Origin of the sequence: Pyrodictium occultum (assembly GCF_001462395.1) — an archaeon.
Lineage (GTDB): Archaea > Thermoproteota > Thermoprotei_A > Sulfolobales > Pyrodictiaceae > Pyrodictium > Pyrodictium occultum.
Genome location: NZ_LNTB01000001.1, coordinates 1075006 through 1131222, shown reverse-complemented (window position 1 = coordinate 1131222; position 56217 = coordinate 1075006). Strand labels below are relative to the sequence as shown.

Sequence of the window (56217 nt, the reverse complement as noted above, 5' to 3'; positions counted from 1 at the left end):
ATAGCTCCTCAGGGACTGTTTGCCCCCCCTTCCCGGGGCGCGTGGAGAGGAGCATCGATGGGGCGACGTATACCTCCGCAGCTATGCACCAGGTGTAAGGGCTATAAGAAGCTCTGCGGGCTCCCAGTATGCCCCATCCTGGAGAAGTTCAGGTTCCAGGCGGAGGCGGTGGCGAGGATAAGGGGTGGGAGGGAGATAGAGGGCAGCACTCCCCCCAGCATAGTGGTCGGCGAGGCCGGGTACCCGAGAGTCCCGCTCCTCTACAACATCCCGCCCGGGGTCCGCGGGGAGGAGGCCCAGCTCTATGATGCTCCCGATCTCTGGAGGGAGAAGCTTCCAAGCCTCCGCGAGCTCCTCCAGCTCCGCTCGAGCCTGGTATCTACCATAACGCGTGTGGACGCTCGGGCCCCCTGGAGGCTCTACGAGAAGGAGATATCAATAGCAGCGGTATCGGAGAGACCCGTCGACAGCCGGGCCATGCTCTCGAAGCCCCCGCTGCCGGGCCTCCGCTTTGACGGCATGCTGGCACCGCAGGGGCCGAGCGCGCCGGCCGAGAAGATAGAGGTTGAAGAGTCTCCAAGGCCGCCAAGGAAGCTCGAGAAACTTGTCTGGGACGACGCGAGGAGCACAGACGCTATAATAGAGCTATACCGTAGCGGCATTGATGTGTACCTGCTCACGCGCGCCCTCTCCCTAGGGCTGCTTGGAAGGATTCGCAGCAGGAGGCTTGTCCCAACCCGCTGGGCTATAACAGCGGTGGACCAGACTATATCAAACAACCTACTCCATGCGGTTAGGAGCTACGACACCATAGGGCAGGTGGAAGTCTACCACGGCGGATACCTGGGCAACTACTTCACAGTCATACTGGTGCCGGGGAGTTACGAGGCAGAGATGATAGAGGTATGGCACCCCTTGACCCCCTGGACCCAGGCGGCAAGGAGCCCCGTGGTCTACCGCATAGTCGAGCACCCGAGCCTCAGAATGGAGCCCCTTGACGGAGGGTACATAGCGGCCAGGCTTGCCGTGGCGGAGCACCTGTACCGCAGGAGGAGACAAGCCAAAGCCATCATACTAAGGGAGATAACGCGCGACTACTACGCCCCCATAGGCAACTGGCACATACGGGAGACGGTGAGGCGCATACTGGCCTCGAAGCCCGTAGCCGTCTACAGCGACCTAGGCCATGCACTGGAAGAGGCTGCCCGGCTGGCGAAATCCCTGGAGGCTGCTGAGGAGGTCAGGCGCTCAAAACTGGCGGGAAAGCTTAGGAGCTCGGCAGCACTGGACGCTTTCCTAAAGAAATAGCCAGCCTAGCCACCGTTTAAGAGGAAGCCACTACTTAACCCCTCCTCATGGCCTACAGTGACGAGTAAGAGGGGGGTAGAACGTATGCCCCAGCTCTCAACAGGCCTTGTCATAGCCGGTGCCTACGCCGACAAGCTGCGCAGGGTGTTGTTCGCCCAGCTTAGGAACGATATCAAGAGCGGCAAGATAGACTCAAAGCAGGTGGCCCGCCGCGCCGGCGAGCTGAACCGCCTCCTCTTCGAGATACTCGTCAACAAGCTCCATATAGACAAGGGTGATGCTGTGCGGATACGCGTAGAGTACGAGGTAAGGGATGGAGACATAGAGTGGAAGCTCGACACGCTCCAGATGGAGGCCTTCAGGAGGATACCCGACGAGGAGGTACGGAAAGCCGTGCTAGAGGTGATAGAGAAGGCTGAGCACGTACTAGCCAGGCCAGAGACCGAGGAGGAGAGAGCCTGGACAACTACAACGGAGGCGGAGGTGGAGCGCCAGATACGGGAAGCCGCTAGGCGCGCCGCCAGGCCCGCAGCCCAGCCGCCGGTACAGGTTAGCGAGGCAGTAGTATACGGGAGCACTAGGAGCGGAGAGCACCTGGCCATACTGAAGGACCCTGCCGGAGAGAACGTAGGCCTAGCTGTTATGAAGGAGGATGACGGGCGAACACGCATCCTAGTAATCCTCGTCCCGGGCAGGAAAGCCTACCGTGCCGAAACCACAGTAGACATGCCCGTCAGCGACCTGGAAAAGCAGCCGGAGAAGATAGTAGAGGCAATCCGGAGCATGGGCTTCACAGAGGTCTCGAGAGGGGATGCAGAGAAGGTAATCAAGGAAAAGATGGAGGAGATAATATAGCGTCCCTCGGCTCAGCGAGGTCTCCACTCCACATCCACACTACTCGGCTCAAATCAGCCTCATCACCGCCGAGGGCTACACCGCTCCAGGACAGGGGCCAGAGAGCACCTTTTATATGACTGTAATACCCCCTCCAACAGCCTATACGGTGGATCCCCGGGCATGGATAAGCCCCTGGGGCTTGTCGGGGAGGATGGTAGCGTTGACTACGGACTCGCACTCAAAATCACGGCCCCGGCCTCAAGGGATGAGTACCTGAAGAGGGCCATTCTCAGCTTCGCTGTCAGGGAGTTCAGGGACGGCTTGAGGAGGATGCCCGGCCTCAGCTTCTCCGGCGTCACATTGAGGTGGGACGCGACTTCGAGAGCATCCTGAGGGAGCGTAAGGGGCGCAGGAGGGTCAGGGATCCCGCCACACTCAAGTACTACAGGAGCCTGTTCACGAAATACCTGGAGGGCAGGGAGCTCTCAGAGGACCTGGTCGACTATGTTGTGAGCCACCCGAATAGGTGGCTCCGGAACGTATTCAGGCACTACGTCCAATACCTCTACTACAGGAGGAGGATCAGCCCCGAAGCATTCGGGTGGCTAACGGAGGCGGTGCCCTCCCGGGGGTACAGGCTGGACGTCAAGCCGTACCCCATAAGCCTCGAGGACGTTAGGAGGACCCTAGAACTCCTGGGGGAGAACCACCCGGTCTACTACACCGTCTACAGGGTCATGATCGAGTCAGGGGCCAGGTACACGCACGTGCTGAGGATGATTGAGTCCTGGGATCCTGGCGGGACCGTGGAGATACCGGGAGTTGGGGTCACAACCGAGAGGCTGGTGTGCCCCGGCGATAAAGGGTTCTGCAGGTACTACATGGGCCTCAGGGGCTCGGCCAAGCAGTGCGAGTGGATATACTTCTCTAGGGAGACCCTTGAGCTGCTGATGCGGGTAGCCCCTAGGAGGGTTGGCAGGCACCAGCCCAGAAGGTACGCGGTGAGGCACGGCCTAGTACTGCCCAAGTACATGAGGAAGGTTGCATGGAGGCTCATGGTTAAAACTGTGGGGAGGGAGGCCGCGAGGTTCATGCAGAGCAGGTTTGGGGAGCTGAGGGTGAGCGAGGCGAGGTACGAAGACCTCCTAGGGGAGGCAGACCAGGCATACCCCAAATACCTGGAGCACCTGGCTGAGGTGGGCCTCACTTAACCGCCTGGCAACATCGGGAACGCTGTGGGGGCCTGTCTTGCCCGTGCCGCGCGTGCCCTTAAAGGACTTGGGCTTCGCAATTCTCCTGCTGGCACTGATACCCTCCCTAATATTATACAGCCTAGGCTTACATGACGGACTCATCGCCACGCTCATATACTTCCAGCTGGTCACTATATGGATTCAGGCGGAGATCTCGCTCAGACAGCAGGAGCTAGCAGAGCTCCAAGCAACGCCGATAACAGTCCTACATTACTCCTCCTCTCGCGGATTTCTTCACGCTAAACCCTCAGAAGCTACTAAGCATATTCCACTTACCGTGCAAAACTAAGCAATGGCCTGCATTGGAGCTTCTTGCAGTCTTTGACACCATTTTCCGCGGGTGCAACACCGTTTTTGAGCCAATAACAGAGAGCAAAGCGTCTTTTTAGGGCTTTTCAACATTATACCTGATAGAAGCACGGCAGGAAAAGAGTCAGAGGATCGCGCTCAAAATAATATCTCGTGCCAGTCCGCGACATGACTCAGATTCACGGCCCCGAGGAATTTAAGAGGGCTGGCCTGGGCGGGGTGAATGAACCTTTATTAGCCGTGTGTGCGTAGTGTGTTTCTGTGGAGTTTGGTGTGCTATGAGCGAGCAGAGGAGGGGGAGGGTTAAGAGGGTTCAGGTCACCTTTACGCGGGAGCAGTGGGAGCTTATAGAGATGCTTCGTGGCGTGATGGGTAGCGACGATGCTGAGCTTGTCAGGAATATAGTGCTGTCGTGGCTGTCGGAGAAGTCGATTGTGGCGTCTAAGGTTAAGAGGGAGATGGGAGGTGGTGAAGTGTGAAGGTGTACAGGGTCGCATCGCTATTCTCGGGTGCTGGGGGGCTTGACCTGGGCCTCGTCCAGACGGGGAGGTTCAGGATTGTGTTCGCTAACGAGTTGCGGGTCCCCGCGGCGATGACGTACGCGAGGAACCTGGGGCTCAAGCTGGAGCTGTGCGGTGGGGAGCTGGAAGTCCAGGCTCGGCCGGGCGTCATCCTGGCCTGCGACGTGGCCCGGGTGGACTTTGCCGGGCTCTCTGATGCGGGGGTTGACGTGGTGGCGGGTGGCCCCCCATGCCAGGACTTCTCCATTGTCCGCGGCCCCGACTGGGACAGGAGGGGGATAGAGGTCAGGAGGGGGAGGCTGTACGCCCACTTCGTGAGGGCTCTCGCCACCCTCCAGCCCAAGGCCTTCGTGTTCGAGAACGTGCCCGGCCTCGTCAGCGCCAATAAGGGGCTCGCCTACAAGGTCATCCTGGACGACTTCGCCAACCTGAAGCTCCGCTGGGATGAGGTGAGGAGGCTCATAAAGGCGGACGGCGCGGACGGAGCTGAGGGCTACGAGATAATCTTCAGCGGCATCGTCCACTTCTCCAGCCTCGGAGTCCCCCAGAAGAGGGAGCGGCTGATCATAGTGGGCGTGAGGAAAGACCTGCTCCGGGGGAGCACAGCCGCGCTTTGGAGGCTGAGGGGCAGGCTGGAGGCCGCCCTGCGCGGGAGAGGCTGGCTCTTCCGCAAGTACCCTCTCACACCCATCGAGGTCTTCGAAGGCGACCGGCTGGACAGGCTCGACGACAAGTACAGGGAGGTGATGCGGAAGTGGGAGGGCCTCTGGCGCGAGCTGGGCACTCAGCGCGCCCTGGAGTGGAAGAGGAGAGTGTGGGACAGGCTCACTTTCAGCGCAGTAGAGGACTACCTGAGAGTCAACGGAGTGGAGAGGGCCAGCCCGGAGGAGATCGAGGAGGCCCTGAGGCAACATGAGGCCGTTCTGAGGGAGCTGGGCTACCTGGGCAGGCCTGTGGACAGGCTCATGCTCCCCGACTCCACCACAGAGCCCCCGAGGGAGGATCCCGTGGTGGTTGAGAGGATGAAGAGAATCCCCCGGGTGAGAACCACGAGTTCGTCAGGGGGACGCGGTGGGAGGTTGAGGGGAGGGGCATAAGCCTGGTCTACAGGAGGATCCACCCGCTGAAGCCAGCCTACACTGTGGTCGCCTACGGCGGCGGGGGGACCCACGGCTACCACTATGATCGAGACAGAGCAATGCTAACGCTGAGAGAAAGGGCGAGGTTGCAGACATTCCCAGACACATTCCTCTTCCATGGCGGCAGGGGCGAACAGGGAGAGGCTCATCGAGACCCTCAGGAGTCAGGGCTTCAAAGTCTCGAATGACGTCAAAATAGAGTTTGAGGGCATTGGGAACTTCTCGAGGACTCTCCACTTCATCGTGAGTTCGGGGGCTCTCAGGCGCAGGAGGGAGGACTGGGAGGGGCTCATTCGAGACCTTTAATCTGTTTCGTCCAGTATCTCGGCCAGGGCTTCGCCTATCCTACTTGTCCTGCTCGGGGTGCCAGTAGCCCACAAACTTGTTGACAACAAACCTCTTCTTCTCCTCCCCGTCAGCCAGGAGTATGCTCGTCCTCTCCTTAACTGCATCCTCATACTCTCTCTTGTCGAAGAAACCGGCGATGCAGGCCGGTATCTTGGTAAACTCTGGGATTGCATCCCAAATGCTGGCCAGATCATCCTCAGATATTATCCCCAGCTCCCTCGCCTTCGACAGGATCTTGTCTTTAATGGCGCTTATCTCCTTGAGGAATGCGAGGAAGTGCTCCCTCGACACCCCGACCCTGACCAGGACGAAGACGTGGCTGTTCTCTATCTGGCTGTAAGGTATGTCCAGCCATATGCCTCTCAGCTTAGTTGTCTTTATGCTCACATTGAGCCTGGGAGGCCTACCGTTCACCAGCCTTATGTCTGAGGGCAGGAATTCTGGCAGGGGGCCCTTCCTGTAGTCGAGCACGACTCTGACTTCGAACCTCTCGCCTAGCCACTTGGCGAGGGCTATCTCGCCCAGGAAGCCCCTTATCGCGTCTGTCAAGAGCTGTCCCAGATCCCTCTGCCTCGTCGTCCCGTAATCCGTCGCCGGGATCCTCGGGGCCAGATCGAGGGCGTGAACGGCGGCTGTGAGGTAGTCCCTTTCATCCAGCAGAACAGTACTCCAACCCAGCCACTCAATCCACTCATCTACGCTGGAGAAGGACTCCCAATCACGCCCCCTCACGGTGCCCTCACACAGCAGGTCTGCGTGTGTGACCTTGCGGCGAGGGTCATCGTAGAGCAGGTACTCGTCTGGGAGGGCGCCCCTCCTCACAGCCTTCTTGACCGCGCGCCTGCACAGAGACACTGTGAAGCGTTGCATCAGCACGCACCCCCCAATGAAGCATATTAAAAAACATATATAAAGCATATATATTCACCGAGCATAAGTGCCTCAAGGCGGGAGCCAAAGGGGGCCTCCTTGCTCCTGGCCGACAGCGGGAAGATCAGGGAGTTCAGGCGCAGGATAATAGAGTGGTACAGGGTGCATGGGGACAGGGGCCTGCCTTGGAGGAATACTAGCAATGCATGGGCCATCCTCGTCGCGGCGCTCCTCCTGAGAAAGACAACCACAAAGCAGGTGATCAAGGTTTACGAGGAGTTCATTAAGAGGTACCCGTCGCCCAAGGCGCTCCTGAACGCTGAAGAGAATGAGGTGAAGGAGGTCATACGCCCGCTGGGCATAGAGCACCAGAGGACTCGGCACCTCATAGAGCTGGCCAGGCTCGTCGAGGAGAAGCTTGGAGGGAGGATCCCATGCGACAAGGAGAAGCTCAAGAAGCTACCCGGAGTGGGCGACTACATAGCCTCGGAGGTGCTCCTGGGGGCCTGTGACAGGCCCGAACCCCTCCTCGACAGGAACATGATAAGGGTCATAGAGAGGGTTTTCAGCGTGAAGTCGGCCAAGAAGAGGCCTCACACAGACCCCAAGCTCTGGGCCTTCGCAAAAATGCTCGTGCCCAAAGACCCTGAGAGCGCCAGAGACTTCAACTACGGAGTGCTGGACTTTGCGAGAAAGGTGTGCACGGCAAGAAGCCCCAAATGCTCAGAATGCCCGGTCAGAGATATATGTAGCTACTATTTTGAAGACAGAAGCAAAAAGCAGGCATAACTGGTCGGCAAGACCCCGGGCCCCGCCTCGGCGCTCAGGCGGCTGACCGCCCGGGCCGCACTCACCGGTGATTTCGATCGTGTAGGTGGTTCTGAATCGAGGCTTTTGAGCAGTTTGGGCAATTTTGCCCGCCCTGACCCCGGGACGCGTCCCGCAGAGCCTCCCCCGCCCCACCCCCCATCCTTGTTTAATAGTTTAACGCGTTGTTTAGCCGGGAGAAGTTGCTGGAAGCAGGAGCCCCCTAGCTTCCTGCAGGCATGGGGCCCCGCGCTCTCCGCGTTTTTGAACGCTCGGGGTGGTGTTGAACGGTTAAGGGGGTTGCCCAGGCGTATCGCTGAAAGCCTTAGGGAGCTGGAGGAGCTCCTTGAGGGATCCCGTAGCTAGCAGTATACTGTATATTATTAGGGTAGAGTCGCAGGCCCGCTCTCTGCCCCCTGAAATTTCTGTGGGCGGGCCCGGGTGGCGGCTGCGCACGCTTAACATGTGGGAGGCTGGCGGACGCATACCCTAGAACGATAGTCAATAAACATGGACGTTAAACAGAGAAGCACAGGCAAACACGCTAACAAACACCGGAGTCCCGGACTCCTCCCAGATGCTCCCAGATGCTCCGGGGCGTACACTATAGCGCGGCGCCCCCGAGCCCCGGCCCAGCCCCTCAGACCCCCTCAGACCGTGATAGCCGAGAGGATTTCTAATAGATACCTTGGCATGATGCTCATTCTCAATGAAGAGATTCTTGAGTATCTAAAAGATATTCTTGTTGATTTAATAATGTTAAATTTCAGGGATGTTAAATTTCATGTTAAATTTCAAGTCCCGCAGGCCAGGCCCAGCGCTGCCCCCAGGCAGGCCTCTCGAGCGGCCGCTCGAGGAGGAGTTGCTGGAGCTACAAGCCCCCCTAGCCCCTAGGGGCGGTGGGAGGCCATGGAGGGCGCTGGTTCTGCAACATTCCTTAGCATTCCTTAGCACGCTAAGTTTAGCGCTAAACTTTCAATTCTATGCAATGGAGAGCGAAGAATCCAAAAGACACTGAAACTGTGGTGAAAGAGGGGGGAGGGGTCTCCTCGAGGGACGTCTCAAGGCTGGTAGACGTGGTGGCGAGGGCCCGGGGGCGTCAGGGCGGAAGCAGTCAAGCCTCGATTCAGAACCACCTACAGGGGTCAGGGCGGGCAAAATTGCCCATAACTGCTCAAAAGGATCTAACAGATAGAATTGAAAGGCGGTGGGCATTTTTGCCCACCCCAACACTCCGACCGTATAACGGGCGTAAGACGGCGTCTTACGGGCGTCTGACGCCTATGCGACGGGTGTCGCACGTTTGTCTGACGGGCATTCACCGACCGTGCCGGTGAATCGTGCCGACACCGTCAGTAAGATTAACCGACCCAGTCGGTACGAATCACCCGCGGCGCCGGTGATGGCAAACGCCTGTTAACCCTCCTGCCCAGCCCTCTCAACAGGCCTCCCCCTCCTCCCCGTTGCAGCTTCCTCGGGGATCTCTATGTAGACGTATACTTTGACCCCCAGTTCAGCCTCCTCCACAGGCTGTTGAGATGCGTTGAGAGCCAGATGTGGTAGCGCTCCACCCTCGACCCCGGCCTCCCCGCCCTCGTGACCCTGCTGAGTTGCGGGTGGGTGAGAGGGCTGTATCCAGCCTCATCTACGAGTATGTAGAGCACGCCCTCGAAGTCAGCGGGCATACAGAGGTGGGGTGTAAGTGGCTTGAAGTGGGCGGCGGCTGCCTCAGCTGCCTGGGCATGAAGCTCCGCAACCGGAGGGGGCGTTCGGCCTCTAACAGGCGGCAATGCTCCAAGGCCTGCCGGCACGCCTGGGACCCTACTAACCACGACTACAACCAGGCCAGGCCTCAGGGGTGGCAGAGCACCCTGCCCCGGGGGGCTCCCTACTCCCTGCTATAGCGAGCCTGTAGAGAGCGCCAGGGCGGCGCTCGGAGCATCGGCTCATATCTTATCAATAGCGGCCTTGGCTCCTGCAATCTACTCATGTATGCTGTAAACTCTGTTGACCGCGCCTAGCCTGCTCCTAGCATCTATGGTGCCTCTATTTTATCTTGTAGAGTTTTGCTGGTTTGTATAAACCATGTATTGGCATCTATTAGAGGTAATGCTGGGTAACATAAACCAGGAGTATATCAAAGCATGATGTCCTCCTCTACCATTATTCATGTATACCGCACGGTCCCGGGGCGGTAATCCCTGGCGCAAGAATACCCATGTTCCAGGGGGAGCGTAGGGGTGGAGACTATACCCTCCCCAGGGCTGTGCGCGTGCAGGCCGCAATGGCGCCCTTAACCCTCTTTGATAGCCCTATCCTCATGCCGAGTCTCCGGTCGCTGTAGAGGTACACGAGGCCCTTCGTCTGGAGGCCGCGGAGCACTCCGACAAGCCATACCCTGTCAGCCTCTAGCTCCTTCTCCAGCTGGTCTAGGTACATGTAGGTCATCCCCCATCTGCGGTAGTGGTCTAGCAGGGTCTCCAGTACCTGGCGCTCATCCTCCCCTATCTCGAGCTCCTCGAGCAGTGCCCGTATGCAGGCTGCGAGGATCCTCTCCTGCTGTTTCTTGTCGAGATTAATGGTATGAGTGGCAATGAACGGCTGGACTCTGCCTGACTGCTCGCCCGCGCCGCCCGCTCCATTGTTGTTTGCTGCCTGACTAACCTGTGTATTGCTACCCGATAGTATCTGTCTTGCTAGTGCGGCGTACTGGGCTATGCGGCTGTTCATCTCCCTCTCTAGTATGCTCTTGGCGTAATCCTCCCCCTGCGGGGTGAGCACCCAGAACCCGTTTTCGTAGTCGAAGAGGCCCCGCGTCCTCCAGTAGCTCAGGTAGCTGCTAACATACCTGGTAGGCTTGCCCACCACCTGGGCTATCTCGGCGGCCCTCATAGGCCTCGCTAGCAGTAGTACAGCTATCGCCTCCACGAGCTTGCTCCGCGGGCCCCCTCCTCCCCTCTGCCTCTGGGCCAGCCTCTTCGCAGCTTCTTTGACCCACTCCAGTTGCTCTCGCCCGCGCTCATCCATGCCGCGTACCGCCCCTTTAGGGATGTGTGGGTAACTGGTATGAAGCCTAGCTCCCGGGCTAGTAATACCATGGGGCTTCCAAGAGCCCTGGCGGGGCTGAAGGGCTATGGTGTTGAGGGTGCTAGTATCAGGGCTCCTTGAGCACGACTCCGGCAAGACCTGGACAGTGGTAGCCCTGGCCAGGGCTCTGGCTGAGAAGGGGCCCCGCGTGGCAATATTCAAGCCCGTGGCGGGCCACAACCTCTGGGGCTCGCCCCACGCGCTTAGATCGAGCTATGATCGCGGGCTTCTCCTGGGGAACGATGTCTACACCTACCTGAGGTACCTCGAAGGCGTCGACCCCGGCGTCTCAAACCCTGTGGCGCTGGCCCTGGCCTATCCTGACCCCCTGGCCTTCAAGGGGCCCTCGCAGTATCTCGCAGCAATCTCCGATACAAGGTCTATGCTGGTGTTGGCGCGGGTCCAGGACTGCGGGCGGGGCGCTGCACGACACTATGTCTTCCCCAATAGCCTGGCGAGGCTCACCGGCACTCTCCGGAGCGAGGTTGAGAGGCTGGCAGCTCGCCTCGGGGCGGAGCCCTCTGAGCCTGGCTGGCTGCTAGACTGGCTAGCAGGCCCTAAGGCTGAGGAACTGCTGGAGGAGTGCAGGGCCAGGCTTGAGGCCGGAGCGACATACTACTGGTGGAGTCGTTCAACAACGCTGCTACGCCCTACAGGAGCCTGGTAAGCCATGTAGACTTCTTCATTGTCGCTGCGCCCTCGAGGCTTCTACTCTACAGCGGCGACAAGCTGAGGCTGGTCTATGAGGCCCTGGGGGGCGCCACGCGGGTGGACTCCCTGCTCCCCCTGCTCTCAAAGCCCCTGCTAGCCCTTGAGACCCCTATAGTGGAGAGCCCTGCGGACCTCTCCACGCACATCGGCCAGCTGGCCGAGATCCTGGCTCCGTAGCACCCCCGGGTGCAGGGGCACTCTATTAGGGCGGGGGCTGGGGCGCTCTCCCCCACCCCAGGCCCTGTGCAGAGAGCGCGCCCGGGAGGTGCCGGCTCTATGGCGACCAGGCTGCTCTTCCAGGAGGATAGCTACCTAAAGGAGTTCGACGCCACGGTTACCCGTGTCGACGGGAACAGGGTGTACCTCGACGCTACAGCCTTCCACCCCAGGCCAAGCGGCGGCCTCGACGCTGATACGGGCAAGCTAGTGCTCCCAGACGGCACCACGCTCCGTGTGGTGGACACCCTTGCTGAGGGCGATGAAGTGGCGCACATAGTGGAGGAGGGTGCGGAGAGGCTGCAGCCCGGGATGAGGGTGCACGGCGTTATCGACTGGGAGCGGCGCTACAGGATGATGCAGCTCCACACGGCTAGCCATGTACTGGCGGCTGTGCTCTACGAGCGGTATGGTGCCCGGGTGACCGGGGGCCATATAGCCCCGGATATGGCCCGCGACGATTTCGAGATAGCCGTTGACGACTGGAAGAATGCTATAATGGAGGCCGTGGAGGAGACTAACAGGATTCTGAAGCGCTGTATAGAGGTGAAGATCTACTGGCTCCCCCGCGAGGAGGCGATGAGGATACCCGGTATAGTGAAGCTGGCTGATAAGATGCCGCCGGACGTAGAGAAGCTTAGAATAGTCGAGATCCCGGGCATAGACATACAGGCTGACGGCGGGCCCCACGTGAGAAACACGTGCGAGATACCCGGGATAAGAGTGGTTAAGCTGCAGAGCAGGGGCAGGAGGAGGAAGAGAGCCTACTACACGCTGGCGGAGAGCTAGGGATTTGTGAACGCGAACACGCTTGCCAGAGCTATGAGTACTAGCCAGGCCAGCGGGCTCCTCTGCACGATCTTTGAGCCATCAAGCGGGCTGAAGGGTAGCAGGTTGAAGAACGCCAGCCACGCGTTCATAGCAGCAAAGCCTACGAGGAAGGGGTAGGCCCAGGTGTAGCCGGCCAGCCTTGCCGCGATCCAGGCGGCAGCGGCGAGGGCCACGTTCGCGGCGGGGCCTGCAGCGGCCACGTAGTCGTCGCGCGCGAAGCCGCTACAGTATATCGACACGTAGCCTGGAGAGAGTATCGCGAAGGGCACCCCTATGCTTCTAAGCACGCCGGAGGCGAGCGTAAGCGCTAGCCCGAACTGGGACAGCACGAAGCCGGCTATGCAGCCCTGCCGGCGCGCGGTCTCCCGGTGAGCGAGCTCATGGGCTAGGAAGCCTACTAGCGCCCCGGCCAGCACTCCGCCGCTGAAGCCCAGGGGGTGGTACGCTACGTTGAGCAGCCCTATCCCCGCGAACCCGAAGGCTACTGAGAACACTGCCACAAGCAGGGCCTTCCACTCATCAGTATATATGGGCCTATCCCTCACGGTTAGCGCCATCCAACCTACACCCCGCCGGGGAGTGCGCCCGGGGAACACTTCTCACTCTACGCGTGCCACAAGCTCCTCTCCGTAGTCTATAACTACTCTGACGTATCCACGCAGCGCGGCATCAACCTCGGGGTCCCCGGTGTCCACTCTAAGCTTTCTCAGCCTCTGCATCTTGCCCCTCGTAGCTACAACGATCAACCCGTCCTTGCCTACCAGCCTCAGTATCCGGGGCGATATCTGCTGGTTCCCCCTGCCAAGTATGTAGCCCTGCCCGCCTATCGGCGTAACTATGAGCTTCACCCTGCCCCCCTTCTCGATATGCTTCTCCACCAGCCGGTAGAGGGCTTCCTCGTCGACGTCGCGGGCGAGGAGCCTCTGGTTGTGCACCACGTCCACCCCCAGGAGAGTCTTCTCTACACCTATCTCGTCGGCCAGCGCCTTGACCGTGGAGCCGGGGCCGAGTATGTAGAGCGTGCAGGGCTCCATGCTCTCGGCCAGGTACCTGGCTATGGCCCTCTTGTTCTCCTCCTCCTCGGGTGTGCTCTGGGAGGGCTGCTTACTGGCCCCCACCATCCTGGGGCTGCAGGGGGTCTTCGCTATGCCGTAGAGCCTGGTCCTCAGCTCGCCGCGGCGGAAGGCATCCTCGTCTATGTCGAGCACCTCGGCGTCGCAGAGGCTCCTTCTCGCCAGCCAGTCCCGGAGCACATCCGCGGCGGCTTCAGGGTTCTCGGCGTACACCGAGCTGTACATCTTGACTCCCGCTGGTACGCCGAGAACAGGAACCCTCTCCACGGCGTCGCCTAGAGCGTCCAGCACGTCTCTCGCAGTCCCGTCTCCCCCGGTGAACACTACTATCTCCGCACCCTCCCTCAGGCACCGCTTCACAGTCTCCACGGTGTCCCTGCGGCTCGTGGGCCAGTCTCCCGGCTGGTAAACCGTTCTAGCCTTTACGCCGGCTTCCCTGGCCTCCTCCTCCCCCATGAGGCCTCCGGCGGTGATAATCTCGAGCCTCTCGCTGAGCCCGAGGAAGCGTAGCCTGGAGAGGAACCTTACAGCCTTCCCGGGGGAGACCAGCTGGGCTCCGCGCTTCAGGGCGGCTATACCGGCCTCGCCGTCGCTGCCCTTGAGGGCTAGTGGCCCGCCTATGCCTGCCAGGGGGTTAACTACAAAGCACAGCTTACGCCTCACCGGCCGCCACCCTGGAGCTTGGCGCCCCATGCTTTCTTGCGGGGCCAGAGATACTCATAGGGGGCTGTTTATGGCCGGTGGCGACGTTATCGGGAAGGGTAGGCGCGTGCTGTTCTTCGGGAGATTCCAGCCATTCCACCGCGGCCACCTGGCCGCGGTAAACTGGCTGCTTGAACGCTACGACGAGGTGGTCGTGCTTGTGGGCATGGCTGATGAGAGTCATACCTGGCGCAACCCCTTCACGGCGGGGGAGAGGCTGCTTATGATACGGGAGGCGCTGCGTAGAGCCGGGGTGGACCTAGGCAGGATAATCACCGCCACTATACAGACGCTAACAGTGTATAGTGGTAACGCCGGCTTCGTCTTAGGATACGTGCCGCCTGTGGACGCGGTGGCTACGGCTAACCCGGCTGTTAATAGGGCGTTTCGCGACGCGGGCGTGAAGGCTATAGCTCCGCCTCTTGTGAACCGGCATGTCTGGTGCGGAGAATACATCCGCTGCCTAATGCTTCGGGGCGACGAGTCGTGGAGGAGGCTTGTACCCGAGCCCGTCCCGGATATCATAGACAGTATTGACGGTGTTAGTAGGCTGCAGGATATAGTACGCGACAACCTCTACAGCGTCGAGGCCGCGTGCAGCAGGCTCGCGCAGCAGCGGTAGCAGGGAGCGGCGCTGCCGTGAAAAACCCCTATGAGGCAGCGCGGGGCCTCGCCGCACCGGAGCCCCCCTATTAGCCTCCGGTAGTGTTCAGCCAACTCCCCCTCAAGCCTTGGCAGTAGGAGGCCCTTCTCGTCCACCCAGCCTACGACGTCGAGGATGCGGGGCTCGGAGAGCGTTATCACTATTGCATCCCTTAAGGGGATTACAGACCTCTCTACATGCTCGCGGCTAACGTCGCTACAGGGGACTACAGCTATGGTGAAGCCATTCCTCCATAGACACCGGATGCCCCGGAGCAGCCTCCAGGCCTCCCCCGTCAGCCGAGCCCCAGCCCGGCTCACATCGACGAGCCCAGCTTCTCTCAGCTTCGCTACAATGTTTCTAGCGCGTTTGTCGCCGATACCTAGTATACGTGATATACTAGGCCTCCCTATGGGCTCCTCGTCAGCTATAAGGAGGAGCGCCGACAGCGCATCCAGGAGTGTCTGTGGGTCCCAGCTGCTTAGGCTCGCGGACAGCTCCCTAGCCTCTCTACACATCCTCCTCCCCTGAGGGGAGCCTTGGAACCTCGATGCCGACGCTATGGCTCTTAACTACTCTTATCCACTCCTTCTCATCTACCTTAATGCCCTCGGAGAGTAGGTACGCTGCAAGCTCCTGAGCTGTTACATCGTCGTTGTAGAGGATCTTCCGTTCGAGATCCCTCCAGCTGGGCTGGGCGCGTATGCCGGCTGCCTCGTAGAGCCAGCTGGCAAGCTGTGCTGGCTCCATGCCCGCCTCGCGGGCCCTGCGCAGAAGCATCTCCTTAAGCTTCCTCTCCACAAGCCTTCTACGCACGTAAGCCAAGGAGCGGCCTCCCCCGGTCCGTGAAGTCTACATCCCCCTAGAGCCCTATCTGGGGTTAGCCTGAGGCCCCGGTCATCGGCCGCGCGTCATCTACAGGGTTCCAGGGGCGTTAAGATGCCTCGCCGCCTAGATTCATGTTCTTGACGGGAAGCCGTAGGTAGTCGACCACCCCCTGCACTATCCAGGCGTAGCGTGGGTCGCCCCGGCTGTACCGGAGTTTGAGCCGGCGGTACACCGCGCGGTATAAGAGCTGGGCGTCATGGGAGTAGACCTCTATGTAGCCCTTCACGTGGCCCCTTAGGTTCTTCACGAGGTAGATGTAGACGAGGTACCAGCCAGGCGGCACAGCCACCGAGGCTATGTAGGCCGAGCCCCTACTGTAGAGCGGCCTCTCCTCCCTCACCATGCGGGGCCTCGGCTCTACTATCTGGCCGTCCTCTGATACCAGGAGGGCGAGGCTCCTAGCAGCATGCTTACCGCTACGGCTCTTGCTCCTCTCCATCCTGACATTAAGCAAGGTTTCATCCCCTGTAAGCCGGGGCTATTACAAGCAGTGCTCCCTGCTTAGAAGCCTTTGTCTCGCCATCGATCACGTACACTGCTATGCCTCCGTGGATTCCCGCGGGCAGCCTAGCCCTGGAACCGTCTATGACAACTGTCTTAATGCCGTCAAACACGTCTTCGGACACCCTTCTACCGTGATCATCGTAGACCACGCGTTTAACCTTCCTCTCAGCGCGTAGATGGAAGACCACGGTCACTGCCACGGCAGGGCCCCCGGGGGATTCACAGCCATCAGTCCACCTCTATATAGAACCTTGGCGGCTCTATGCGCTGGCTCCTGCACCTAGGACAGCGGCTAGGCTTCCTGGGCTCTCTCAGGTCCCGGAACACGTAGCCGCAGTCCCTGCACCTAGGAGGAATCATGTAGAGCACAGCCCTGCCGCCATAGGCGCGGCGGAGGGTCTTGGCGATATGCCTTAGATGCTCGTATACCTCACGCTCCCCCGTGACTGGGTCCAGGCCTACAAGCTCCGCTATCTCCCTGGCGGTGAGAGGCCCACGGCTCTCCATGAGCAGCCTTATAATACGCTTCCTGACCGTGTCCTCTACGTACAAGGCGTGGGCTATCCCAGTACCGGGAGCATGCACTACAACCCTAATAACAGGCTCCAGTCCCTGGGGAGTTACGCCGGCTTCTCGACAATCTCGGAGAGCCTCTGTTCGGCGACTACCGCGGCCTCCTCCATTATCCTCTTCACATGCTCATTTACAGTGGGGCTCTCCGCTAGCGGGAGCTCCATGCCAGTAATAGAGGCTATCGAGGACACCATGTTCTCGAGGTCGCTAAGCATGCTAGCAACCCCGGGGGCCACCATCCCGTAGGCTTGCCTAGCCTCGCCGATAACCCGCCGTATTATGGAGAGATCTTCTGCGCTGAAAGCACCTATATCAGCCATAGTCTCCAGCCGGACTGAGAGAACCTCCAGCACCGCCTGCAGGCGGAGAATGCTACGCAGCATAGTAAGGAGGGACCTGTCGTGGGTCCTCTCATAGCTACTCCTGAGCCTGGCGGCTAGCAGCCCAAGCCTGGATACTGCGTAGCGCGTGGCGACAGCGAGCTCGAGAAGCTTTATCCTCGGAGAGGAGGATTTACGCCGCCTGAACAGCATGATGCTTCGAGCCCCCAGGCAGCCCTAAGTGCACTCTTCGGGCCCCTTCCGGGCTTCTTAGCCCAGCGCCTCCATCGCGTGGGTTGAAGGCGTATGTGTGGGAAAGAAAAGCCCTGGGGCACTAGCCGGCCCACTCGTAGAGTATCAGCACTTGTACAAAGTAGTACGTGTGGCCGCCTGCAGCGAAGGCTAGCGGCCTCCCCCGGCTATCCATGTATAAGCCGAGTATTACTCGGTAGGGTTTGAAGTGCTTGAAGCTGTAGGGGCTGGTTTTCTCTCCAAACAGCTCTACGCTAGTTATGCGCTTGCCCTTCACATGTATGAGGTTTTGTGGGTATATCTCGCCCACCTTATCGAAATGGTAGGGTGCACTAGCGAACATTTTATATATGAGCGTCTGTCTATACTTGCTATTGCCTACTTCGAAGCCTTGTTCATCCTTCCCAGCTATATGAAGCATGGCCCACGACTTTGCTATATCTATGGAGGGCAGCCTTGCATCAATACTGTATACCAGGGACCCTGTTGCAGGATCGTACAGCGCGTTGTCGTGCACGAATATCAGGGTCTTGCCGGGCTTGAGGTGGAGCGCCTTGAGTATATTGACTGCCTCGTCTTCACTCGTTGAGGTGAAGAACTCGGCTAGCAGTCTTATCTGTGTGGCGTTTGTAGTGGCTCCGTCTGCCAGCGTTGGACGGTGAGCACCCACGCTAATCCAGTACCCGTAATCCCACCAGGCCACTATCACGGTGTCCTTGGAAGTAGCGTTCTCTATCTCCTTGAGCATGTGGAGCCAGTCATACTGCTGGACGTTGACGCTGTACCCCGTAATGCTTGCTATATGGCTTCTCATCATTGCATAGGCGGTCTTGGCGCCTACCACGGCTGCTGCGAGAACTATGATCACAAGTATAATCGTGGCTGCTAGCCTTAGCTCGTAACTACTCCTCTCCAAGCGCTTGGAGCGCGCCAGGCGCTTGGGGACACTGCGGCCTGACGGCGCCAGCATGCCCACAAGCGCTGCCACCGAGAGTATACCTACCACCGAGGAGGCTTGGAGGAAGTAGAGCATGCCCAGTACCGCGTAGTAGAGCCCTAGCGCTGCCAGTGAGAGTGGAAGGTGTTCTGGCTCCCTTCTCCGCAGTGACCGGTAGAGTAGGTAGAGTGAAGCCACGGGGGCTAGTAGGGCTGCTATGTTGCCCTCCCGGACGAATGTGAGGAAAAGCCCCCTGCTCATGAGCGGCGAGGAGTGCTCTGCCACGGTTTCCGCCAGCCTTGATAGGTGGATCTCGCCGGCGAGACGGAGAGGCCATGCCATGGCGAATAGGGCTCTACCTCTCACCCCTAATGCGGGTGCTGCAGCAATTCCCAGCACTAGGAGTGCAATGGCTACAATCCTGTATATAGCCTCGGGCCTCCTCCATGCTACTCCATGTACTTTTCTTCGCCCGGCTATTTCAAGTAGCTCAACCACTATGTAGGGTATCAGGGTGCCCAGGAGTACGGCTTCACCATACTTTATTGACGCGGGCCCATACCTTGATGCTACTGCGAGGATTGCTAGAAAGCCTATGCCCACCGCCACCCCGGCTCTTGCTATAGCCGGTGCATGCCTCCACTCTACTGCTGTGGGGGCAAGGAGCGAGGTAATAGCTATGAGTATTGCCGCTATCGCGTAGCCTCCCCAGATGAAGCCTATGAAACCCATAGCTATGCCGGCGGCGAATGCTACCGGCAGGCTACGCCGGCGTAGAGCCTCGCTGTAGAGCGCTAGCCCGGCTATGAAGAATGGCATAGCTATACCAGTCTTCTCCACGAAACCGGCGAACGTCCTGCTGCATGATGCGGGGAGTATTGCTAGGAGAAGCGCGGCTGTAAGCCCGGCGAGCTCGCCGTAGAACCTTCTGATGTAGATATACGCTATAGGTACCATTAGCGCGCCGAAGATCGGGGGGATTAGCGAGATCCATCTTGCCGTGTCAAGCCCCCCGGGCGCTAAGGCCCCTACTACTGGGATGAAGGGGAACTCATCGTGGCTGAAGTCCCTGCCCCATGGATACCAGAATATGTGCGTATCCGGGTTATCCGTCGTAAGCCTCGTCCAGGACCCTATGCCGTGGCTCCTAAGGTATGATGCCAGCCAGTACTCTATCCAGGGGTCGTTGGCGTCTATAAACGCGAACTTGGCCTTGTCGCCTGGGCCCAGGCTGAGCGCCCTATGGTAGATGAGATTGTAGTTCTGGTATGGCAGCGCCCTGATGTAGAACGCTAGTATGGTGAGCAGCGCCACGATAGACGCTGCTGCTACCGCGAGGAACACCCGGTTCCCGAACAGCCTTGAGAGTAGCGGCTCTCTCCTCTCGGCCTTTCCGGCGCCCCTGACTGCTTTGGCCAATGTCTCTACTTCACCCCCGGCCTCTGGCTTGCCTCCGCCCTCAGCTTCAAGGCTCTAGCTATATTCGCTAATGCAAGTGCGGAGGCGAGGGCGTTGAGTAGGGTGAATATAGGGTCGCGTATTACAAAGGCGTAGATCGTGAGCAGGAGGCTTCCTATGAAGTAGAGGACGCTCAGCCGTAGCGGGGGTGTAGCCTGGAGTGAGGCAGCCCACCCGGCTATTATGAATAGCATGCCTGCTATGCCTATGGCGGCCTCCGCGCCGGCCACCAGGGCATCCTTGGAGGGCCCGCTTCTCTGTGAAGCAATAAAAAGGCTGGTCGCGGCGCCGGCTCCTCCGGGGTGCAGGGACGCCTTGACCCTGGCGGAGATAGTGTTCCAGAAGAGGAAGCTCGAGGAGAAGTACGGCATAGAGGGCAGGGTTGCCGGCCTGTACGTTGAGGCAGGCTACAGTGTCAGGATGTGGTTTAACACTGCTAAGGGCAGGCTGTCCTTCGTTGCCAGGAAGGAGGGCCGCGTGCTGGCGGTCGACGTGGTGGCGGAGTCCAAGATCCTCGGGCGCGAGGCTGTGGAGGCTCTCTCGGAGAAGGCTAGGTCGATAAACGCCTCGCCGGTGCTTGTGCTCTACGGGTCTGGGCCGAGGCTCTCCGAGGAGGCTAAAAAGGCGGCTCAGGAGCTGGGCGTGTCAGTCCGCCGGGTTAGGCCTTGAGGGCGCTAGGGGGAGAGTAGCAGGGCTAGCACGGCTTTTTGTACATGCAGCCTATTCTCAGCCTGGTCCCATACAATGCTCCAGGGGCCCTCTATTACCTCCTCCGTTACCTCCTCCCCACGGTGGGCTGGCAAGCAGTGCATGAACACTGCCCTGCTCGACGCTAGAGACATGAGCTGCTCGTTGACCTGGTAGCCTCTCAGCATCCTGCGTCTCTGCTCGGCCTCTCCCTCCTCCCCCATGCTTACCCATACGTCCGTGTATACTACATCAGCCCCTCGCACGGCCTCCCTGGGGTCCTCGAGGATCTCTATAGTTGCCCCGCTCTCCTCCGCGGCGGCCTGTGCAGCCTCCACCACGTCGCTGCGGGGCTGCAGCCCGGGCGGGGACGCTATAGCTATGTGGCCTCCCAGCTTCGCTACTACGAGCAGCAGGCTGTGGGCAACGTTGTTGCGCCCATCACCCACATAGGCAACCTTCACGCCCTTGACGCTGCCGAAGCGCTCCTCGATTGTGAGCGCGTCGGCCAGCGCCTGCAGAGGGTGCTCCAGATCACTCAGCATGTTTATCACTGGGACTGTGGAGTATGCTGCCAGCTCCTCTAGGCTCTTGTGGCTATACACCCTAGCCGCTATAGCGTCAACATAGCGCGAAAGAACCCTAGCAGTATCCTTGATGGGCTCTCCCCTGCTGAGTTGGGTCTCGCCCTTCCGGAGCACCAGCGGGTAGGCGCCGAGCTGGACCGCCGCAACCTCCATGCTGACCCGGGTTCGCGTACTGGGCTTCTCGAAGAGGAGCGCTATAGTCTTACCCTTGAGTACGGGTATCACACGCTCGCCGGCATAGTAGCGCTGCTTGAGCTGCTTAGCCGTGTCTAGTATTAGGCGGATCTCCTCGCGCGAGAGGTCGCGTATGGATAGGAGATCCCTCCCCTGGAGAGTGCCCGGCAAAACATATACACCCTGGCCTACCCCATGACAAAAGCCAGGGATAATAGGGTTCCCTTGTCGTAGAGGCGGGGAACGCCAGGGCTTCTAGCACGCTCAGCCCATGGGAGTGTCTTCATCCCCCCGGGGGGTCTGAGACCGCTAGTCCACATCACCGTCCTCCTAGGTGAGCATCAGCCCAACACCCCGGCACTCTGAGGCCAGGCTTTCCAGAAGCATCACAGACTCCACAACATCAGATGGCTCGCTGCATTCAACGACCACGCCGGCTTCATAGGAGGCGGGTATAGCGTGAAGCCCGGCACTAACCGGTTTCGGGGGCTTCATAGTGACGAGGCATGTCTTCCTGCTTGCTACGAGCCAGCCCGCCTTGGATCCCGGTGCGCAGTTGGACTCCTTGCACAGCTTCTCGCCGGCCCGTAGGAGGCACTCGAAAAGCAGTGAGGCATCCGGGGACACCAGCCTAAGGTCAACCCTGTGTACACAATACCCCGGCATAGACGCCCCGCGCCCTCCCGAAAGGCTGTAGCCCGCCGCGGCCCGAGTGTGCCGTCAGCCGGTCCCGGCGGGGGCATCTTATATTCCCGAGCGCCGCTGGGCTAGAATACTCGGGTTGAACACTCTAAACAGTGACCTACACGGTCTATCATGCCCAGGCTCATCCGCGGCTAGAACGGCTATCGGGGAATGATACGGGATGGCGGAACGCGGTCCAGGACTTAGGGCCCAATACGCTGGGCGTTCAGGCGGACTCAGCAAGCTGGTAGCGGACATAGCTGCGCTCATAAAGCTGCGCCAGACGACGCTTCTAGCGTTCTCCATGTATACAGCCTTTATCCTTGGCGGGGGGTTCCATAAGCCTCTGCTGTTTCACTTGTTAGTAGTAGTGCTTGGCTACATCTCTATAGCGGCAGTCACAGCGCTAAACATGTACTTCGACCGCGACATAGACGCTGCAATGCCTAGGACCAAGGATAGGCCCCTGGCCGCTGGCAGGATGAACCCCCGCAGTGTACTTGCCGGTTCAAGCATACTACTCGCAGCATCCCTAGTAATAGCAGCTCTACACATAAACGTGTATTATAGCGTTGCAATATTGATCGGCTTCCTCTTCGACATAGTGGCCTACACTATCCTGTTAAAGCGTAAGACCCCGCTAAGCATTATAGCCGGAGCCATTGCCGGCGGCGCCCCCGCCCTAGGCGGATGGGCGGCCGCAACCGGGGTCATAGATGTAAACGGTCTTCTACTATCGCTGCTCGTGGTAGCCTGGGTGCCGGCCCACATATGGTTCCTGGCAACCTTCTACCGCGAGGACTATAGGAAGGCTAACGTTCCAATGCTGCCCGTCATAGCGGATCCCAACGTGACGGCCATGGGGATAGGCTTTGGGGCTATCGTTATGGGCTACGTGGTTGTGGGCCTATGGCTCAACGGTGCAATAGGCTTAGCCTCGCTAGCCTACGGGCTGTTGGCCTCAATACACGTATTCTCTATGGCAGTCAAGTACAGCATAATGAGCGGTGACGAGATCTACGCCAAGAGGGCCTTCAAGGTGACCAACATGCACCTGGGCATGCTCTACCTAGTAATGATACTGGAAAAGCTGGTCCTCCATTAACGCTGGCAGAGGGGAAGACGGCTCGTAGCCGGCAGTTATTTCAAGGCTGTGTAGTCTCCCCACTCCGCCAGCATTTTTCTAAGCAGCTGATCGCTACGCGGCCCCGTGAAGTGCAGTGAGCCACCCCTCTTGGGCAGCCCTATCCTAGCGGTCCGCCAGCGCCTCCGGGGCGGGACAAGCTTTGAGCCCAGAGGATAGAGGACATAGGGGGCCCGCAGCATGTTAGCCTCCTTTATGGCAGATATAACGGCCTCAACCTTCTCCTCGAAGCCCTTTAGGCCCTGGAGCCTGGGCCTCACCTCTACCGGCTTACCCCGCCAGTTAAGGCATGGAAGGAGCTTGAAGTCATAGGTTACTCTGATTCTCGTACAGCCAGCACAGAAGATGAAGTTACCGACAGGCCCCACCAGCTCTACCTTGACCCCATTGTCCAGTATTAGTACCGGTCGGTTGTGCAGGCCTATACGGTATTTTATCTCGACCACCCTTCCCTCAAGCTTCTCCAGCACACGCCACCTTGGCAGATAGTGTTCATTGAACCTCCTTGCTGCCTTGCCTACCGGGTGAAGCTCTATGAACTGTACGCTTGCACCCATCTTGGCGGCTAGGTCTATCACCCCTGTTATGTCGTTCTCGTTTAGCCCTCGGAGTATCACGAAGTTTATTTTAACCGGTATACCATAGTCGTGGAGCAGTTTGAGGTTGCTGAGAACTCTCTCAAGCATGTTGGAGCCGGTTATGGCTTTGAACTTGCTAGCTGAGAGGGAGTGGAGGCTCACGTTCACATGATCTACTCCAGCGTCTGCTAGGCCGGGCATATGGTGGTGTATAAGCGACCCGTTAGTCGTTATAGAGACGTATGCCTTGCCCCTGCTCTTCAGTATTGATACTATCCTAGCGAGGTCCCTCCGGAGTGTTGGCTCGCCTCCGGTGAGCTTGAAGGCCCTAATATCGAGCCTGCGGGCGGCCTCGGCTATGAGCTCTATCTCGTCAAGCCTTAGCTCCTTCTCCTCCAGCTCCTGCTCCCTATAGCCCTCCATGTGGCAGAAGAAGCAGGAAAAGTTACATCGGCCCGTAACCATGATACGGAGGTTTGTGAGAGGCCTACCGTAACGATCTATGAGTGGCGTAGTGAGGTCACCCGTCACTACGTGCCCTATAGTACCTGGCAGGTATTATACTGTGGCGTCGGCCACTATCCCCAACATCTAGATACCCCTCAGTGCGCGAGCTTAAATTATTACCCCGGGAGGCCGGTAACCCACCATCCTCGGGACTAGATGGAGACTATTATGCACAGGCTCGATGCTGGCAGCTAAACGCGATCACGATGCGGAGGTATCCCGGCCTTGGAGCCCTCTCGCGAGAGGACATGTCCAAGGTGTCGTACGCGCATGGAGTATCGCGTTGAGATAGAGTTCGGCAGCGACGGCGCCAAGAGGATAAGATACTACTACCGATGCCCCAGGTGCGGCTACCGCCTCCCGGACATGACTATAATAGTCAGGCCCGGCAGTAATGGGGGTATGGTAATCGAGACCGAGGAGTATAGGGAGAGGAGGCTGGCTGCTAGCAGAGTGGAGGCGAGAGCGGCTAGGGGCTGAAGGCGGCGGCCCGTTTTTAAGCCTATACGGCCTAGGCGGGCCCTCTCGGTTGCTGGGCCCCTCTCTACGGAGGAGTTGAATCTACCTACTCAGCCTTCATCCCGGTGATGGGGGCCTGTGCAGCGGCCTTGTTGGGCAGGCTCCTCGGTCGAATCGCCAGGCTTTATCGCGATATAAAAGGGTATGTTAGGATCCTGGATGCAAAGAGCATTGCCAGGAGGATGTTTGTCACCAATAGCTTTGATGGACTGCTCTCAGCACTTGGTGTTGTGTTGGGAAGCTTTATTGGAGGCGTTACAAACCCTATCAGTTATGTTGGTAGTGTAGTGGGAGCTTCATTCTCTATGGGGTTCTTCAGCGGGTTCGTAGCCACATACCTCTCCGAGCGTGCTGAGAGGCTTCGAGAGCTCCGCAAGACCGAGAGGGTAATGGCTCACCCGCTGCGTGGGAGCGTGTACGAGAAGGCTGCGAAAATGGTGCCGCTGTACGTGGCGCTCTGGAGCGGTATTGGTGCAATAGCCCTCCCAACAATAGGTATTTCTCCCTTCATTGTTGCAGCGTTCGCGGGTGTAAAGGCCCCCATACCTATGCTTGTCTACGCGTCTGCAGCTATAATGGTGGCTGAGCTATTCATGCTGGGCGTGTACCTGGGGAAGGTGAGCGGCGAGAATGTATTGGTAAGCGGCGCCAGGCTGGCTCTGATAGGCCTCGCCGCAGTGGCGTTCTTCACCCTGGTATCGCTAGTCAGGTAGGAGGGCAGTGGGCAGGGGCCTCGGGACAGCGAAGAGGTCATCAACGCGGGCGGGTCTAGGAGAGGCCCCTGGTAGGGCCTCAGCTCCGCCGGAATACCTCATCGGTGCTCCTGGGTGTCGTGTAAGCTGCTGCTAGAGAATAAGCGTTGCACCGAGGCACTTGGAGCCGTGGATAAGTCTTTTCCCTCCACCGCGGGTCAGAAGCCCAGCGGTGCATCCCAACCGGGCTAGGGCCCGGGCACAGGAGGCGGCATGGTGAATGCGGCGTGGCGCCGAGGCTCATACTGCTCATACTCGATGGTGCGGCCGATAGGCCGGTGGATGGTGTGACTCCTCTCTCCGAGGCGAGGACTCCGGGCCTAGATGCTCTGGCCGAGCATGCTGTCTGCGGCTTCCACTATCCCGTAGCTCCTGGAATAGCGCCGGAAAGCGATCTCGCAACTCTATCCCTGCTCGGCTACGAGCCCGAGAAGTACTATACTGGGAGGGGGCCGCTCGAGGCCCTGGGGATAGGTCTCAGCATAAAGGCCGGCTACGAGGTTGCCTTTAGAGCGAACTTCGCGACAATAGATCCTGCCACTAGGAGGATAATCGACCGCAGGGTCGGCAGGAGCCTTGGAAGCGAGGAGGCGAGAAGTCTTGCAGCAGCCCTCGACGGCATGGAGCTAGGCGAGAACGGCTACGCCCTGGTCAGGGCCACCGTGGGGCACCGCGCAGTAGTGGTCATAGGGAGCAGGGAAAGCCGTCTCAGCGCCGCCGTCTCCAATATAGATCCCGCCTACGTGAGGAAGGGCCTCATCTCGGAGGCTGTGAGCAGCCCAGAGATGATTCTCCCCAGGTGCAAGCCTCTAGAGGACACGGAGGAAGCTCGTCGCACCTGCAGGCTGGTAGACGAGTTCGTCGACAAGTCTATAGAGATTCTCGAGAACCACCCTGTCAACGCCGAGAGGGCTAGAAGGGGCCTGCTAAAGGCTAATGCAATGCTCCTGCGTGATGCCGGCGACAGGATACCCGAGATGCCCCCTATTACCAGCAGGTTCGGCTTCTCCAGTGCGGCCTCCGTAGCCGAGATGCCGGTAGAGATAGGCATAGCTAGAGCCGCTGGGATGAGGGCTTACAGGGTGTCTCCCCCCTCCGGTGACCTTGCCCGCGACCTGCCGGAGCGCCTGGAGGCTGCGGTAAAGGCTCTCGAGGAGGGCAGCCAATTCCTCTACGTCCATCTAAAAGGCCCCGACGAGCCAGGCCACGACGGCGACTTCGAGAGAAAGAAGAATGCTATAGAGCTTATAGACGAGTACTTTGTAAGGCCCTTGATAGAGAGGATAGACCTAGACGATGTAGCGGTGCTAGTGACTTCGGACCACGCGACGCCCTGGAGCCTCCGGAGCCACAGCGGCGACCCGGTACCCTGGATGCTATCCTGGCGCAGACTCCCCGGGGGCCCCGGCGAGTTCAACGAGATCGTCTGTGGGAAGCGCGGCTCCAAGACCTTAGAGCATGGCTGGCTCCTGCTGCCATACGTGGTCGACACAATCAGGAGGGCTCAGTAGCGCCCGAAGCATCATCACTTAGAGGAGCCCCTCTCCGCGTGTCTGGGGCTCCGAGGAATCAGCTCCGGTCCACCTCAGCACGGCCCCGGGGGGTAGCCACGTATACACCCAGGGAGGATTTAGGCTTCCCGTCTGGAAACCCTCCTAGCCCTCCAGGGGCTCTAGGGGCCGTGAAGAACCCGAAGATAGGGGAGGCCCCGCCCCCGAGCCGATGGCCTAGGCCTTCCTAGCGGAGCCCTCACGCCTCCCGAGTACTAGAGCACCTCAAAGGCCACGGTGCGCAGCCCGTTGAGGGCAGCCAGGCACTCCAGGTAGTCCTCGCTCTCCCTGGACCCCTTAACGCAGCCCGATACGCGCCTCAGCGTCCAATAGTCTTCCTCGCTGAGCGGGGCCAGGAGCCTCAGCGAGGACGTGCAGCTACGCGATACCAGGAACTCTGCCAGGCCTCCGGCTGCCAGGAAGTCGGCGGCGGAGCTAAGGTCCTGCGCAGAAGGGTAGCAGGAGAGACCCGGATGAGTGTGGGCGAACGCCACAGCAGGGATGAGGGGGAGGCGTATCTCGTACTCGCCCCCACGGCCATAGGCTATCTCGCCGTTCCAGCCTATGACGACGAAGTACTCTCTGCCGGTTACAGAGGCCTCCGAGAGCGGCTTATAGAACGTGTTGCTGAAGAGCCTTACAATCATGCTTGTTACTTGTGAGAACCCCGGGTACTCTCCCCCGAAGCCCTCAACACACTCCAAGGTGTAGCCCATGATGGGGGCGCCGAGTATCCTTGGAAGAGACCTCTTCAGCGCTTCGAGCGTGTCATCCACGCAGCTGGCAGCATGGATGACTATGCGCGGCTCCCCGCTGCAGAGGGGCTCCACGCCCGCATCGACGCCGGTGTCCTCGACGTAGTAGGAGAGGACGTGGAAGGAGAGACCGAGGCACGCTATCCGCCTGGCCGCCTCCCTCGCCTCCCTGGACTCAAGGGCTTCTAGCGGGCCTCGGGCCGGCATCCCCTTTTCCTCACTCGGCTCCTCGGAAAAGCCCGGAGCCCTCCTCACGGGCCGGGAGCGGGGGGAGAGAGGGCACAGGGGAGAAAAGAGCGTTGCAGGGCGCGCTAGAGGTTGAAGTACATGTAGACCTCCACCGGGTTGGGGTACTGGCGTAGCTCCATAGCCTCGCGGCGCTTCACATCAATGTAGGCCTCTAGGATATCCCTCGTGAATATCGGCTTTAGGAACTCGTTATCGCTCTCCAGCTCGTCCAGGGCCTCGTCGAGGCTACGCGGCAGCTGCTTTATACCAAGCCTCCGCCTCTCCTCCTCACCCATCTCGTAGACGTTGCGGTCCACGGGGTCGCCTGGCTCGATCTTCTTCTTAATCCCGTCAAGGCCGGCGGCCAGTATGGCCGCGAACGCCAGATACGGGTTGGCGGTTGGATCCGGGCTCCGGAACTCTATCCTCTTAGCCTTCTCTACACCCTTCTCGTAGAATGGTATACGTATCGCAGCGCTGCGGTTTGCCTTACCCCAGACCAGGTAGACCGGCGCCTCGTAGCCGGGTACCAGCCTACGGTAACTATTCACTGTGGGGGCAACGATGGCCGCCAGCGCCCTCCCGTGCTCCAGTATCCCGCCTATGAAGTACCTGGCTGTCTGGCTCAGCTCTGCGTACTCGTCGCTGGGGTCGTAGAAGAGGTTCCTACCGCTACTCCTATCCCAGAGGCTTACGTGGACGTGCATGCCGTTACCGTTGTCGCCGGCTACCAGCTTGGGCATGAAAGTAGCGGCCATGCCGTGCTTTGCCGCCACGTTGCGGGCAACGTACTTTAGGGTGACCACGCGGTCGGCGGTTGTCTTTAGATCGCCGAACCTAAAGTCTATCTCCACCTGGCCTAGTGCAGCAACCTCGTGGTGGTGGGACTCGACCCTAAAGCCAAAGTAGTCCTCCAGCACGCTGGCTATCTCATACCTTACAGCAGCCACCTTGTCTATGGGGGACGGGGTGTGGTAGGCCTTCTTAGTCCTCTGGAAACCTAGCTCCTCCTCATAGTCCATGTACTCGCGGGATACAACACGGTAGCCCAGCCCCTTTGTAGGCGTCTCAACGTCGAGGAAGAGGCCGTCCACTAGCATGAACTCTACCTCTGGGCCGAAGTAGGCTTCAAGACCCTGGGAGGCGAGGTACTCCATAGCACGGTCAGCTATGTAGCGGGGGTCCTTGGGGAATCTGCCCTCGGTGGAGTAGACGTCGGATATCATCCTACCGGTGTCCTTGGCCCAGGGGATCACGGCGAACGTCGACGGATCGGGGCGGAGACGGTAATCACTCTCATGTATGCCGGCGAAGCCCTCTACACTGCTCCCGTCGAGCAGGTTGAGCCCCTGCTTGAACGCCTTATCGTCAACCTCCCTGGAGGGCACTGCTACGCTGCGGAGGTGGCCGGCCACGTCCACGAAGTGGAGCTCCACCCAGCGTACCTTCTTGAGCTGCTCTCCTGCGGACTGCACAAGCGTTCACCGAGCCGGCGGAATCCCCGAACATGTAACTAAGTATTTCCACCATGAAGTGTGAACGCTGTTCAAGAGTTACATCTAATCTGTAGTTATGAAAGGAGAACGTGCTCTTGGAGGCCTCCCCTGGCCTAGCCGCTAGTAGTGTAGTTAAATCTTGTGGCCTCCTCCGGGTGCTGCCCGGGCGATTGCTGGTGGTGTGCAGCGTTAACGTATATGTAGACGCTACAGGGCCTGCGCCTATAGCCTCCTACGAGGCCACGTGCAGCATCCTCTACGTCTGCGGCGAGGTGCGGGTAGAGCCCGCTGAGAGTGCTGAGGTGGAGGTGCTAGGGGACACCGGGTGCTTTGTGGCCAGGAACAGGGGAGGGAGAATGAGCCTGCGGCTGGAGTACCGCAGCCTCCCAGAAACCATCCCGTCAAGGCCGGCACTGCCCCAGCCCTACCCTCCCTTCAGCGTCGTGGATGCATTCGTCGTGGTTGACTCCAGGCCGGGTCTGGAGCTCTACGGGCTCCCCTTCCGCAGGTCTGCAGTGGTTACGCTCACCCAGCGCACCCTCCTCGAGGGCCGTTCACCCCTCCAGCTGGTCGTGGTGGACGAGGCGCTCGACGAGCTGCACGGCCTATCAACTAGGCTGGGCCCCCTGGAAACCCTCTACCCGGTCCTATCCGGCGACGAGCAGGTAGACGGGATAAAGCTCTGCGAGGCTGCCCGCGGCTATGGACTCCAGGTATGGGGCGAGTGCGTGAACAAGCTAGGAGGAGTCAGGGTGTCCCCCTACCTCCAGCTGCTCCGTAGCACCCGCGCCCGGAGGCCAGTCTTCGAGGCGGTGGCTGCACGGCTCTACGCTGGCACGGCTGTCAACTCCCTCCTCGACCCGGCAGAGCTTGCCAGGAAGCTGTACGACATGGGGCTAGACACTCCCGTCTGGGCCCGCAGGAGTGGAGGCGGCTTGCGGCTTGAGGGCATAGAGGGGATTAGGGTATGGCTCCGGAGCCTGGTAGACGGGGTCGAGAAGATAGAGGGGCTCCGGATGGGCCGGGGGCCGGCCGTCCTCAGCGGGGAGTATAGCGAGATAGCCCTGGCCTGCAGGCAGTGCTGGGAGCCACTGGACTTCTTCATCCAGCAGGGCTAGCTGCCAGGCCGGCCTCCAGGGCGGTGCTCTCCCCGGGCGCCCGTATCCTCACAGTGCTCGCCCCGTCGATCTTAACGACCTCCACCACCTTGTCAGCCGCCTCCTCAACCTCCCTGTCGTGGGTAACCACTATGAGCTGTGCAAGCCCGCTTGCCTCCAGCCCATACCTTATAATGTCTACGAGCTCGCGCCTCTTCTCCTCGTCGAGGTGGATAGTAGGCTCATCCATTATCATCGACTCTATTTTCTCGCCCACCACGCGGGCGAGCGCAATCCTGTAAGCTATAGCCAGCGCTATCCTCTCGCCACCGCTTAGCATAGACACCGTCTTCTCGCCCTCGCGTGTTACAAGGACTACGCTGTAGTCGTCCTCGAGCCTTACATCGAGGAAGTCTATGTTGAACCTCATGAGCGTGTCGCGTAGATGGTACTCTAGTATATTCTTCAAGGCGTGCCTTATAGCGCGTGGCACGCCGTTAGGGCTCAGTGCGCGTCTTATCTTCTCTAGAGCAGCTATGGCGTTGCCGTAGCGCTGCAGCTCCTCCTGCAGCCTTTCAACCCTGCCGCGTAGCACCTCGATCTTCGACACTATAGCCTCGAGCTTTTCTTTTGCACCTTCCAGCCTAGCCACCTGGCTCCTCAGGTCCTTAAGCCTCTCCTCAAGCTCGCGCAGCCTTGTCTCAGCCTCTTGAAGCTCGGCCTCAACACTAGAAGCCTCCTCTACCTCCTTTCTGGTCTTCTCCAGCTCGGCCTCGAGCCTTGAGATCTCTGCTTCAAGCCTCTTCAGCCTGGCCTCCGCCTTGGGGAGCCTCTCAGCCTCACTCTTTAGCCCGGCGAGGTACTCGCGGTAGTGGCTAACCCTCTCTGCCGCCTCCCTCAATTCGTCCATACTCATATTCAGCTCGTCTAGAATCTCCGCCAGCCTCCTCTCATGCTCGGCAAGCCTTGACACTATCTCCTCCTCCTGCCGTTTCAGCTCCTCGTACTGCTCGGCTAGCGCCTGAAGCCTCTGGTACCTACTTACCAGCGGCTCCAGCTCCCGGAGCCGGTGGCGGGCCTCCTCGTACTCCTGGCGCTTCGCGAATAACTCCAGGTACTTTCTCTGCAGCTCTTCTATCTGCTTCTCCGCCTCCTCGGCCTCCTTTATCATGGTCTCAATGCTCTTTGCCTCCCCCTGCACCGTCCTGGCAAGCCTCTCCAGCAGCTTCTTCTTGTACTCCAGCTCGCTGTACTCGCGGCGCAGCATCACGGCCTGCGACTCGATCCTCCTAAGCTCTGCCTCTAGCCTCCTCTTCTGCTGCCTAAGCCTCGATATCAGCTGTATCCTATGCTCCTCGGTGAGGGGTCTGCCGCATAGCGGGCAGCGGCCCTGGGCCTCCGTAAGCTTCATCAGCTTCTCCTCTAAGTCGCGTATCTCGGAGCTCTTAGCTCCAGCCTCCTCTTTCAGCCTCTCGAGCTTAAGCCTTGTAGACTCCACGGCCTTGTCGAGGCTTGCTATTATAGACTCGAGCTTCTCCACTATCTTAGCGGGCTCCTTGGGGAGCTCCAGGGGTATGTCTGACCTAAGCCTGTCCATAAGCCTCCTCATCTTGGTATCAACTTCTTTTCTCAGCCTCTTAGCCCTAGCCTCAAGCTGCTCAATCCGGGTTCTAACCTCGTGGTAGCGCTTGTTATCCTCCTCCAGCTTCTCCACCTGTCTCCTGAGCCTCTCATACTCCTCCCAGGCTTGCCTAGCCTCCGGCAGCCCCTCCAGCTCCTTCTCGATCTTCTCTCTATTGTGGCGTAGTGCCTCCAGTACCTCCCTATTCTTATCAAGCTCCTCCAGGATCCTCGACGCCTCCTCTATAAGCTCTATGCTCTTCTCAATCCACCGGAGGCTCTCCAACTCCTCCTTAGCGTTCTTGGCCCGCGTGTACTCGGAGCGAGCCTCATCGTACTCCTCGCGGAGCTTCTGGAGGCTGCGTTCCAGCTCAGCCATCCTGGCTTTCAGGGCCTCCAGCCGCTGCGTGCGGGCCCGCAGCTCCTCTACCTTCTCCCTCAGCTCCTCATACTCCTTCTCCGTAGCTGCTAGGAGCGGCCGCAGCTCCTCCAGCTTCTTGGCCACCTTGTCGTATTCTTTGGCGCTCTCCTCCGCCTCTCTCAGCCTGGCCTCCTCGCTCCGGTACTGCTCCTCGAGCATTGTCTTCTTCGTCCGGAGGAGCCGTAGTATGGAGGCTAGGCGGTCATAGGTCTTCTCGATGGCTTTTAGCCTGAGTATAGTGTTTATTGTATCTATGCGCTTCTCCTTATCCACTAGTATCCTGTCTATCTCGCCCTGCCTGGTCACGAGGAGGAGGTCTGCGAGCGAGGGGTCTATGCCGAGTATCCTCCGCAGCTCTGCCTTCACGCTCTCCACTCCGCGGGCGATTAGCTTTGGGGAGCCGTCATCGAGCTGGTAGAGGAGCGCTTGCGTAGCGCCGGTGCGCTGTACCACCTTCTGGAGCCTATACCGGTTGCCTCCGGAGCTGAACTCTACAGCTATACGGGCTATATGGGCGCCGAGCCTTATCAGGTCGTGTTTACGGCTGCGTGTGCCGCGGCTATGTGAGCCGAACATGGCGTATGTTATAGCGTCTATTATGCTGCTCTTGCCGGCGCCGTTGGGCCCCACTATTGCTATAATGCCGCGGCCGAAGTCTATTCTCGTCCTTCTGTGGCTCAGCACGTTCTCCAGCTCGACACGCTCCACTATCACGGCTCAACGCCTCTCATTGAGCTTGAAGGCCTCTTCTATGATACGTATAGCCTCTGCCTCGGCGTGGCTCTGGGGGTCGGCCCCGAGAACGTCTATGAGCTTCGAGGCCAGCTCTGCCAGCTTCTCGTCGCCGAGAAAGTCCTTTAGAAGCCCTTCGAGCTTTATACTGGAGGATGCTTTCTGCACCGAGGGCGGGAGCTTAGACTCAACAGTGTCGACCCTCAGCCGGTAGGAGAGCACGTACCCCGACAGAACAGTCTCGACAGTCTTGTAGACGTTGGCCTTAGCGCTCCTCGGCACGTTGGATACGGTCAGGTGCAGGATGGGCTTCCGGCTCTCCGGGTAGCGGGCTAGACGGTCACGGAGCCTCAGCAGGGCGGAGCGGAGGGCGTCAAGCGAGTCAAATACTATCTCCTCAACTATCTGCGGCCTCGGAGTCTCTAGTGCAATCTTGTCTACCGACACGGTGCGGCCGGGGGCAAGCTCCACTAGGGATACGTAGCGCCGCGGCTGCGCGGATGCCTCGTCTACACGGAGAGCCTCTATCGAGCCAGGATAGACCGCCAGCGAGTCTCCAACAGCAAACCGGCGGTAGAGGTGTATGTGGCCTAGCGCGTAGTACGAGTAGCCCTGGGGCAGCTCGCCCAGCTCAAGCTCATACTCGGGCGCCACCTCGTGGAGCGACTGGTGGAGCAGCAGCACGGAGGGCTCCCTCGGAGCCTTCGGGAGCCTAGCTAGGTGCTCTAGCAGCCTCTGCCTGGCCCCAACCCCCTTCTCGTTGCGCACCCCTGCAACAAGCAGCTCGCCGCTCCGCGTCCTAAGCCTATGGTGCTCCGGGCCCCGGAGCCCCAGCACGTGAACGTCCTCGAGCACCTCCTCGAGAATGAGGAGGGGCGGGAGCATTCTCCGCCGCGGCAGGTCATGATCCCCGGGTATCACTATGAATGGTATACCTGCCGTGTTGAGCCTCCGCAGCGACCTTATGGCACGGTGTATGGCTTGTGGCGGGGGCCGTGTTGTGTCGAAGAAGTCGCCTGCGTGAACCACTGCATCAACCTTCTCACGGATAGCAGTATCTATAATCTCGTCGAAGACGCGGTAGATATCCATCTCCCTCTCTATCAAGCCATATTGTCTATACCCGAGATGCGTGTCAGACACGTGTAGTACCCGTAGGTTATCCCCGGGCATTGCCAAGCACCTTTCACGCCTGCCTTCTCATGCTCGCAAGAGCCCGATAGAGTATGCGTGCCCCGCCCGGCCTCCTTCTCCCTCGGGCGTGTTACTGCATGAAGTCTGAGGTCAGCTCGTCCACTCCCCCGGCTTCAGCCTCCAGCCATGACATGCTCCTCCACTCGGCGACAACATCTATATCGGATCCGCCGAGCTTGCCGGGATACTTGTCTATTCTAACGAGGGCTGGTATCCGTATAAAGGGGCCTACCACTACGGCCTCCCCCGTGTTGAGCGAAGGTAGGTGGGCCACGAGATCATCGCTGAGGCTCTCGCTGGCAGCCTGCACGTAGCGTTGATCGCTCGGCTCGACGATCCGCAGCACGATCATGTTGTTGGCCTGGCTCAGTATCTCCGGGTCAAGCCCCTTGGGCCTCTGGCTCACAAGCATGAGGCCTAGGCCGAACTTGCGGCCCTCGCGAGCTATCCTTGTGAGCCAGTACTTGGAGAGGGTCTCCTCATCCCTTGGGGCCAGTATGTGGGCTTCCTCGACCACTACTAGCACGGGGTATGGCACCTGGCTCGAGCCGGTCAGCCGGTGCCGCTTCCTCTCGGCAAGGAGTATTCGGAGCACATGGCTGGCCACGGCGTCGGCCGCGTCGCGGTCAACACGGCTTAGATCAATTACATTGGCGTAGCCAGGCCTGATCCTTGAGACCGGGTCGACGGCATCGTCGCGTATAATGTCGCCGTACCGCTCCTGGAGCGACTCTATCTTGTTAACCACAGCTGCCGCCGCGCTAGTATCCTCGTTACGGCGCCGGCTCACGTGCTCAACTGCCCGGGCCAGTGTTTCTAGGAAGCCTCCCCGCTCCTCTTCACCGGTCTCCTGTACCTGCTTGAGGGCGCGGCGGAGGATGCGCTCCTGCTTATAGTAGCGCTGCTCGACGCCCAGTAGCACCATAAGCTCCGAGGTGCTCAGCCGTCTGGGGTTGAGCACAGGCTCTATAATGTTGACGCGGCCTCCCAGGCTGGAGCCAAGGTACTCCCCGTGGAAGTCGAATATTACGACGGTACCGCCTATTCGGACGAGCCTGTCAACTACTACAGCCACAGTGTTGCTCTTACCCGCGCCGGTGACAGCCAGTATGGCTGTATGCCTGGTGACAAGCTTGTTTACATCAACGTAGACCGGCACATCGGGCCGGGAGGCTAGCACGCCCAGGCGGAGCCGGTAGGGCTCCTTTCCCCCGAACACGCGTTGAAGGAGCTCGCTGGGGGCCTGGTAGACACGGGCCCCGGGCAGTGGGGGGAGCCTGGGCATGCGGAGAGTGTCCACGTCTCCAAGCAGCCTGGCAGTGCACTCGAAGAACACGTCGTCCTCGCTCATCTCGCCGCTAAGCTTCTCGACAATAGCAGGGTCGTAAATCCCGGGCAGCGCGTTGAGGGTGATACTCCTCGTGCCCACCTGCTCAACCAGGCCCAGTAGGGCGCCGCCAGGATACTCTATAAGGACATAGTCGCCGATGGGGGGCGGGTTGGAGGAGACAAAGCGGGCCACGATGGGGGTGGAGTTGTCCACCACGAAGCCCAGCAGCCTGCCCGGGGCCGGCCTGCCGCGCTCCTCGTGTAGGGTCTTGCTTTCCTGCATAGCGGCTGCAGCCTCCGGGGGAGAGAAGGCCGCCCCTCTGAGAGCCGGGGCGTTTCCCGGGTCTAAGGGGGTTAGGGGCTAGCACTAATGGCCGGGCGTGCACACTCTCCGGCCACGTCGCGCCCTGGAGTATATACTGCATGGAGGCGCCACCATTATGGCCGCGTAGCTGAGGGAGCGGTGCACCCTCACAACCTTCACCAGCACGAGCAGGTCCGGCTCCTCGAGGTTTACGGGCAGGTCTATGCCATCGGCTATAGCCTCTATGGCGTCCCTCTTGTGTAGAAGCCTCCCCGTCTTGCGGTCGTAGAGCCTCCCTTCAAGCCTTATCGCGAAGGCGGAGCCCCCGCTTGACTTGGAGTAGAGTAGCTCCCTGGCAGCCTCGGCCACGTAGTCCACGTAGGGCGCTACCTCGAGGTCAACAGGTATAGCCCTCAGCACGACGCTGTCCTCGCTAAGCCCCCGGGCCAGCCTAGCCACAGCATCGTAAGGGTCGTCCACTTTAAGGAGCAGCAGCGACCTCGGCGCGTCAAATACTCGCACCCGTCCTAGAATGCCCTCTATCTCTCTCAGGGCCCTCCTCATAGAGTAGTAGCCGGGCTCGTGAGCCACTATCATGTTGAACAGCTTGTACCTGGGCACTCCCCCGTGCTCCATTACCTGGTCCTCCCCTGTAACACGCCCTGCCGGTGCCGCGGGCGTATAGAAAAGAGGAGCGGGCACCCGTTTTTCTAGAAGCGGGTTGCCCTGGGGTCACCGGCCCTGCCTGGCCACAGTCCTAAACTTGGTAATCGTCTCTATCCAGACTCTCGCTATATCTGCTAGGCGTCTGTCTCCATTACATACAAGGTATATTGTATTGCCCTTAACCGAGGCCCTAGCCCTCCTGCAGCCAAGAACCTCGGCGGCCTCGGCCACCTCGCCCTCCTGGGGGCGCGGAGGGGCATGGCCGCAGGGACCCCACTTACAGGCCCAGCAGCCCAGCCCATGGGAGACTATATTGGCGGAGCAGCTGCTTGGAAGCACTCTTAGCCCGTATCTTGCCGCAATCCTGGCGGCTAGCTCCTTGAGATCCGACTCCCTCAGCGTTACCTGGTCCCTCGAGCCCCGGGGGTTCCTAGGCAGCCTCTCCTCTATAACCTTTATGTCAACTATCCCGGATGCCCCCAGCCTCCTGAGGATTCCGGGGGTGACCCGCAGGCTGCCCGGAACCATAGTCCTTATGCCCGCCTCACGGGCCCTCCGGATTATATCCTCAAGCTCGCGGTCAGTCACCCCCGGTACTATGGGGCGTAGGAAGAGTGTCACGCTAACCCCTCTCCTCGCCAGCTCGGCTGCGAAGCGGAGCCTCTCATCCGGGCTAGGAGCGCCGGGCTCAAGCATATGGGCGTACCGTAGGGTTGTTATCGTTATAAGCACGTTTATCCTAGGGTCGCTCGACTTTACGAAGCGCTCTAGCCTCTCCCCATCAAGCACGGATTTGGTCGATATCTGTTGAGGGTTGCGTAAGTGCCGCCAGGTCTCCTCCAGATACTCGAGGGCTCTATCCACCGTCTCAGGCATGAAGGGCTCGGTAACCGATCCAAATGCTAGCAGGGTCCCCCGGGGCCCCGGGACGAAGTAGGGGTTGTTGAGCAGCGCATAGACCAGTTGGAGGCCGCTGAGCGGATAGGGCCTGGGCTTGAGCGGGAACCCCATGTCTGGAACGTAGCAGTAGAGGCAGCCGAAGTTGCAGCCAACCCCCGTGTGTATGGTCATGCCGCAGGGTATCGGCCGGCGTCTCGCGTGATGGTCCCGCCGGGCCTCCTCAGCCTCCCTCGGATCGAGCCTGGACTCTATGCTGGCCGCTAGCCTCTTCTTCTCCGCCAGCAGTCTTTCTACAAGGTTCGCAAACCTCTTCAACCGCCAGGCCCCCTAGCACGCCACCGAGCCCATTCCAGTCTATTAGGGCCGCGGGGGATGGACTATTGTGTCTCAAGGCTTCAGGGCGTTGAGGTGGCGTGGCAGGCCGCGAATACGCGTGAGGAACACTATGGGCCAGAGGCTCGAGGTCTTCGAGCCCCTTGAGCCCGGCATTGTCCGCATGTACGTCTGCGGCCCGACGGTGTACGACTACACCCACCTCGGCCACGCGCGCACCTATGTAGCCTTTGACGCCATAAAACGGTACCTGGCTCTCCGAGGCTACAGTGTCATCCATGTACAGAACATAACGGACATCGATGACAAGATTATCGACCGTGCCAGGCGCGAGGGGAGGGACTGGCGTGAAATAGTGGACACCTACAGCCGCGATTACTTCGAGATGCTGCAGAAGCTCAAAATAAGCGTCCACATTCACCCAAGGGTTACAGACCACATAAAGGAGATCATAGAATTCATCCAGGGTTTGATAGACAAGGGCTACGCCTACGTGGCCCCCAGCGGTAGCGTGTACTTCGACGTAGACGCCTTCCCCGGCTACGGCGAGCTGAGCGGCCGCTTCCACCCCGAGGAGTGGAGGCAGGAGGAGGACGTGCTCAGGGAGAAGAAGCATCCCTACGACTTCGCGCTCTGGAAGGCTTGGAAACCCGGCGAGCCCTACTGGGAGGCCCCCTGGGGCCGGGGAAGGCCCGGCTGGCACATAGAGTGCAGCGTGATGTCCTCCAAGTACCTCGGCGAGCAGTTCGATATCCACGGCGGGGGCCAGGACTTGGTCTTCCCCCACCACGAGAACGAGAGGGCCCAGAGCGAGGCCTTCTTCGGGAAGAAGCCCTGGGTACGCTACTGGCTCCACACGGGCTACCTAACCATACGCGGGGAGAAGATGAGCAAGAGCCTTGGCAACATCATACCCTTCCGGGAGGCCTCGAAGAAGTGGAGCCCGAGCGTGCTACGCCTCTGGCTGCTAAGCGCCCACTACCGTACTCAGCTCGACTTCAGCGAGGGTGCCCTCGAGCAGGCTGAGGCCAACCTGCGCCGGCTCCGGGGCGCGGTGTCAGACCTCGCCAGGATGCTGAGGGAGGCCGAGCCAAGGGGCAGGCTAAGCGACAAGGAGTTGAAGGCCCTGGGCGAGGTGGTTGACGCCTACTACGGGTTCCACGAGGCTATGAGTGATGACTTCAACACAGCCAGAGCCCTAGCGGCCGTCCTAAAGCTGACCAGGATAACCAATAGCACCCTTATACCCGGCGAGTACTACACGGCAGGGCTTCTCGCCCTCCGCGTCTACGAGGAGTTTAACACGGTATTCGCTGTGCTCGACGACGTGCTCCAGGGCGCCGGGGCGCCGGCGGCAGAGATGACTGAGAAGCTGGTCGAGATAATAGTATCTGTGCGCCAGGAGCTGAGGAAGAGAAGGCTATTCGACCTGGCAGACTCCATAAGATCGGAGCTAGCGCGGCTGGGGATAAGGCTCTACGACCATCCCGGCGGAAAAACGACGTGGCGTATAGAGCGTATGGGAGACTAGCCGCCCGGCATCTTTCTAATCCTCTCCATAGCTTGCTGGAGCAGCTTCTCCCTCTCAGAAGGCTCCATGCTCCGGTCTGACACGCCCTTGACGTAGACGTATAGCGTCTTCTGCCATGAACGCTGCAGCTCGAACGTGGTCACCGGGTTCCAGCCGGGTATAGGGAAGTCAAGCGTCACCACTATGGCGCCGGGCTTCAGCTCCTCCTCGAGCTTCGGCCTAAGCTTCTGATTCACGCTCGTCAGAAGGTACATATAGATTATGTCGGCATCGCGTAGGGGAGTCTTAAAGAAGTCAGCCTCTATAACCTCTACACGGCCTGTGAGATCCCGCTCTCTCACAGCCTGCCTAGCCCTTTCCGCAAGATCGCTCCTCAGCTCAATGCACTTAACACGTATATGGGGGAAAGCCTCGGCCAGTGCTACTGCTACGCGGCCGTCGCCACAGCCTACATCGTAGACCACGTCGCCCTCCTTGGGGTTGAGTATCGAAACCAGGCTGCGAATAACCTCGTCCCTTGTGGGCACCCAGGGCACCGAGGGCTGATAGTCAAACCCTATCATGACCCAGAGCCTCCCATAGTTTGGTTCGTGGGCGCCGGAGGCTATTATAGAGTTAGACTCGGGGTTGTATCCTGCGGGGTTTTGGATGACGCCGGGCATAGAACCCTACCTAATCCGTCTATGAGCATGCACCCCGCTGACGTCACCTTATTATAGAAGAGTCCCGAGATAGCGCCGGGCAGGAACCCGGGGGCCGGGGTTGAGCACCCCCGTCGAGGGCGGCGGCACGTTATCAAAGCTTGTGCCGGCGGGCATAGCGCTCATCTTCATAGGCGTCCTCCTCATCTTCATAGGTGTCTTCTATAGTATCATCCGCAGCGGTGGCAAAGGCGAGTACGGAGGGGTAGTGGTCATAGGCCCCTTCCCCATAGTGTTTGGCTCGGGCGGCGGGGCTGTAAAAATAGCAGTAATAGGCGCGATAATACTGATGATACTGGCACTAGTGATAATGCTGCTACCCCTCCTCCTGGCCAGGGGTGGGACTGTGGCCTGGAAGCCCTAGGCCAGGGCTCCCGAGGGCTACGGGATAGGTGCAGGATTGTGAGCGAGAGTATAGATGCTGGAGCGGAGGAAATACTCATAAGAGCCGATAGACGTGTACTGAAGACCCTGTCGCCGCATGCCCGCTGCGTGGTCCTGGTCCTGCGGCTCCTGGGCTCCGAGGAGATCAGCGTAGCCGACCTGGAGGCGCGGATAGAAAGCTTCGGCTTCAAATGTTCCAGGCTCAATGAGATAATAGACATGCTCTCCTACTACGGTATGCTCGAGTGCAGGGAAACCCTCTGTAGACTCAGTAGTGCTGGAAGAGAGCTTTCAGGCGCCCTCAACGAGTTTCTTTACACACTGAGGCGGCTCGTCTACAGCGTGGTGAGAGGATCCATAAATGAGGATATGGTGGCATCAAGCCTCGTAACCACATTCGCCAGTACATTGGGCCTTATAGAGTCCTATGTGGAAGAGCCCAGTATGATGCCCCTCTATCTACCACTCCACCTCTACATAGCGGGGGTTAGCACAGTTGTCCTAGCGCAGCTTGCTAGGGTTAGTGCCTCCGTGCTGGATGTTGTCAAGAGGTTTTGGCTAGACTAGCTGGCACCCTGCGTTGAATGCTCTACTGCATCATAATCTATCCCTAGGACTATCCCTAGGATGATGAAATATATTTAGTTCTCGATTTACACATCATATTGTTAACTTGTGAGATCACTGCATATGGTAATACTTATCAAGAACGCTTCGTGAACAATAGTTAATGGGTGGGAGCATATGAGTCTAGACCTTAAGGTGCTCTACGAGGACGAGGAGCTCGTGGTGATGAAGGCTCCGACGGACGAGGAGCTGGTGGAGCTTGTCTACAAGTTCATAAGGAGCAAGGGCCGGCCGGTAACATGGAAGGAGCTGCGCGAGGCCTTCAGCGGCATAGCGGGCGAGGACAGGCTGCGGAGGGCGCTCAGTAGGCTCAAGATGCGCGGTGACATAGTGGAGCTGCGGGGAGGCCGCTACGGTACACCAGACATGCCGGGCGTCAGGGAGGAGATCGAGGAGAGGAAGCGCAGGAGAATGCTGCGCGAGGCCATGAGTCTCGAGTGGAGGCTCTATGGGCCGCCGGATAGGCCCAGGAGGCGCTCCGGCCAGGCCGTTCATGAGCAGGCCGATCAGACCAACTAGCCGCGCGGTAGCCTCGAAGTACCGGCCTACGGTAAGCGCTGAGGGGGCTTGAGCTTTTTCTCCCCTCTATACCTCAATGTGTAAAATTCTCCACCCTGGGGCGCTACCGCCTTGCCTCAGAGGAGGCAGAGGTCCACATCGCCATCTGAGGTCATACTCCTCGCCAGGCCAAAGAAGCCTGTAGTCTTCCGCGCCGAGGTAAAGGAGGGTATCGTGATACTACGCGGCGAGGACGGCTCAGTCGCTGTCGTCCCGGAGGAGGAGGTTTGCGGGCTGGTGGAGAGGTTGAACCTGATAGTGGAGGGCTTCTCCTGTGGGAAGCGCGCCGGTTAGGGCCGGCAGATAAGCGTGGCGGGCGAGAAGCTCACGCGTAAGGGTGAAAAACCCGGACTGCAGGGCCCCGGGCTTGAAGAGCCCTGATGCAAGTAGGGTCTCCGCCGTGTAGGTGAATTCAGGGGTGTCAGCGATGGAGGCCGTCGGTAGGGAGGTTAGACAGACCGGTACCGCGCAGGAAGACTTCATAGTGGGCAAACACGTCTATGGCAACCTCTACGGTGTAGCCCGGGAAAAACTGTGGGACGAGGAGGGCCTAAAGCGTATTGTAGTCGAGGCTGCCAGGGTTGCTAACATGCATCTAGTCGACCTCAAGTCCTGGAAGTTCAGCGGCTACCATGGCGGCGTCTCCGTTATAGCTCTCGTGCTCGAGAGCCATATAGCCATACATACGTGGCCTGATTATGGCTATGCTACTGTAGACGTCTACACCTGCGGCGCCAACAGTGATCCCTGGAAGGCATTCAACTACATAGTGTCGAGCCTAAGGCCTAGGCACTACATAGTGCACTACGCGGATCGGAGCAGTATACCCGGGGCTACAGGGGAGCACGGGTAGCTAGAGAGAACCTGCGGTGCCTAGGCTTCGCAGCAGTATCGGCTGTCCGGCCCTCCTACGCCCCCTTCTCGGCCGGGCGTATTGCCGGCATACACCCGAGTTTATGGGCTGGGCGGAACCGGCAATAGGATAGAAGCCTCGGCCAGGGCCGTGGCGTCTTCATTGCAGGGCTGCTCGTTGAAACACGGCTCCTCATCGGGCCTTGGATAGCCTATGTCACTCAAGCCCCGCCTTCCGGGAAAAGTCCATTATACTCATTGTTAGGAGCTTCCCGCTTTTAACGCGGAACACTATATCGTTCTCGGTGAGTATAGCCTCCTCCGCCTCCTCGTCGATGTCTCCAAAGTGTATGTAGAGTATGTCGCTCTGTCTGTCATACTCTATCCATACTCTCTCGATGTCTTCGATGCAGTACCTCCTCTTCCTCGGCTCTTCCAGCTCCACTACGCCTCCCCTGGCTGCATAGCAGCCGGCCGAGGATAATGAAGCTCGCTGCCACAGCAGCCAGGGCCGCCAGCACGGGCTCGGGGCTGGCTAGCATTCCCCCCTGCCCAGGTAGGCCCTAAGGAGGTCGCGCTCCGTGATTATAGCTCTAGCTAGCCTCTCGCCGTCCAGCAGCAGGAGGGCCCTCTCGTTGACTGAGAGGATTAGCTCGGCTACGTCAGACACCACGGCTGCCTCATAGTCTAGGACCGGCGCGGGGGCTGAACGGCTTGCAAGGGGCTCGAGGAGCGTGTCCTCGGACGGGCGCCGGGCTATAGCCATGAGTATGGACGTCATGGTAGCCAGATAGTACTCCTCGTCCACGTTAAGCGGAAGCCTCCTAAACCCCTTCTCGTACATATAGCCGAGAGCCTCTATTAGGGGCTCGCTTGGATCACCCATGACCAGGCTGTGGGTGGCATAGCACCGGGCGGGCTCGTTGCTCCCCAGCAGCTGCATAGCGTAGTCCAGCTCGGTGTAGGCCGAGATGAAGCGGCCGGACTCGTCGACTACAGGGAGAAAGCCTATCCCCCTCTGTATCATGATCTCCGCCGCCTCCCTTGGGCCCATCCTCTCCGCCACGTATGGAGGCTTATTGGCCACCTCGTAGACACTTGTCTCCAGCGCCGCCTTGAAATTGAACCTCTCCACAGCGCCGGCATCCTCAAAGACGTCCAGCAGGTGCCGTGCCAGATCCTTCACGGATACTACGCCTATGAGTAGGCCCTCGTCATCCACAACGGCTGCGTGGCTTATCCCACGGGTGCCGAGAAGCCGGATAGCCTTAGCAACCGTGGCGTCTGGCTCAATGGTCTCGTAGAAGCGTAGCAGCAGGGCTGACGGCACCCGGGTCTACTGGGAGGTGCGCGGCAGGCTGCTTAGAACCTTTTTTCTCCCTTAGCCCTCCCACGCTACCCTCCGGCCCAGCCCTCCGGGGAGGCGGCCCCGGGCTGTGGAGTGGAAGGGTGTCCATGCCGTGGAGGAGGCCATACGCGCCCACATAGCGGAGGGGGATGGATACGTAGATATCCAGCTCTACGTGAAGCCTGATTCCTCCTTCACCGGGCTGAGGATGGAGGCCGGGGAGCTGGTATTCTACACCGAGGAGCCTCCGGTGCAGGGCCGCGCCAACGCTAGCCTCGTAAGGTTCTTCTCAAGGCTCTTCGGGGTCTCGCGCTCGATGGTGGATATAGTCTATGGGGCCGGGAGCCGGACCAAGCGGATACGCATCAAGGGGGTTACGGCTGACCAGGTGCTTGAGAAGCTGATAGAAGCGCTCCGGGAGAGCGAGAAGCGCTAGAGCCTACTTTACCCTAGCATGCAGTCAGGCCCCGCGCCTGGGTGCGGGGTGTTTTGCCCGACCAGCCCTCGAGGAGGGTGTACGAGGCCGCTCCCCAGAGGCTTCTAGCCCGTGCCGTGGCTGAGGCGCTGGAAAGGCAGGGTGCCAGCCTCTCCGAGGAGGAGAGGAGGCAGATAGAGTACACCGTGGCAGAGTCGCCCAACCCCGAGCTAGGGGACTACGGGATCCCGCTGGCTAGGTATGCAAGACGCTACCGCGCCGACATATCTAGGCTCTTTGAGGACGCCTCAAGCATACTCGCCGAGGAGCCGATTGTGTCCGAAGCCAAGCGTGCCGGGGCCTACCTGAACATCACCCTGAACGCGGTGGAGGCCGCCCGCCTGGTCTTCGACGCGGCTAGGCGGGAGGGCTTCGGGTACGGCCGCGTCAAGACGGATAAACCCATGAGGATAGTGGTGGAGCATACAAGCGCCAACCCTGTACACCCCCTCCACATAGGCCACGCGAGGAACGCTAGCCTCGGGGACACCCTGGCCAGGCTCCTCCGCGCCCGCGGCCACGTGGTGCAGACGCGCTTCTACATAAACGACATGGGCCGCCAGGTGGCGGTGCTGGCCTACGGCTACATCGCCGCAGGCCTCGGCGAGCCGCCCGAGGGGGTTAAGCCAGACCACTGGATAGGCCTCGTCTACGCCATAACGCATACGCTCGCGGATATAGAGGAGCTGAAGAAGAGGTTAGAGCGGCTCAGAAAGGAGGAGAGGTACGAGGAGTACCGCCAGCTCCTCCGCGAGCTCGACGAGCTGGTTGCAGACGCCTCGAGGCTGAGGGAGCGGGACCCAGCCCTATTTGAGAGGATAGCCAAGGCCCTACAGGGCAGGAACCCCGAGGAGGAGATATCGAGGCTAATGCAGGACTACGAGTACCGCCGAGGCCCCGAGAAGGTAGAGAAGATCCGCCGAGTAGTGAATCTCTGCCTCCAGGGGTTCCGGGAGACACTCGGAAGGCTCGGCATAGTCATAGACAAGTGGGACTGGGAGAGCGAGCTGGCCTGGACAAGCATGGTCTCCAAGATACTCGAGCAGGCCCGCCGCAGCCCCTACGCCACAGTGCACAAGGGAGCCCTCGCACTCGACCTCCAGCCCCTCCTAAAGGACCCAGTGGTGCGCAAGCACCTGGGCGTACCCGAGAGCTACGAGGTGCCCCCGCTAATCCTCCAGAGGAGTGACGGCACCACACTCTACACCACGAGGGACATAGCATACAGCATAAAGAAGTTCAGGGAGTTCAACGCGGGCAAGGTATTCAACGTGATAGCGGCTGAGCAGAGGCTCGAACAGCTACAGGTGAGGCTGGCACTCATAGCCCTAGGCTACCGCCGCGAAGGCCTAAACATGATCCACTACGCGTACGAGATGGTGAATCTCCCGGGGCAGAAGATGAGCGGCCGCCGGGGCCGCTACATAACCCTTGACGAGCTGCTAGACCAGGCCGTCGAGATGGCGCGGAGAGAGGTGGAGAAGAGAAGCCCAGACCTCCCCGAGGACGAGAAGAAGAGGATAGCAGAGGCGGTTGGTACGGCAGCGGTGCGCTACACCCTCGTCTCAGTGTCAGCCTCTAAGCCCATGACCTTCAGCATAGAGGAGGCCCTCAACTTCGAGAGGAACAGCGCCCCCTACGTCCTCTACACACACGCCCGTGCGTCAAGCATACTGGCGAAGGCGAGAGAGCGCGGAATAAGCCTAGACTGGGACAGCATAGACTACACAGCCGCAGAGGAGAACCAGCTACGCCGCAGCCTCGTGCTGCAGGCGCTAATCTACCCCTACATATTCGCCAAGGCCGCTGACGAGCAGCGTCCAGAGCTCATAGTAGCCTACCTAAACAGGCTGGCAGACACGTTCAACAAGTGGTATACCAGTGGCGACAGCGCGGTAAACGAGCCTGATCCCGGCAAGAGGGTGTTCAAGCTAGCCCTGGTATACACGGTGAAACAGATACTGGCCAACGCCCTAGACCTGCTAGGCATAAAGGCAGTAGAGAGGATGTAAGATACACCCCGGCACCCGGGGGCGGGCCCGTAGCCTAGCCAGGATAGGGCGCCGGCCTTCGGAGCCGGTAGTCCGGGGTTCAAGTCCCCGCGGGCCCGCCACCACACGCAGACCCCTAGGGGCGTCTCCATGACGGCTTTTGGAGATGCTGTTACTGCGCGGGGTCCGGGGCAGCGAGATAGGGCAACGAGGCTCACGGTTACTGACAATCCTTGGCCTCACCTTGGCCTTATGGGAAGGTGGAGGCTTAGCCTCCAGCGTCTTCGGCAGGGCATCCAGGCTCTGGCGAACGGCGTAGAAGCCCGGGCAGCTGATAAATGGCGAGGCGGGGAAAAGGTGGGAGCAGAGACGGGCTATGCGACTTGAGAGGCTCCCGGTGGCCGGGGGGTTAGTTGGCGCAGGCTACGGCTTGCGTGATCTCCACCATCTCTCTAGGCTGCTCTACCTGGGGCTCCCTCCTCTCCTCAGCTATCTTCTTCCGACTCTTGTTCTCCTGCTTTTTCTTCAGCTCCTCTAGTATTAGGTCGTACTCGTACTCATACTCGAAGCACATGAGCTCCACCTGCCTATTGTATGTGGTGTGCTTTCGAGGGCTGTGCGTATACGCTGTATTATTGTCGCCTTATTAGTACTACTGCCCGCATAACGTGGGACTGTCTTGCCTATTCGCGGCCCGCCGAGAAGGCCCGGCTGCTGGCCGAGCTTCCTTACTTCCTTAAGTTCTTTTATTATTTCCCTTATTGTTCTTCCCTCACCTACAAGCTTTATTACTAGCTCTCTTTCTTCAGGGCTAAGTCTTCTCCTTAAAACCTTTTCTACTAGTATCTATCGATATTTTCGCGTATGCTTCAAAATCCATTATCAGCCTGTAGAGCAGGCCTCTTATCCAATGTAATTGGCATAGAAGACATACCTCAAAACCTACCTCTAAGCCCTTCTCCCTCCTATAACACCTTGTTTTATCAAAAGGATCTAAAACAACACGTACTCTCAGATTCCAAAGCCGGATACCACACCATATCTTAGTTCTTAAAACTAAAATATTTGGCATCAGCTAGTAATCTAGTAGAGGTTGAAATAAGCTAAGCTTAAGAGTTAATAGGTAAAGAAAAGCCTCTCTACTTCATTAAGCTTTTTTATAGATTAATGTCGTCTATTTAGAAGGGAGGAGTCATGCTCGACGAGAAGATAAAATATTATGAGGAAGACTCATGGAAACATTATTTTAACAACGACCTAGCCAACTTATATGCGAGTGTTGAAGGCTTTATAAATCTAAGGGAAGAAATTAAGGCTAACCTAGAAGGTAGGCCCATAAGTTCAATAATCAATGAAAAACCATTCTATAAAAGCGTATTTTTCGGTGGATTACAAGGGAAGGAGGACAAACCTTTCGTAGATAACGCACTTGCTAGATTCTATTGGGAGGTTCTTGGTATAGGAATAGATCGTGACGCGATATCAACGATTATAGCGAGGATGAAGGATGGGTTAACTCTCGAATCTGCTATCACAGATATCTCATGTAGTGTAGTGAGCACAAATATTGTATTAAGGTTATCAGAATTATATTCAAAACTCCAAGCTATTTTCAAGATGCTAAGAGGAGTTGTCGAGAAACCAGCTCCAAAGAGAATTGAGGTAAAGGATGAGAGCTTTGGACTAGAGGCTTTAAGGAGTATACTCAATGCTGGAAAAGCTATTCTACCTCTATATAACCCTATATCATTCTTCGTGAACTCTCTTTACTCAATACCCTACTTCTATGCTAAAGAAGCTTATCCAAAACTATTCGAGGAAAGCACTATTAACTTGCTCAAAAAATATGGTCTACAATTAGTAGATTTACTAGAACCAGATGTTCCTGATAATAAAATCAGGGAGGAAAGGAAAATTATAGGATGGGCTGACGGTAGCGTAGGTGTCTTAATTAGGGAGGTTATACTAGATGTGTACAGTTTATTCTCAATGGACGTAGTTTCATCCTTTTTCAACATTGAAAACGAATTCTATAAATACGTTAGGAGCTGTATAGATTTACTTAGAGGAAGCATAGTAAAAGATCTATTCTCAAATGTAATATCAAAAATTGAATCTGTTTCTTCTACGGAGAGCCTTGATGAAAAGGGGAGATGTCAATTACCTCCCAGGTCGGGTCTTACGTTCCGCTACTCGGTAGGATATGGAAAACATGATGGTTATCACGGAGTTATAAAGGGAGGGGAGGTAGGAATAGGATTTGGACATGACTTTGAACACAAGGAATACAAAATGAGTTATTCGGAGTTCATAGCTTTTCTTGCTCCTCAAATGCTCCTCGGCTTAGCCTATATTAGGCCAATTACGAAAAATAGATTTTCTTGGCTCTGCATAACAGGGTGGTTGTAGTGAGTAGATTAGAAGTTAAAGAAAAGAAAAGGGGGCAGAGGAAAGAAAGAGAATCTGAATTTACAATAGAAGTCATAATACCTCCTCTAGAAATTGCTGCAGAACATGGTTTAGAAGAAGAGGTAATCAAAAAAGTTAAGAGAGTTAAAGTGCCTTTATTAGTACCCTACTTCCACGTTGCTAAGAAGATTACTGAGAAAATTAGCGATAAAAGAATTCATTTAGAGTCTAAGTCCATTGTAATAAGGACTGTTGGTGTCCCCAAACTAGAATTTCAAAAGAAATCAGATATCACAATAAAACCTTATAAAGAGAATCCAATAATACCGGTGACGCAGATACATGAAATCATGAGACATCTTCTTAATAACATACCAGAAGTAGAGTTTAAAAGCGTTACTGATTGCAAAGTAGCTAAGACTATTACTATATTTACCAGAAAACTAGAAACATTATCAGATAAAATTCATGACCTAATCTTTGTCCCTAGAATAATTTTCCGTAGAATCGATACAATTACTGTGAAAAGATATCTAAAGGACTTATTATTTGAAAAGACTGCGGTATCAGCTGGTCTTACTATTCCTTCTGATGAAGTGGAGAAATTAGAATTCCTTGATCCGATACAAACTATATTTGGGTCGGGATTTAAGCTAAACATTAATAGGCCAGCAATAATTCTTGCAAGAAAGCCTAAAAACAAGAAATTCGAATACGTAGAGTTATTAAAGAGAATTCTAAGAGAAATTTATAGAATACATGGCAAAGGGTTGCCAAGACCAGCACACATGGAAGCTATAGATTTCGATGAAATTAAACTAGACATAAGAGCTGATAAACATGTTTGGGTCTTAGATTTAGACAAAGTAGATGTTGAGACAAGATATCTTAAGGATAGGCTTAAGGAACTTTATTCTCAAAACCTTGGTTTCCTAGTATTTTATGGTAGTGAGGAGAAGCTTAGTAAGGTTAAGGAGATTCTTAAGATCGATTCACCATTTCCAAAATACTATGAGGTTAATATAAAAGAGGATGATATTGTTTTTAAACTTGCTCAAGTCATGTGGGGTATAGTAAGAAAGGAGACTCCAGTATTATTCAATTTGGATGCGACTGTTGTAAGATTAGAAGATTTGTACTTTGATGAAATAGAAAGACTTGCAAGCAAAATAACCACAATAGTTTCCGTAGAACCTAGCAGTGAGGATGAGGAAAACATTGGTGGTGAATCTATCCTCCATTATGCACTAAAAGCTTTTGTTGTTGAATATCTTAAGAGGATAGGAGTTAGGGAAGAAAATATAAGAACCGAATATGAATTTGTTGATGGGAGATTAGATGTATACGTAAGAGATTCAGAATTAGGCGAATTAGCAGTAGAAATAGAGACCCTATATGGAACAGGTCTTCCAATGCTAAAGCTTAGGAGAAGAATAGAATCAAGGCTTAAGAAAGGCTTGAAGTTATGGATAATAATACCAAACCCCCAGTTAATGATATATTTTAAGGATATACTTGCTCTCAGAAACATCTACAGGAAGAGATATGGGGATAAGATAGAGTTTTTCGGAGTAGATTTTGGTTCAAGAAAAATTATACCAATCACTGAGCTTCTGGAAAACTTAATCAACAGTTAAGAAGACCTGGTGACTTCATCGTGACAGGTTATAGGAATGAGGGAGTGATGTAAGACCAATTCTTTCATTTCTTTATTTACTCACATTAGTAGTCGGTAAGACCTATTTTAACCAGATGCTTTAGGTATTCTGGGTATGCTTGATCTGCTTCTTCTAGTAGGTCTTCGTATCTTGCCTCGCTTACCCTTAGCTCCCCGAACCTTGATTGTATGAATTTTGCTACCTCCCTGTTCATAGCCTTGGTCATTAGTCTCCAAGCAATCTTCCTCATATAACTTTGGTAGGATTAAGCCGTGTTTCTCAGCATATTTTCTAGGCTGATGCCTGCTTATACTCCTAGGAGTAATCTGCTCTAATAATTCCAGGGTCTTATGGGAGAAGTATATCCGCTTACACTGCTTAGTTGATCCACGTACCCCCATGTAGTATCTACAATATCTACAGAAACCCCTGTCCCCAAAGCATACTAGTCTCTGGTATACTATGTCTACACCAGGTATCTCAATAATCTCACTAGGATTCCATTCCTTGATCATTCTTAGGACATGGGTATACCTAGCACCTGATTCAAGCATAACCCTGTAAACAGTGTAGTAGAACCCTATGGCTCTCCTCAAGTCCTCAAGGAATTCTAGTGCTCTCCCGAGGCGGTGCGGAGCCTCGTCGAGAGGAGGGCCGGCTAGCACTCCACATCGTGGCCGAGCATGCGTACAGCCTCGCACAGCGTCGCCAGCATGTAGCCCTCGCCGCGGAGGAAGCGTATGAGGCGCCGTAGAAGCTCGAGCGCCGGCTCCCCAGTGTTGAATCTACAGTCCAGCCTAACCGGCTCCCTTGACATATCCACGTACTCCCAGGGATGGGAGAAGTACACGCGCGGCGGGGCAAGCGCCCCATGCAGGGGGCGCTGGAGCCTCCAGGGGAGCCGGAGCACAGAGGAGGTTACCGACACCGGTACACGCACCAGCGGCCCGTGCTTCTCGACGCGCCGGGGGAAGGGCGGCTTATACCTAGCCGTGGAGGAGTCCACCCGGTAGCCGAGCTTGGCCAGTACCGGCAGCAGGTTCTCCGGCAGCTTCAGGTTGGGGGCCCGGAACACCTTCACCTCGCCGTAGCCGCGGAGGATGCTAGTGGACCTCTCGAGCACTCTCGCAGCCTCGCTGCGGGGCAGCCGGTCTAGCCTCTCATGGCGGTAGCCGTGGGAGCCCAGCTCGTGGCCCTCGTCCACAACCCTCCGGGCTAGCCGCGGGAACCTCCTAGCCATCTCTGCAGTGAAGAAGAATGTGGCCCGGACCCTCTCCTCGGCCAGCAGCTCGAGTATCCTCGGAAGCCCCTCCTCCACGCCACGGGCCGAGTCCAGGTAGGGCGGACAGTCCTGCTCCACATCGAAGCTTATCACCGCCACCCGGGGGGTCATCCCATGATCCACCGCCAGAGCCGGTAGAGCAGGTAGCGTTTATCGCTGCCAGCAGCGGCCTCCATAGTGGCCCGGTATATCTCCACTATGTTCCGGCCAACCTTCTCCCAGGAGAAGTGCTGCGCTATATGGAGAGGCGCCCTATGCTCCATCCTAGCCCTAAGATCCTCGTCGAGTGCTAGCAGGGCCGCCTTCTCAGCCGCCTCCTCGTCGCTATCCACGAGGAACCCCGTAGAGCCGTCCTCTATGACATCGCTTATGCCGCTCTCCCTGAAGCCTATGACCGGGACGCCGCACGCCATAGCCTCCAGGGCGGTTATGGAGAATGCCTCCAGCCTCGCCGGCACGACTAGGAGGTCGGAGGCCCAGTATATCTCGCGCAGCCTCTCCCTCTCAACAAAGCCTAGAATCATCACCCTAACTTCCCTCGAGTACCTCCTAGCCTCCTCGGCCACGAGGTCGGCGAGAGGCCCGTCGCCGACGATAACCAGGTTGATAGCTTGCCCGGTCTTCCTAGCCGCCTCAGCCACTATGCGTGGTACCACGTGGATCCTCTTCCTCCTAGTGAACCTGCCCACGGTGGCCACGGTAAACGACTCCTCCGGGATGCCGAGAGCCCGCCTAGCCCTGGCCCTCTCTTCGTCCTCTGCCGGCCTCCAGAAGGATGGATCAACAGCGTTAGGCACTATATAGAGCGGGTGCCCGTCTAGCCGCAGGAGCCTCCGCGAATCCTCTGCGACCTTCCGGCTCACGGCTATGAAGGCGTCCACCCGCCGGAGAAAATGCCGTATCACATAGACTAGGGGGAGGGTCGCGCGGCGCCAGAGGAAGAGAGAATGATTAGTCGCGACTACAGGCACTCCACGGATGCCGCGGGAGAGGTTAGCCATTGCCACGGCAAGGGGCGAGTATATGCTGTGTACATGGGTTATATCAAACCCCACCTTCTTGTATATATTGTTCGCCTCCATCAGCGCCCCAGGCCCGAGGCTGACGTGCGCTGACTTGATGTAGAATCTCCCTCTAAGCCTATGCACAGGGTAGGGGAACGAGTCACGGTAGGGCCCGAAGGCCCTATAGTCGTGGGTGAACACGTGAGGCTCGTGCCCCATCCTCTGCAGCGTAAGAGCAAGCTCATGTATATGGGTCTCTATGCCCCCAATCTTGGGGTAAAACCAGTCCGACGCCAGCGCGACTTTAAGAGGGTCCAAGCCCTCCCTGCCCCGCTGATTAGTGTGACCACAAGCCCCAGTACCGAGGCTATTACGTATGAGATCAGCCTCTCTATTATGGTTATAGCCAGGGCCTGCTTGGGCTCCGCACCTAGAGCTATGAATGTGGCCGCCAGCCCGCCTTCAACTATCCCGACCCCGCCAGGGGTTACGGCTACCAGGCCGATTATAAGGTATAGGAAGGATGCCGTGACAAAGTGCCCGAGCGGCGCCCTCCAGCCCACCGCCAGCGCTTCAAGGTAGAGCCTAAATATATCCATAACCCATACAGCAGCGCCGAGAGCGGCTGCCACCGTCAACAGCCGCCGGTCCCTCAGGAGCCTCTGCAAGGCTGCTTCGGAGCCGGGATCATAGCTGAAGCCCAGCCTCCCCGAGGCCATCTCGAGCAGCCTATCCCAGTACTTTACGCCGAGGCCTATCGCTGCAAGCATTAGGGCAACACCGATTATGAGCCCGCGAGCCCTGCCGCCGGAGAGCAGAACCTCCACGAGGGCTGCTACAGCTATAGCGACCACCGGCACGGCCTCGCTTATGCGCTCAAAGACGACACTGTTAAGCAGCTTGGCCGGCGCCGCCCCCGTCTTCACATAGGCGTATGCTATCCTCATGAGCTCGCCGCCGGCCCTAGCAGAGGGGGTTATGTTGTTCACCAGTATGCCGGCCAGGTACGCCTCAACCGCGTCTCGGAGCCTGAGCCGGACCCCAGCCCTGCGCAGCACTATAACCCAGCGTAGACCGTACACTGCTACGGACGCTATGTAGACCGCTAAGGCTAGGAGAATGTACAGCTTGTTAGCCGACTGCACGGTATGCAGCGTCTCGCTTAGCCACTCGGCTATCCTAGGGTTCAGGGCCTATCCACCATCGCCCGCCCTGCCAGCCGCTGGCAGGCTCCTGGGGCGTGGCACGCGCGCTAGGAGCGTTTTATAAAGTCGAGCAGCGAGGCTACCCGGCTTCTAGGCTTCTCCCTCTTGGCCTCCCGGTGCAGCTTGGCCACGTCTATCCGGCGGTACTCGAGACCTAGGCTCGAGAGCAGGCTCAGAGCCTCCTTGGTGGCGGCCGGAGCGGCTAGTATGCCCCTAACCTTGGCTCCCGGGTTGTTCTTGCGCAGGCCCTCCACGTAGCGGTGGAGCTGCTTGACTGCCTCCATCCCGGCTGTAACCCTCTTGACCTCTATGACCACGTAGCGTCCCTCCCGGTCTACTGCAACTATGTCGGCGTAGCCGCTCTCCAGGGGCCTCTCCCTACGTACTACCCGGAGACCCTCCTCTATCACCTCCGGGTGCCGCGCCAGGTAGTCCGCTATCTCGCCCTCGTCGAGATACTCTATGAACTCTGCCTCGTCGACGAGCCCGTGAATCGCTACTGCGAAGTAGAGCCTCGATATCCTTACTACTAGCACTTCCCGCGGCCTCTTCCTCACGCTCCGCAGTACTATGAAGCCGTTATGGGCCTCCACTGTTATCACATGGCTGTCCGGCTGCCAGTTCACTGGCGAGTAGCCTGTAGGCCTGTGGACCAGGACGGCGCCGTCGGGCTTCACTATTAGCAGCCGGTCCCCCTCGCCGAGCCTGCTGGCCCCGCGGCCCTCGTACTCGACACTACACCTCGCCACTGCGACGACTAGGTCGCGGCGCGCCACTGCCTCGTTGAGGAAGCGGTAGCCCTCTTCAAGTCCGGGGCTGGCCACGTGCCTCACGGGCGCCATGGAGCCACGCCCGCCTGGAGCGCTGGAGCTAGGGCATCCTCCATAACAGCCTGGACGTTATGCCGGCTATCTGTGCTCCGGGCCCCTCTGCCGCCTCCGGCCCCAAAGCCTAGTAAGGTGTTCTCATCCCAGCTAGAGGCTCTAGGGGCCTAGGCCCCCGGCAAGCCACGGGGTAAGGATAGGCTATGAGCCATGCTGTCCCCGCCGTGATAGATACCAGGCTCTATCCCTTCCTCGCAGACCCCGTAGCCGTCGCGCGGAGGAGGTTTGGCGTAGGCCCGCTAGAGGTGGCGCGGCTGAGGAGGGAGTACCTGGAGAGGGCCCAGTATAGACTAGAGAGGGCCATCCGCAGCGCCCGGGCCCCGGGGCCCTGGAGGAGCCTCGAGGAGGAGGTCCTCTCCTTCTACTATGCTGCCCTGGCCGCGAGCCTCTCCGGGAACCGCTGGCTAGTCTCAAGGCTCGCCCTTGCTGAGGCCAACCGGGCCTACAAGCTTCTCAGCGACGAGAAGGACGAGGCTGTGGCTCATCTCGGCCGTCTAGTGGGGCTGCGCAGCCTCTCATATGGGAACGGCTATAGAGAGCCCGTTGCGCTCGTGCGGGGGGTTCCTGTCTACAAGGTCTACCCGTACTCAATGAGCCTCCTGGAGTACCTGCATGCAGCTAAGAGGCTTGTAGGCGACGACGCCTGGAAGCCGATAAACCTCCCCGTTAAGAAGGGGCGAGTATATCTCGAGAAGCAGAGCGTGGTCCGCGTAGTAAAGGAGGCTGTCACGGAGTATGTTGAGAGGAGGATACTCGCCCTCGGCGAGGAGGCGGGGCCTGAGGCTGCGGAGGCTCTCTCCAGCCTCCTGGACCATGTGAAGGAGCTGCTCTCGGAGCGTCAGAGGCCAAGGACTCGTGGGGGCCGTGTAGAGCTCCCCCGGGGCGTCGTGGTCGAGGAGGCGTTCCCGCCGTGCATAGCTGACCTGGCTGCCAGGGCCCGTGGAGGCGAGCACTTGAGTCATCACGAGCGATTCGCGTTGGCCACCTTCCTCCTCAATATAGGGGCGGATGTGGACTATGTGGTGGGCTACTTCCGGAACATGCCTGACTTCAACGAGAGGATCACCAGGTACCAGGTGGAGCACCTGGCGGGGCTGCGCGGCTCCGGCAAGAAGTATAGGGTGTACAGCTGCGAGAAGATGAAGACGCTTGGCATATGTAAGGCAGACTGTGGCACCCGCAGCCCGGTCGCGGCCTACTATCAGCGGCTGCGCGCTCTGGCCAGGAAGGGTGGGCTAGGCGCCAGCCGGCCCGGACATGATATCCAGGGTAAGTCTTAAGCTGAAGGGTTTAAATCGGGGGTACTAAGCTACTGCAATCCTAGAACCGGGGTGTGGGAGCCCGGGTCCAGGCCTCCCGGGTCTCGGGGGCTCCCGGGGGGTGAGCCCCCATGCCCTCCAGGCACTCGGGGCTTGACGAGATAGACCTTGCCATACTACGCGCGCTCAAGGAGATAGGAGGCCC

Annotated in this window: 64 protein-coding genes and 1 tRNA gene (1 of these 65 only partly in view); 33 read left to right on the top strand and 32 right to left on the bottom strand. The window is 58.4% G+C overall.

The features are described 5' to 3' along the window. Window positions 1–57 precede the first annotated feature (57 nt). From CF15_RS05945 to CF15_RS08605, 8 genes are all read left to right on the top strand, one after another. Window positions 58–1308 carry an Nre family DNA repair protein gene (locus CF15_RS05945; protein ID WP_058370967.1) on the top strand — a complete coding sequence of 417 codons (1251 nt, stop codon included), beginning with the start codon at window positions 58–60 and terminating at the stop codon, window positions 1306–1308. Window positions 1309–1392: 84 nt separating this feature from the next. Next, window positions 1393–2163, top strand: a complete 771-nt coding sequence (locus CF15_RS08445; protein ID WP_070807832.1) for a DUF2258 domain-containing protein — start codon at window positions 1393–1395, stop codon at window positions 2161–2163. 162 nt (window positions 2164–2325) lie between these two features. After that, window positions 2326–2538 (top strand): hypothetical protein, encoded by a 213-nt coding sequence (locus tag CF15_RS05935; protein WP_058370966.1) that lies wholly within the window; start codon window positions 2326–2328, stop codon window positions 2536–2538. Beyond that, window positions 2511–3356, top strand: a complete 846-nt coding sequence (locus CF15_RS05930; RefSeq protein ID WP_058370965.1) for an integrase — start codon at window positions 2511–2513, stop codon at window positions 3354–3356. The genes CF15_RS05935 and CF15_RS05930 overlap by 28 nt, the downstream gene beginning before the upstream one ends. A 629-nt stretch (window positions 3357–3985) precedes the next feature. Then, a complete protein-coding gene (locus tag CF15_RS05920) occupies window positions 3986–4186 on the top strand; it encodes a hypothetical protein (RefSeq protein WP_058370963.1) in 201 nt (66 codons plus the stop codon). After that, window positions 4183–5325, top strand: a complete 1143-nt coding sequence (locus CF15_RS05915; protein ID WP_201783092.1) for a DNA (cytosine-5-)-methyltransferase — start codon at window positions 4183–4185, stop codon at window positions 5323–5325. Before CF15_RS05920 ends, CF15_RS05915 begins: the two co-directional genes overlap by 4 nt. Before the next feature lie 44 nt (window positions 5326–5369). Continuing rightward, complete coding sequence (locus CF15_RS09365) at window positions 5370–5555, top strand: DNA cytosine methyltransferase (protein ID WP_201783091.1); 186 nt, start codon at window positions 5370–5372, stop codon at window positions 5553–5555. Further along, the gene (locus CF15_RS08605) at window positions 5485–5673 is read left to right on the top strand and encodes a hypothetical protein (RefSeq protein ID WP_083494530.1); all 189 of its coding nucleotides are present in this window, start codon (window positions 5485–5487) and stop codon (window positions 5671–5673) included. The genes CF15_RS09365 and CF15_RS08605 overlap by 71 nt, the downstream gene beginning before the upstream one ends. Before the next feature lie 39 nt (window positions 5674–5712). On the opposite strand, the gene CF15_RS05910 is transcribed toward CF15_RS08605, so the two are convergent. Next, window positions 5713–6570 carry a hypothetical protein gene (locus tag CF15_RS05910; protein WP_168371312.1) on the bottom strand — a complete coding sequence of 286 codons (858 nt, stop codon included), beginning with the start codon at window positions 6568–6570 and terminating at the stop codon, window positions 5713–5715. A gap of 114 nt (window positions 6571–6684) precedes the next feature. Here CF15_RS05910 and CF15_RS05905 point away from each other — a divergent pair, with 114 nt between their 5' ends. Both CF15_RS05905 and CF15_RS08930 read left to right on the top strand, forming a co-directional pair. Next, window positions 6685–7374 (top strand): HhH-GPD family protein, encoded by a 690-nt coding sequence (locus tag CF15_RS05905; RefSeq protein ID WP_058370961.1) that lies wholly within the window; start codon window positions 6685–6687, stop codon window positions 7372–7374. A 675-nt stretch (window positions 7375–8049) separates the two neighbouring features. Beyond that, entirely contained in the window at window positions 8050–8286 is a 237-nt protein-coding gene (locus CF15_RS08930; RefSeq protein WP_168371311.1) for a hypothetical protein, read from the top strand. A 590-nt stretch (window positions 8287–8876) separates the two neighbouring features. Here the strand turns inward: CF15_RS08930 and CF15_RS08925 are convergent. Together CF15_RS08925 and CF15_RS05895 are read right to left on the bottom strand one after the other, a co-directional pair. After that, on the bottom strand, window positions 8877–9077 hold the full coding sequence (locus CF15_RS08925; protein WP_168371310.1) for a hypothetical protein: 201 nt from the start codon (window positions 9075–9077) through the stop codon (window positions 8877–8879). 562 nt (window positions 9078–9639) lie between these two features. Continuing rightward, on the bottom strand, window positions 9640–10419 hold the full coding sequence (locus CF15_RS05895) for a hypothetical protein (RefSeq protein ID WP_058370959.1): 780 nt from the start codon (window positions 10417–10419) through the stop codon (window positions 9640–9642). Window positions 10420–10525: 106 nt separating this feature from the next. Here CF15_RS05895 and CF15_RS05890 point away from each other — a divergent pair, with 106 nt between their 5' ends. The 3 genes from CF15_RS05890 to alaXM all read left to right on the top strand — a co-directional run bounded on the left by CF15_RS05890 (window position 10526) and on the right by alaXM (window position 12195). After that, window positions 10526–11146 (top strand): hypothetical protein, encoded by a 621-nt coding sequence (locus CF15_RS05890; RefSeq protein WP_058370958.1) that lies wholly within the window; start codon window positions 10526–10528, stop codon window positions 11144–11146. Beyond that, complete coding sequence (locus tag CF15_RS05885) at window positions 11101–11367, top strand: hypothetical protein (RefSeq protein ID WP_058370957.1); 267 nt, start codon at window positions 11101–11103, stop codon at window positions 11365–11367. The genes CF15_RS05890 and CF15_RS05885 overlap by 46 nt, the downstream gene beginning before the upstream one ends. 99 nt (window positions 11368–11466) lie before the next feature. Then, window positions 11467–12195 (top strand): alanyl-tRNA editing protein AlaXM, encoded by a 729-nt coding sequence (alaXM, locus tag CF15_RS05880; protein WP_058370956.1) that lies wholly within the window; start codon window positions 11467–11469, stop codon window positions 12193–12195. Here alaXM and CF15_RS05875 read toward each other — a convergent pair. Together CF15_RS05875 and CF15_RS05870 are read right to left on the bottom strand one after the other, a co-directional pair. Beyond that, entirely contained in the window at window positions 12192–12794 is a 603-nt protein-coding gene (locus tag CF15_RS05875) for a zinc metalloprotease (RefSeq protein WP_058370955.1), read from the bottom strand. The two genes, alaXM and CF15_RS05875, sit on opposite strands and share 4 nt — an antisense overlap. Window positions 12795–12836: 42 nt before the next feature. Continuing rightward, window positions 12837–13973 carry an ATP-NAD kinase family protein gene (locus tag CF15_RS05870; RefSeq protein ID WP_236698156.1) on the bottom strand — a complete coding sequence of 379 codons (1137 nt, stop codon included), beginning with the start codon at window positions 13971–13973 and terminating at the stop codon, window positions 12837–12839. A 70-nt stretch (window positions 13974–14043) separates the two neighbouring features. Between CF15_RS05870 and CF15_RS05865 the strand changes: the two genes are divergently transcribed. Continuing rightward, the gene (locus CF15_RS05865; protein ID WP_058370953.1) at window positions 14044–14634 is read left to right on the top strand and encodes a nicotinamide-nucleotide adenylyltransferase; all 591 of its coding nucleotides are present in this window, start codon (window positions 14044–14046) and stop codon (window positions 14632–14634) included. Here CF15_RS05865 and CF15_RS05860 read toward each other — a convergent pair. The 8 genes from CF15_RS05860 to CF15_RS05825 all read right to left on the bottom strand — a co-directional run bounded on the left by CF15_RS05860 (window position 14589) and on the right by CF15_RS05825 (window position 19817). After that, complete coding sequence (locus CF15_RS05860; protein WP_058370952.1) at window positions 14589–15173, bottom strand: hypothetical protein; 585 nt, start codon at window positions 15171–15173, stop codon at window positions 14589–14591. The genes CF15_RS05865 and CF15_RS05860 overlap by 46 nt on opposite strands. Then, complete coding sequence (locus CF15_RS05855; RefSeq protein ID WP_058370951.1) at window positions 15166–15480, bottom strand: hypothetical protein; 315 nt, start codon at window positions 15478–15480, stop codon at window positions 15166–15168. The genes CF15_RS05860 and CF15_RS05855 overlap by 8 nt, the downstream gene beginning before the upstream one ends. Window positions 15481–15589: 109 nt before the next feature. Continuing rightward, window positions 15590–15997 carry a hypothetical protein gene (locus CF15_RS05850; protein ID WP_058370950.1) on the bottom strand — a complete coding sequence of 136 codons (408 nt, stop codon included), beginning with the start codon at window positions 15995–15997 and terminating at the stop codon, window positions 15590–15592. 4 nt (window positions 15998–16001) lie between these two features. Then, window positions 16002–16241 carry a hypothetical protein gene (locus CF15_RS05845; RefSeq protein WP_168371309.1) on the bottom strand — a complete coding sequence of 80 codons (240 nt, stop codon included), beginning with the start codon at window positions 16239–16241 and terminating at the stop codon, window positions 16002–16004. Between the two features lie 34 nt (window positions 16242–16275). Continuing rightward, the gene (locus CF15_RS05840; RefSeq protein ID WP_168371308.1) at window positions 16276–16599 is read right to left on the bottom strand and encodes a transcriptional regulator; all 324 of its coding nucleotides are present in this window, start codon (window positions 16597–16599) and stop codon (window positions 16276–16278) included. A 68-nt stretch (window positions 16600–16667) separates the two neighbouring features. After that, on the bottom strand, window positions 16668–17153 hold the full coding sequence (locus CF15_RS05835; RefSeq protein ID WP_058370948.1) for a hypothetical protein: 486 nt from the start codon (window positions 17151–17153) through the stop codon (window positions 16668–16670). Between the two features lie 121 nt (window positions 17154–17274). Then, on the bottom strand, window positions 17275–19548 hold the full coding sequence (locus CF15_RS05830) for an STT3 domain-containing protein (RefSeq protein WP_058370947.1): 2274 nt from the start codon (window positions 19546–19548) through the stop codon (window positions 17275–17277). 5 nt (window positions 19549–19553) lie between these two features. Continuing rightward, window positions 19554–19817, bottom strand: coding sequence for a hypothetical protein (locus CF15_RS05825; RefSeq protein ID WP_201783090.1), 264 nt, complete (start codon window positions 19815–19817; stop codon window positions 19554–19556). Window positions 19818–19902: 85 nt separating this feature from the next. Here CF15_RS05825 and CF15_RS05820 point away from each other — a divergent pair, with 85 nt between their 5' ends. Further along, a complete protein-coding gene (locus CF15_RS05820; protein ID WP_058370946.1) occupies window positions 19903–20256 on the top strand; it encodes a hypothetical protein in 354 nt (117 codons plus the stop codon). Window positions 20257–20261: 5 nt separating this feature from the next. Here CF15_RS05820 and argF read toward each other — a convergent pair whose 3' ends face one another. Beyond that, window positions 20262–21206: an ornithine carbamoyltransferase gene (gene argF, locus CF15_RS05815; protein ID WP_058370945.1), complete on the bottom strand. Its 945-nt coding sequence runs from the start codon at window positions 21204–21206 to the stop codon at window positions 20262–20264. Window positions 21207–21365: 159 nt separating this feature from the next. Continuing rightward, on the bottom strand, window positions 21366–21701 hold the full coding sequence (locus CF15_RS05810) for a hypothetical protein (RefSeq protein ID WP_168371307.1): 336 nt from the start codon (window positions 21699–21701) through the stop codon (window positions 21366–21368). A 199-nt stretch (window positions 21702–21900) separates the two neighbouring features. Here CF15_RS05810 and cyoE point away from each other — a divergent pair, with 199 nt between their 5' ends. Then, window positions 21901–22824, top strand: a complete 924-nt coding sequence (gene cyoE / locus CF15_RS05805; protein ID WP_070807831.1) for a heme o synthase — start codon at window positions 21901–21903, stop codon at window positions 22822–22824. Between the two features lie 35 nt (window positions 22825–22859). On the opposite strand, the gene moaA is transcribed toward cyoE, so the two are convergent. Beyond that, on the bottom strand, window positions 22860–23972 hold the full coding sequence (gene moaA / locus CF15_RS05800; RefSeq protein WP_168371306.1) for a GTP 3',8-cyclase MoaA: 1113 nt from the start codon (window positions 23970–23972) through the stop codon (window positions 22860–22862). A gap of 246 nt (window positions 23973–24218) precedes the next feature. Between moaA and CF15_RS05795 the strand changes: the two genes are divergently transcribed. The 3 genes from CF15_RS05795 to CF15_RS05785 all read left to right on the top strand — a co-directional run bounded on the left by CF15_RS05795 (window position 24219) and on the right by CF15_RS05785 (window position 26730). Beyond that, on the top strand, window positions 24219–24428 hold the full coding sequence (locus CF15_RS05795) for a hypothetical protein (RefSeq protein ID WP_058370941.1): 210 nt from the start codon (window positions 24219–24221) through the stop codon (window positions 24426–24428). A 131-nt stretch (window positions 24429–24559) separates the two neighbouring features. Next, window positions 24560–25180: a VIT1/CCC1 transporter family protein gene (locus CF15_RS05790; protein ID WP_236698155.1), complete on the top strand. Its 621-nt coding sequence runs from the start codon at window positions 24560–24562 to the stop codon at window positions 25178–25180. Window positions 25181–25446: 266 nt separating this feature from the next. Beyond that, window positions 25447–26730, top strand: a complete 1284-nt coding sequence (locus tag CF15_RS05785; RefSeq protein WP_058370939.1) for a BPG-independent phosphoglycerate mutase family protein — start codon at window positions 25447–25449, stop codon at window positions 26728–26730. A gap of 254 nt (window positions 26731–26984) precedes the next feature. Here CF15_RS05785 and CF15_RS05780 read toward each other — a convergent pair whose 3' ends face one another. Both CF15_RS05780 and glnA read right to left on the bottom strand, forming a co-directional pair. Beyond that, a complete protein-coding gene (locus CF15_RS05780) occupies window positions 26985–27731 on the bottom strand; it encodes a hypothetical protein (RefSeq protein ID WP_058370938.1) in 747 nt (248 codons plus the stop codon). Window positions 27732–27835: 104 nt separating this feature from the next. Next, window positions 27836–29227, bottom strand: a complete 1392-nt coding sequence (gene glnA / locus CF15_RS05775) for a type I glutamate--ammonia ligase (RefSeq protein ID WP_058370937.1) — start codon at window positions 29225–29227, stop codon at window positions 27836–27838. Between the two features lie 116 nt (window positions 29228–29343). Here glnA and CF15_RS05770 point away from each other — a divergent pair, with 116 nt between their 5' ends. Next, window positions 29344–30366, top strand: coding sequence for a hypothetical protein (locus CF15_RS05770; protein ID WP_168371305.1), 1023 nt, complete (start codon window positions 29344–29346; stop codon window positions 30364–30366). Here CF15_RS05770 and CF15_RS05765 read toward each other — a convergent pair. From CF15_RS05765 to CF15_RS05745, 5 genes are all read right to left on the bottom strand, one after another. After that, complete coding sequence (locus tag CF15_RS05765) at window positions 30350–33100, bottom strand: AAA family ATPase (protein ID WP_058370935.1); 2751 nt, start codon at window positions 33098–33100, stop codon at window positions 30350–30352. The two genes, CF15_RS05770 and CF15_RS05765, sit on opposite strands and share 17 nt — an antisense overlap. Before the next feature lie 3 nt (window positions 33101–33103). Then, window positions 33104–34291, bottom strand: a complete 1188-nt coding sequence (locus CF15_RS05760; protein WP_083494527.1) for a metallophosphoesterase family protein — start codon at window positions 34289–34291, stop codon at window positions 33104–33106. Window positions 34292–34382: 91 nt separating this feature from the next. Then, window positions 34383–35924 (bottom strand): ATP-binding protein, encoded by a 1542-nt coding sequence (locus tag CF15_RS05755; protein ID WP_058370933.1) that lies wholly within the window; start codon window positions 35922–35924, stop codon window positions 34383–34385. An 84-nt stretch (window positions 35925–36008) separates the two neighbouring features. Then, window positions 36009–36581 (bottom strand): THUMP domain-containing protein, encoded by a 573-nt coding sequence (locus CF15_RS05750; RefSeq protein WP_058370932.1) that lies wholly within the window; start codon window positions 36579–36581, stop codon window positions 36009–36011. Window positions 36582–36677: 96 nt separating this feature from the next. Next, on the bottom strand, window positions 36678–37826 hold the full coding sequence (locus tag CF15_RS05745) for a radical SAM protein (protein WP_058370931.1): 1149 nt from the start codon (window positions 37824–37826) through the stop codon (window positions 36678–36680). 88 nt (window positions 37827–37914) lie between these two features. Between CF15_RS05745 and cysS the strand changes: the two genes are divergently transcribed. Then, window positions 37915–39375, top strand: coding sequence for a cysteine--tRNA ligase (gene cysS / locus CF15_RS05740; protein WP_269082812.1), 1461 nt, complete (start codon window positions 37915–37917; stop codon window positions 39373–39375). Here cysS and CF15_RS05735 read toward each other — a convergent pair. After that, window positions 39372–40037 (bottom strand): class I SAM-dependent methyltransferase, encoded by a 666-nt coding sequence (locus tag CF15_RS05735; RefSeq protein WP_236698154.1) that lies wholly within the window; start codon window positions 40035–40037, stop codon window positions 39372–39374. The two genes, cysS and CF15_RS05735, sit on opposite strands and share 4 nt — an antisense overlap. A 100-nt stretch (window positions 40038–40137) precedes the next feature. Here CF15_RS05735 and CF15_RS05730 point away from each other — a divergent pair, with 100 nt between their 5' ends. The 5 genes from CF15_RS05730 (at window position 40138) to speD (ending at window position 42498) form a co-directional block, all read left to right on the top strand. Further along, on the top strand, window positions 40138–40440 hold the full coding sequence (locus CF15_RS05730; protein ID WP_058370930.1) for a TIGR00304 family membrane protein: 303 nt from the start codon (window positions 40138–40140) through the stop codon (window positions 40438–40440). 38 nt (window positions 40441–40478) lie between these two features. After that, window positions 40479–41027 (top strand): hypothetical protein, encoded by a 549-nt coding sequence (locus CF15_RS05725; RefSeq protein ID WP_058370929.1) that lies wholly within the window; start codon window positions 40479–40481, stop codon window positions 41025–41027. 177 nt (window positions 41028–41204) lie between these two features. Beyond that, window positions 41205–41606, top strand: a complete 402-nt coding sequence (locus CF15_RS05720) for a hypothetical protein (protein ID WP_070807830.1) — start codon at window positions 41205–41207, stop codon at window positions 41604–41606. Between the two features lie 111 nt (window positions 41607–41717). Further along, window positions 41718–41939, top strand: coding sequence for a hypothetical protein (locus CF15_RS05715; RefSeq protein ID WP_058370928.1), 222 nt, complete (start codon window positions 41718–41720; stop codon window positions 41937–41939). Window positions 41940–42072: 133 nt separating this feature from the next. Continuing rightward, a complete protein-coding gene (gene speD / locus CF15_RS05710) occupies window positions 42073–42498 on the top strand; it encodes an adenosylmethionine decarboxylase (RefSeq protein WP_058370927.1) in 426 nt (141 codons plus the stop codon). Between the two features lie 216 nt (window positions 42499–42714). Here the strand turns inward: speD and CF15_RS05705 are convergent, their stop codons facing one another. Both CF15_RS05705 and CF15_RS05700 read right to left on the bottom strand, forming a co-directional pair. Further along, entirely contained in the window at window positions 42715–42942 is a 228-nt protein-coding gene (locus tag CF15_RS05705; protein ID WP_058370926.1) for a DUF2283 domain-containing protein, read from the bottom strand. A gap of 90 nt (window positions 42943–43032) precedes the next feature. Next, window positions 43033–43827, bottom strand: a complete 795-nt coding sequence (locus CF15_RS05700; RefSeq protein WP_058370925.1) for a CBS domain-containing protein — start codon at window positions 43825–43827, stop codon at window positions 43033–43035. Between the two features lie 106 nt (window positions 43828–43933). Here CF15_RS05700 and CF15_RS05695 point away from each other — a divergent pair, with 106 nt between their 5' ends. From CF15_RS05695 to CF15_RS05685, 3 genes are all read left to right on the top strand, one after another. Then, entirely contained in the window at window positions 43934–44281 is a 348-nt protein-coding gene (locus tag CF15_RS05695) for a DUF167 domain-containing protein (RefSeq protein WP_058370924.1), read from the top strand. Between the two features lie 53 nt (window positions 44282–44334). After that, the gene (locus CF15_RS05690) at window positions 44335–46332 is read left to right on the top strand and encodes an arginine--tRNA ligase (RefSeq protein ID WP_058370923.1); all 1998 of its coding nucleotides are present in this window, start codon (window positions 44335–44337) and stop codon (window positions 46330–46332) included. Window positions 46333–46355: 23 nt separating this feature from the next. After that, window positions 46356–46433 (top strand) — tRNA-Arg (locus CF15_RS05685). A 287-nt stretch (window positions 46434–46720) separates the two neighbouring features. Here the strand turns inward: CF15_RS05685 and CF15_RS08920 are convergent. Beyond that, entirely contained in the window at window positions 46721–46894 is a 174-nt protein-coding gene (locus tag CF15_RS08920) for a hypothetical protein (RefSeq protein WP_168371304.1), read from the bottom strand. A gap of 611 nt (window positions 46895–47505) precedes the next feature. On the opposite strand from CF15_RS08920, the gene CF15_RS08915 reads away from it, so the two are divergent. Both CF15_RS08915 and CF15_RS08910 read left to right on the top strand, forming a co-directional pair. Continuing rightward, window positions 47506–48720 carry a hypothetical protein gene (locus tag CF15_RS08915; RefSeq protein ID WP_168371303.1) on the top strand — a complete coding sequence of 405 codons (1215 nt, stop codon included), beginning with the start codon at window positions 47506–47508 and terminating at the stop codon, window positions 48718–48720. Next, window positions 48693–50357 (top strand): hypothetical protein, encoded by a 1665-nt coding sequence (locus CF15_RS08910; RefSeq protein WP_168371302.1) that lies wholly within the window; start codon window positions 48693–48695, stop codon window positions 50355–50357. The genes CF15_RS08915 and CF15_RS08910 overlap by 28 nt, the downstream gene beginning before the upstream one ends. Before the next feature lie 107 nt (window positions 50358–50464). On the opposite strand, the gene CF15_RS08905 is transcribed toward CF15_RS08910, so the two are convergent. From CF15_RS08905 to nucS, 5 genes are all read right to left on the bottom strand, one after another. Next, a complete protein-coding gene (locus CF15_RS08905) occupies window positions 50465–51043 on the bottom strand; it encodes an integrase (protein WP_168371301.1) in 579 nt (192 codons plus the stop codon). Then, window positions 51037–51771 (bottom strand): polysaccharide deacetylase family protein, encoded by a 735-nt coding sequence (locus CF15_RS05680; RefSeq protein WP_058370922.1) that lies wholly within the window; start codon window positions 51769–51771, stop codon window positions 51037–51039. Before CF15_RS05680 ends, CF15_RS08905 begins: the two co-directional genes overlap by 7 nt. Next, the gene (locus tag CF15_RS05675; protein WP_058370921.1) at window positions 51768–52982 is read right to left on the bottom strand and encodes a glycosyltransferase family 4 protein; all 1215 of its coding nucleotides are present in this window, start codon (window positions 52980–52982) and stop codon (window positions 51768–51770) included. Before CF15_RS05675 ends, CF15_RS05680 begins: the two co-directional genes overlap by 4 nt. Beyond that, window positions 52922–53818: a lysylphosphatidylglycerol synthase transmembrane domain-containing protein gene (locus CF15_RS05670; protein ID WP_269082828.1), complete on the bottom strand. Its 897-nt coding sequence runs from the start codon at window positions 53816–53818 to the stop codon at window positions 52922–52924. Before CF15_RS05670 ends, CF15_RS05675 begins: the two co-directional genes overlap by 61 nt. Before the next feature lie 98 nt (window positions 53819–53916). Further along, window positions 53917–54711 carry an endonuclease NucS gene (gene nucS / locus CF15_RS05665; protein WP_058370919.1) on the bottom strand — a complete coding sequence of 265 codons (795 nt, stop codon included), beginning with the start codon at window positions 54709–54711 and terminating at the stop codon, window positions 53917–53919. Between the two features lie 185 nt (window positions 54712–54896). Here nucS and CF15_RS05660 point away from each other — a divergent pair, with 185 nt between their 5' ends. Together CF15_RS05660 and CF15_RS05655 are read left to right on the top strand one after the other, a co-directional pair. Then, entirely contained in the window at window positions 54897–56033 is a 1137-nt protein-coding gene (locus tag CF15_RS05660) for a hypothetical protein (protein WP_058370918.1), read from the top strand. Window positions 56034–56143: 110 nt separating this feature from the next. After that, a protein-coding gene (locus CF15_RS05655) for a winged helix-turn-helix transcriptional regulator (RefSeq protein WP_058370917.1) crosses the window boundary here: on the top strand, window positions 56144–56217 show its start. The gene runs 175 nt beyond the window's last position; the window shows 74 of its 249 coding nt (coding positions 1–74); its start codon is at window positions 56144–56146; its stop codon lies off the right edge, out of view.

Excerpts from the sequence above, each read along its gene's own strand:
- CF15_RS05945 (WP_058370967.1), top strand. The coding sequence starts at position 58 with ATGGGGCGACGTATACCTCCGCAGCTATGCACCAGGTGTAAGGGCTAT.
- CF15_RS08445 (WP_070807832.1), top strand. The coding sequence starts at position 1,393 with ATGCCCCAGCTCTCAACAGGCCTTGTCATAGCCGGTGCCTACGCCGAC.
- CF15_RS05935 (WP_058370966.1), top strand. The coding sequence starts at position 2,326 with ATGGATAAGCCCCTGGGGCTTGTCGGGGAGGATGGTAGCGTTGACTAC.
- CF15_RS05920 (WP_058370963.1), top strand. The coding sequence starts at position 3,986 with ATGAGCGAGCAGAGGAGGGGGAGGGTTAAGAGGGTTCAGGTCACCTTT.
- CF15_RS08605 (WP_083494530.1), top strand. The coding sequence starts at position 5,485 with ATGGCGGCAGGGGCGAACAGGGAGAGGCTCATCGAGACCCTCAGGAGT.
- CF15_RS08925 (WP_168371310.1), bottom strand. The coding sequence starts at position 9,077 with ATGCCCGCTGACTTCGAGGGCGTGCTCTACATACTCGTAGATGAGGCT.
- CF15_RS05895 (WP_058370959.1), bottom strand. The coding sequence starts at position 10,419 with ATGGATGAGCGCGGGCGAGAGCAACTGGAGTGGGTCAAAGAAGCTGCG.
- CF15_RS05890 (WP_058370958.1), top strand. The coding sequence starts at position 10,526 with ATGGTGTTGAGGGTGCTAGTATCAGGGCTCCTTGAGCACGACTCCGGC.
- alaXM (WP_058370956.1), top strand. The coding sequence starts at position 11,467 with ATGGCGACCAGGCTGCTCTTCCAGGAGGATAGCTACCTAAAGGAGTTC.
- CF15_RS05875 (WP_058370955.1), bottom strand. The coding sequence starts at position 12,794 with ATGGCGCTAACCGTGAGGGATAGGCCCATATATACTGATGAGTGGAAG.
- CF15_RS05865 (WP_058370953.1), top strand. The coding sequence starts at position 14,044 with ATGGCCGGTGGCGACGTTATCGGGAAGGGTAGGCGCGTGCTGTTCTTC.
- CF15_RS05860 (WP_058370952.1), bottom strand. The coding sequence starts at position 15,173 with ATGTGTAGAGAGGCTAGGGAGCTGTCCGCGAGCCTAAGCAGCTGGGAC.
- CF15_RS05835 (WP_058370948.1), bottom strand. The coding sequence starts at position 17,153 with ATGCTGTTCAGGCGGCGTAAATCCTCCTCTCCGAGGATAAAGCTTCTC.
- CF15_RS05810 (WP_168371307.1), bottom strand. The coding sequence starts at position 21,701 with ATGCCGGGGTATTGTGTACACAGGGTTGACCTTAGGCTGGTGTCCCCG.
- cyoE (WP_070807831.1), top strand. The coding sequence starts at position 21,901 with ATGGCGGAACGCGGTCCAGGACTTAGGGCCCAATACGCTGGGCGTTCA.
- CF15_RS05795 (WP_058370941.1), top strand. The coding sequence starts at position 24,219 with ATGGAGTATCGCGTTGAGATAGAGTTCGGCAGCGACGGCGCCAAGAGG.
- CF15_RS05780 (WP_058370938.1), bottom strand. The coding sequence starts at position 27,731 with ATGCCGGCCCGAGGCCCGCTAGAAGCCCTTGAGTCCAGGGAGGCGAGG.
- CF15_RS05760 (WP_083494527.1), bottom strand. The coding sequence starts at position 34,291 with ATGCCCGGGGATAACCTACGGGTACTACACGTGTCTGACACGCATCTC.
- CF15_RS05755 (WP_058370933.1), bottom strand. The coding sequence starts at position 35,924 with ATGCAGGAAAGCAAGACCCTACACGAGGAGCGCGGCAGGCCGGCCCCG.
- CF15_RS05750 (WP_058370932.1), bottom strand. The coding sequence starts at position 36,581 with ATGGAGCACGGGGGAGTGCCCAGGTACAAGCTGTTCAACATGATAGTG.
- CF15_RS05735 (WP_236698154.1), bottom strand. The coding sequence starts at position 40,037 with ATGCCCGGCGTCATCCAAAACCCCGCAGGATACAACCCCGAGTCTAAC.
- CF15_RS05720 (WP_070807830.1), top strand. The coding sequence starts at position 41,205 with ATGAGTCTAGACCTTAAGGTGCTCTACGAGGACGAGGAGCTCGTGGTG.
- speD (WP_058370927.1), top strand. The coding sequence starts at position 42,073 with ATGGAGGCCGTCGGTAGGGAGGTTAGACAGACCGGTACCGCGCAGGAA.
- CF15_RS08915 (WP_168371303.1), top strand. The coding sequence starts at position 47,506 with ATGCTCGACGAGAAGATAAAATATTATGAGGAAGACTCATGGAAACAT.
- CF15_RS05680 (WP_058370922.1), bottom strand. The coding sequence starts at position 51,771 with ATGACCCCCCGGGTGGCGGTGATAAGCTTCGATGTGGAGCAGGACTGT.
- nucS (WP_058370919.1), bottom strand. The coding sequence starts at position 54,711 with ATGGCGCCCGTGAGGCACGTGGCCAGCCCCGGACTTGAAGAGGGCTAC.
- CF15_RS05660 (WP_058370918.1), top strand. The coding sequence starts at position 54,897 with ATGAGCCATGCTGTCCCCGCCGTGATAGATACCAGGCTCTATCCCTTC.